The 57,671-nt window shown below is 44.1% G+C and carries 41 protein-coding genes and 2 tRNA genes (2 of these 43 running past the window's edge); 22 read left to right on the top strand and 21 right to left on the bottom strand.

Annotation, left to right across the window (positions count from 1 at the left end):
* Both AC1DP6_RS05155 and AC1DP6_RS05150 read left to right on the top strand, forming a co-directional pair.
* On the top strand, positions 1-667 hold the 3' portion of the coding sequence (locus tag AC1DP6_RS05155) for a bestrophin family protein (protein WP_477053868.1). Its footprint begins 254 nt before the window's first position; only the last 667 of its 921 coding nucleotides appear in the window; its start codon lies beyond the left edge, outside the window; it ends in the stop codon at positions 665-667.
* A gap of 192 nt (positions 668-859) precedes the next feature.
* The gene (locus AC1DP6_RS05150) at positions 860-1,915 is read left to right on the top strand and encodes a phosphatidylinositol-specific phospholipase C1-like protein (RefSeq protein ID WP_477053867.1); all 1,056 of its coding nucleotides are present in this window, start codon (positions 860-862) and stop codon (positions 1,913-1,915) included.
* A 131-nt stretch (positions 1,916-2,046) separates the two neighbouring features.
* On the opposite strand, the gene AC1DP6_RS05145 is transcribed toward AC1DP6_RS05150, so the two are convergent.
* From AC1DP6_RS05145 to AC1DP6_RS05135, 3 genes are all read right to left on the bottom strand, one after another.
* The gene (locus AC1DP6_RS05145; protein ID WP_477053866.1) at positions 2,047-2,748 is read right to left on the bottom strand and encodes a hypothetical protein; all 702 of its coding nucleotides are present in this window, start codon (positions 2,746-2,748) and stop codon (positions 2,047-2,049) included.
* Between the two features lie 109 nt (positions 2,749-2,857).
* Complete coding sequence (locus AC1DP6_RS05140; protein WP_477053865.1) at positions 2,858-3,316, bottom strand: tetratricopeptide repeat protein; 459 nt, start codon at positions 3,314-3,316, stop codon at positions 2,858-2,860.
* Between the two features lie 53 nt (positions 3,317-3,369).
* Positions 3,370-3,723 (bottom strand): hypothetical protein, encoded by a 354-nt coding sequence (locus tag AC1DP6_RS05135; protein WP_477053864.1) that lies wholly within the window; start codon positions 3,721-3,723, stop codon positions 3,370-3,372.
* Between the two features lie 908 nt (positions 3,724-4,631).
* Between AC1DP6_RS05135 and AC1DP6_RS05130 the strand changes: the two genes are divergently transcribed.
* The gene (locus tag AC1DP6_RS05130) at positions 4,632-5,111 is read left to right on the top strand and encodes an SRPBCC domain-containing protein (RefSeq protein ID WP_477053863.1); all 480 of its coding nucleotides are present in this window, start codon (positions 4,632-4,634) and stop codon (positions 5,109-5,111) included.
* A 94-nt stretch (positions 5,112-5,205) separates the two neighbouring features.
* Positions 5,206-5,610, top strand: a complete 405-nt coding sequence (locus AC1DP6_RS05125; RefSeq protein WP_477053862.1) for a VOC family protein — start codon at positions 5,206-5,208, stop codon at positions 5,608-5,610.
* Positions 5,611-5,760: 150 nt separating this feature from the next.
* Here the strand turns inward: AC1DP6_RS05125 and AC1DP6_RS05120 are convergent, their stop codons facing one another.
* Together AC1DP6_RS05120 and AC1DP6_RS05115 are read right to left on the bottom strand one after the other, a co-directional pair.
* On the bottom strand, positions 5,761-6,186 hold the full coding sequence (locus tag AC1DP6_RS05120) for a hypothetical protein (RefSeq protein ID WP_477053861.1): 426 nt from the start codon (positions 6,184-6,186) through the stop codon (positions 5,761-5,763).
* A gap of 270 nt (positions 6,187-6,456) precedes the next feature.
* Complete coding sequence (locus tag AC1DP6_RS05115; RefSeq protein WP_477053860.1) at positions 6,457-8,334, bottom strand: ATP-binding protein; 1,878 nt, start codon at positions 8,332-8,334, stop codon at positions 6,457-6,459.
* Positions 8,335-8,669: 335 nt separating this feature from the next.
* On the opposite strand from AC1DP6_RS05115, the gene AC1DP6_RS05110 reads away from it, so the two are divergent.
* Entirely contained in the window at positions 8,670-9,413 is a 744-nt protein-coding gene (locus AC1DP6_RS05110; RefSeq protein WP_477053859.1) for a hypothetical protein, read from the top strand.
* Between the two features lie 687 nt (positions 9,414-10,100).
* A complete protein-coding gene (locus AC1DP6_RS05105; RefSeq protein WP_477053858.1) occupies positions 10,101-11,129 on the top strand; it encodes a glycosyltransferase family 2 protein in 1,029 nt (342 codons plus the stop codon).
* 32 nt (positions 11,130-11,161) lie between these two features.
* Here the strand turns inward: AC1DP6_RS05105 and AC1DP6_RS05100 are convergent, their stop codons facing one another.
* The 7 genes from AC1DP6_RS05100 to AC1DP6_RS05070 all read right to left on the bottom strand — a co-directional run bounded on the left by AC1DP6_RS05100 (position 11,162) and on the right by AC1DP6_RS05070 (position 22,188).
* A complete protein-coding gene (locus tag AC1DP6_RS05100) occupies positions 11,162-12,091 on the bottom strand; it encodes an AraC family transcriptional regulator (RefSeq protein ID WP_477053857.1) in 930 nt (309 codons plus the stop codon).
* Positions 12,092-12,377: 286 nt separating this feature from the next.
* Positions 12,378-12,462 (bottom strand) — tRNA-Ser (locus AC1DP6_RS05095).
* Between the two features lie 319 nt (positions 12,463-12,781).
* Complete coding sequence (locus AC1DP6_RS05090) at positions 12,782-14,197, bottom strand: efflux transporter outer membrane subunit (protein WP_477053856.1); 1,416 nt, start codon at positions 14,195-14,197, stop codon at positions 12,782-12,784.
* A gap of 41 nt (positions 14,198-14,238) precedes the next feature.
* Positions 14,239-17,403, bottom strand: coding sequence for an efflux RND transporter permease subunit (locus AC1DP6_RS05085; RefSeq protein WP_477053855.1), 3,165 nt, complete (start codon positions 17,401-17,403; stop codon positions 14,239-14,241).
* Between the two features lie 137 nt (positions 17,404-17,540).
* Entirely contained in the window at positions 17,541-18,734 is a 1,194-nt protein-coding gene (locus AC1DP6_RS05080) for an efflux RND transporter periplasmic adaptor subunit (RefSeq protein ID WP_477053854.1), read from the bottom strand.
* A gap of 344 nt (positions 18,735-19,078) precedes the next feature.
* A complete protein-coding gene (locus AC1DP6_RS05075) occupies positions 19,079-19,966 on the bottom strand; it encodes a helix-turn-helix domain-containing protein (protein ID WP_477053853.1) in 888 nt (295 codons plus the stop codon).
* A 110-nt stretch (positions 19,967-20,076) separates the two neighbouring features.
* A complete protein-coding gene (locus tag AC1DP6_RS05070) occupies positions 20,077-22,188 on the bottom strand; it encodes an endonuclease MutS2 (RefSeq protein WP_477053852.1) in 2,112 nt (703 codons plus the stop codon).
* Positions 22,189-22,619: 431 nt separating this feature from the next.
* Between AC1DP6_RS05070 and msrA the strand changes: the two genes are divergently transcribed.
* The 4 genes from msrA (at position 22,620) to ygiD (ending at position 25,276) form a co-directional block, all read left to right on the top strand.
* Positions 22,620-23,264, top strand: coding sequence for a peptide-methionine (S)-S-oxide reductase MsrA (msrA, locus tag AC1DP6_RS05065; protein ID WP_477026271.1), 645 nt, complete (start codon positions 22,620-22,622; stop codon positions 23,262-23,264).
* Between the two features lie 256 nt (positions 23,265-23,520).
* Positions 23,521-23,946, top strand: a complete 426-nt coding sequence (locus tag AC1DP6_RS05060; protein ID WP_477053851.1) for a hypothetical protein — start codon at positions 23,521-23,523, stop codon at positions 23,944-23,946.
* A 60-nt stretch (positions 23,947-24,006) separates the two neighbouring features.
* Positions 24,007-24,417, top strand: a complete 411-nt coding sequence (locus AC1DP6_RS05055; protein WP_477053850.1) for an RrF2 family transcriptional regulator — start codon at positions 24,007-24,009, stop codon at positions 24,415-24,417.
* A 37-nt stretch (positions 24,418-24,454) separates the two neighbouring features.
* On the top strand, positions 24,455-25,276 hold the full coding sequence (gene ygiD / locus AC1DP6_RS05050; RefSeq protein WP_477053849.1) for a 4,5-DOPA-extradiol-dioxygenase: 822 nt from the start codon (positions 24,455-24,457) through the stop codon (positions 25,274-25,276).
* A 128-nt stretch (positions 25,277-25,404) separates the two neighbouring features.
* On the opposite strand, the gene AC1DP6_RS05045 is transcribed toward ygiD, so the two are convergent.
* Both AC1DP6_RS05045 and AC1DP6_RS05040 read right to left on the bottom strand, forming a co-directional pair.
* Positions 25,405-27,798, bottom strand: coding sequence for an ABC transporter permease (locus tag AC1DP6_RS05045; protein ID WP_477053848.1), 2,394 nt, complete (start codon positions 27,796-27,798; stop codon positions 25,405-25,407).
* Between the two features lie 157 nt (positions 27,799-27,955).
* On the bottom strand, positions 27,956-32,587 hold the full coding sequence (locus AC1DP6_RS05040) for a DUF3320 domain-containing protein (protein WP_477053847.1): 4,632 nt from the start codon (positions 32,585-32,587) through the stop codon (positions 27,956-27,958).
* Positions 32,588-32,778: 191 nt separating this feature from the next.
* On the opposite strand from AC1DP6_RS05040, the gene AC1DP6_RS05035 reads away from it, so the two are divergent.
* Positions 32,779-33,192, top strand: coding sequence for a hypothetical protein (locus tag AC1DP6_RS05035; RefSeq protein ID WP_477026265.1), 414 nt, complete (start codon positions 32,779-32,781; stop codon positions 33,190-33,192).
* A gap of 93 nt (positions 33,193-33,285) precedes the next feature.
* Here the strand turns inward: AC1DP6_RS05035 and AC1DP6_RS05030 are convergent, their stop codons facing one another.
* The 5 genes from AC1DP6_RS05030 to AC1DP6_RS05010 all read right to left on the bottom strand — a co-directional run bounded on the left by AC1DP6_RS05030 (position 33,286) and on the right by AC1DP6_RS05010 (position 38,358).
* A complete protein-coding gene (locus AC1DP6_RS05030; protein ID WP_477053846.1) occupies positions 33,286-35,142 on the bottom strand; it encodes an outer membrane protein assembly factor BamB family protein in 1,857 nt (618 codons plus the stop codon).
* Between the two features lie 38 nt (positions 35,143-35,180).
* Entirely contained in the window at positions 35,181-35,423 is a 243-nt protein-coding gene (locus AC1DP6_RS05025; protein WP_477053845.1) for a hypothetical protein, read from the bottom strand.
* 151 nt (positions 35,424-35,574) lie between these two features.
* Positions 35,575-37,140, bottom strand: coding sequence for an FAD-dependent monooxygenase (locus AC1DP6_RS05020; RefSeq protein WP_477053844.1), 1,566 nt, complete (start codon positions 37,138-37,140; stop codon positions 35,575-35,577).
* A 40-nt stretch (positions 37,141-37,180) separates the two neighbouring features.
* Positions 37,181-37,999: a DUF6597 domain-containing transcriptional factor gene (locus tag AC1DP6_RS05015; RefSeq protein ID WP_477053843.1), complete on the bottom strand. Its 819-nt coding sequence runs from the start codon at positions 37,997-37,999 to the stop codon at positions 37,181-37,183.
* A 285-nt stretch (positions 38,000-38,284) separates the two neighbouring features.
* Positions 38,285-38,358, bottom strand: a tRNA-Arg gene (locus tag AC1DP6_RS05010).
* Positions 38,359-38,493: 135 nt separating this feature from the next.
* On the opposite strand from AC1DP6_RS05010, the gene ung reads away from it, so the two are divergent.
* Both ung and AC1DP6_RS05000 read left to right on the top strand, forming a co-directional pair.
* Positions 38,494-39,165 carry a uracil-DNA glycosylase gene (gene ung / locus AC1DP6_RS05005; RefSeq protein WP_477053842.1) on the top strand — a complete coding sequence of 224 codons (672 nt, stop codon included), beginning with the start codon at positions 38,494-38,496 and terminating at the stop codon, positions 39,163-39,165.
* An 11-nt stretch (positions 39,166-39,176) separates the two neighbouring features.
* Positions 39,177-39,923: a lysophospholipid acyltransferase family protein gene (locus AC1DP6_RS05000; RefSeq protein WP_477053841.1), complete on the top strand. Its 747-nt coding sequence runs from the start codon at positions 39,177-39,179 to the stop codon at positions 39,921-39,923.
* Between the two features lie 115 nt (positions 39,924-40,038).
* Here the strand turns inward: AC1DP6_RS05000 and AC1DP6_RS04995 are convergent, their stop codons facing one another.
* Positions 40,039-42,813, bottom strand: a complete 2,775-nt coding sequence (locus AC1DP6_RS04995; RefSeq protein ID WP_477053840.1) for a putative LPS assembly protein LptD — start codon at positions 42,811-42,813, stop codon at positions 40,039-40,041.
* Positions 42,814-42,998: 185 nt separating this feature from the next.
* On the opposite strand from AC1DP6_RS04995, the gene AC1DP6_RS04990 reads away from it, so the two are divergent.
* From AC1DP6_RS04990 to AC1DP6_RS04955, 8 genes are all read left to right on the top strand, one after another.
* Positions 42,999-44,231, top strand: a complete 1,233-nt coding sequence (locus AC1DP6_RS04990; protein ID WP_477053839.1) for an N-acetylmuramoyl-L-alanine amidase family protein — start codon at positions 42,999-43,001, stop codon at positions 44,229-44,231.
* 126 nt (positions 44,232-44,357) lie between these two features.
* On the top strand, positions 44,358-45,356 hold the full coding sequence (locus tag AC1DP6_RS04985; RefSeq protein WP_477026257.1) for an MlaD family protein: 999 nt from the start codon (positions 44,358-44,360) through the stop codon (positions 45,354-45,356).
* Between the two features lie 9 nt (positions 45,357-45,365).
* Positions 45,366-47,252 carry an OstA-like protein gene (locus AC1DP6_RS04980; protein ID WP_477053838.1) on the top strand — a complete coding sequence of 629 codons (1,887 nt, stop codon included), beginning with the start codon at positions 45,366-45,368 and terminating at the stop codon, positions 47,250-47,252.
* A gap of 115 nt (positions 47,253-47,367) precedes the next feature.
* Positions 47,368-48,579, top strand: coding sequence for a Na+/H+ antiporter NhaA (gene nhaA, locus AC1DP6_RS04975; protein WP_477053837.1), 1,212 nt, complete (start codon positions 47,368-47,370; stop codon positions 48,577-48,579).
* Positions 48,580-48,667: 88 nt separating this feature from the next.
* A complete protein-coding gene (locus AC1DP6_RS04970) occupies positions 48,668-49,201 on the top strand; it encodes a hypothetical protein (protein WP_477053836.1) in 534 nt (177 codons plus the stop codon).
* A gap of 100 nt (positions 49,202-49,301) precedes the next feature.
* On the top strand, positions 49,302-50,819 hold the full coding sequence (locus tag AC1DP6_RS04965; protein ID WP_477053835.1) for an NAD(P)H-hydrate dehydratase: 1,518 nt from the start codon (positions 49,302-49,304) through the stop codon (positions 50,817-50,819).
* Between the two features lie 183 nt (positions 50,820-51,002).
* Positions 51,003-53,216, top strand: coding sequence for a sodium-translocating pyrophosphatase (locus AC1DP6_RS04960; RefSeq protein WP_477053834.1), 2,214 nt, complete (start codon positions 51,003-51,005; stop codon positions 53,214-53,216).
* A gap of 333 nt (positions 53,217-53,549) precedes the next feature.
* A complete protein-coding gene (locus tag AC1DP6_RS04955; protein ID WP_477053833.1) occupies positions 53,550-54,179 on the top strand; it encodes an NAD(P)-dependent oxidoreductase in 630 nt (209 codons plus the stop codon).
* A 52-nt stretch (positions 54,180-54,231) separates the two neighbouring features.
* Here the strand turns inward: AC1DP6_RS04955 and AC1DP6_RS04950 are convergent, their stop codons facing one another.
* Complete coding sequence (locus tag AC1DP6_RS04950; RefSeq protein WP_477053832.1) at positions 54,232-55,230, bottom strand: helix-turn-helix transcriptional regulator; 999 nt, start codon at positions 55,228-55,230, stop codon at positions 54,232-54,234.
* 519 nt (positions 55,231-55,749) lie between these two features.
* Here AC1DP6_RS04950 and AC1DP6_RS04945 point away from each other — a divergent pair.
* A protein-coding gene (locus tag AC1DP6_RS04945) for a TonB-dependent receptor (RefSeq protein WP_477053831.1) crosses the window boundary here: on the top strand, positions 55,750-57,671 show its 5' portion. The gene runs 460 nt beyond the window's last position; 1,922 of the gene's 2,382 nt are visible here — the first part of the coding sequence; its start codon is at positions 55,750-55,752; its stop codon lies off the right edge, out of view.

Genomic DNA, 57,671 nt, shown 5'->3' with positions numbered 1-57,671 from the left:
TTGGGGAGCGTTACTAAATATCACACGATCTTTAACCCGGCAAGCTTTAACCCTGGTAAATTCCACCTCTGAGGAGGGCTCCACTGTAGAATTTGTACAACTGCTCAGTGCATTCAATTATGCGCTGAAACATCATCTGAGAGGAACAGATGCCCGGCCGGATTTAGAAAAGCGGCTTAATGAAAAACAATTTAAATTAGTAGCCGATACACAGTTCAAATACATTATCATCACGAAACTGCTGGCAGAATGGGTGCAAAAAGCAAGGATGGAAAATAGAATTGATTCTATCCAGCAAGCCCGTTTTGATGAAAATATCGATAAACTGGAAGAGGTAGCGGGCGGCTGTGAAAGAATTATGTCCACCCCCATTCCGTATAGCTATAGCGTACTACTGCACCGCACTATTTATATTTACTGCTTCTTGTTACCATTTGGATTTGTAGACAGCCTGGGATGGTTCACACCATTTATTGTGTCGTTCATTGCGTACACATTTGTTGCGTTTGAAGCCATTGCTGATGAAATTGAAGAACCCTTTGGTATGGAAACCAATGATCTCGCGCTTGATAATATGTGCGAGATGATTGACCGCACCATATTTGAATTAATCAATATCACCATAGCAGCATCTAAGGAATCTGACCAGCAACAAATCATCCACTAAAGGATTTTATATGGATGTAATGGAATAGCCTGCCAATCGGTGTTCTGTATTCTTAAGACCCGGGGTGAACCCCTTAATCTTTTATTAACCTTATTTAATGGAAGATCTGAGGATCCGGACTTATCTTGCCCACCGGTATTAAAACCGTATACTATTACATTCAGGTAATTCATTTTCATCAACAGCGCAGTTATGAGACCTTTTACTTCAGTCCTTTCCGTGTTTCTTTTTACAGGCCTCGCCCAGCAAGCCTATTCACAGAAGGAGCACCCAAAACTCAATTCCTTACAGGTTATCGGGTCACACAACAGTTATAAAAACGCTATCGAACCGGCTTTGTACAACTTTATAAAGGCCAGGGACTCCGCCAACCAATTGAGTGCACTTCAATATGAACATATCCCCATTACGGAACAGTTAAATCTGGGCCTTAGAAACCTCGAAGTAGATGTATATGCCGACAGTAAAGGCGGCAAATACGCACATCCTAAAGGATTAGAACTGGTTACACCGGATCAGCCTTATGACACCGCTGGCCTGATGAAAGAGCCCGGGTTTAAAGTGATTCACATACCCGATATCGACTTCAGAACCTCCACACCAACTTTTAAGCAATACTTACAGGAGTTGAGGGCCTGGTCTGATGCAAACCCCGGTCACATCCCGGTTTTCATTACGCTTGAACCAAAAGATGGAGGAGCCAATCGTTTCGGTACAATACCGGAAGCCTTTACCCCCGAATTATTTGATGAACTGGATGCCGTTATCAGATCCGTTCTGGGCGACAGCAAACTCATTACCCCGGACCTCGTACGCGGCAAATATAAAACGCTGGAAGCAGCAGTATTAAGCGGGAACTGGCCATCTCTCAAAGATGCCAGGGGCCATTTTTTCTTCATGTTAGATGATAGCGGTCAAAAAAGGGATCTGTACATAAAGGACCATCCCTCTTTAAAAGGAAGGGTAATATTTGCAAATGCAAAGCCAGGGACACCCGAAGCAGCAGCTATGTTCAGAAACGATCCTGAAGACACCGAAATACCCTCCCTGGTTAGCAAAGGCTACATCATTCGTACACGCGCCGATGCAGATACCAAAGAAGCCCGTGCTAATGATTATACCCGTTTTAATAACGCGCTGAAATCCGGCGCACAAATCATTACAACTGATTATTATAAACCAAGCAGGTTCTTTAACTCCCCTTATCAGATAAAATTTGAGGATGGATCGTACTCAAGGATAAAGTGAGCCAAAGGTAGTAGAAATAATCGCTGCTGAAAAGCCCGGCGGTGGCTTTAGGGTTGGGGATGGTGGTCTGTAGCGTTGAAAAGGTTCAATTTACGGGAAGCTACACCACATTAGTCAAGCCGGGCAAATATTCAGGGCTGGTCACGTGTGACTTTCTTAGTGCGAAGCATTGTCCGGATAACCAATACTGCTTCTTCTGCACCTGAAGGCTTCAGCTTACCACGTACCGTGTCTGCAATACTATGTGGGTTAATCACCACCTCTATACTTTCTCCACTGGACACTGATAACCTGAATTTCTGCGCCTGGACATACCGTTTGCCCTCGGGCAGTGTATAAGAACCAGACGTTTCTTCCGTGGTAACAGATACTATGTCCTGGTAATGATATTCATATGTTTTTTCGTTCAGGGCTACCTTTCTGATGAAGTTATAATCACAGATATAGGAAGCCAGCAAATGATCCGCCAGCAAAAAGATGGTCACACGGTATACAGCAAATCGAAGTACTTTGTCTTTTCCTTTACGGTACAATATTTCATCAGATGGAATTCCTCTGGTTACCCAGTAAATCGGTGCATATATCTTCAGCGGGTCTTTCTTAACGATTTGTGCTTCTTCAAGTCCCAGTTTTGCATAGGAAGCAGTTACCAGGTTCAAGATATCCTCCTCCAGCCAGCTATCTACCGTTTCATCTGACGGCGCAGTACGATATCTGTATATAATAAATGCTATCCAGGCCGCGCCTGCAAGCATCGCTATCCATCCTAATTCTATGAAACTTTTTGTTTGGGGAGAACTGTACCGTACCAGCAGCAGTCCTAGTACTAACATGATAATTGGAACTTTCAATTTAATCTTGGCGAAGTATTTCCTCAGCTCTCCGCTTCTGTAATTTCTATCCATATTTGGTTATTTAATTGAGGGTAGTGGAATAAACGCTTTATAGTCTATCCAGCAGGATAGCTGTAATAACAGAGTTCGCGGCGTTGGTGTGGGCTATTAATTCCCTGCATTTGGGGATATCAACGGGGTACGTGGCAGCCCTGTCTATCAGGGCCTGAATGTCTCTTGTATCCGATGTAAAACCGTTACCAATATAAAAATCATGTTTCGCCAAAGCCCTTAAATAATAGTAGTGTGCCTGTGTCGGGTCGAGTGAAATGGCTACAGCAAGATCCGGGTCAATTTTATCTGCAATCGACTTGGTAGCAAATTTTGGGCGCTTCCCATCCAGGTTCGCAAGGGCGCGATAATAAAAAGCATCCGCAATGGTGTCATCGGCCTGCAATACCTCATCAAGTATTTTTAATGCATCTCTGTATCGTTGCTGTTGTACACCTTTTATTGCCCGTTCAAGCAGTAATATTACGTCGGGAATGGCGTACACATTAAAAATCATATTCCCAACGTTTACCTGGCTTTTCACTTTTTGTTTCTGCTGGTTAAAAGTTGTCATAAGAACAGCCCCCCTACTGCCTGTATCAGATGTGTAAGGCCTTGCACCAACCCTCCTGCTGCGGTGATGCCGGTAAGTATATCCTTTGCGGCGATAAGGTAACCTGTTAAGGTGGCTTTATGCGCATCAGGCAGACTCGCCTCACTAACGGCGTTATCCAGGGCCTTTTGAGCTTTGGCGCCTACTGCGGCGTCTATCTTGTCTTCAGCAATAAACTCATTCAAAGAAACAGATAGTTGTTGCAGATGTTTCAAGAGGTCACCGGTGCTTTGAATTTGTCCAAAATGGATATCTCCACCTGCGTTATACTGGTTACGAACGTTCTGTCCCTGCTGGTTAAAGGTTGTCATGTAAATATACTTTTATCAATTTCAGGAATTGTGCTACAAACGCAATGATTAACAACAATAAAGCTATCTGGTAAGTATAAAGCCTGCTTCTTAAAGATAACAAATTTAACTTAAATAACGATTGGCCAATTGACGACGGAACAGTACTATTTCGCGAAATATCCCTTGTCCCAAATCCCACTTTCAGGTCAAAAAACAGCCCTATTTTAATCACACAAAAATGTCGTGTATATTTTTGTGTACGAGGCATCTTTGGGTTACTTCCGGTTGAGGAATCACATAATAAAAAGAATACGGCCATGACAAAAAAGCTTTCTCTGGGCGAATTTTACTGAACCTGTAAAGTGTTCAGGGCATCCTTAATAACAACATTCTAAACTAAATATTCCGAAATCAATCTGTCATTTTCAGAAAGAAATAGTATTAGCTCAGATTCGTTCCGTTCTCAAATGGAATTAAAATTCGATCATACATCTAAATAAAATAAGCATACTGGCACAAATACATACCGGCTAAAACCTAAAAAAAATTTGCGTAGTTAAATAACTACACTTATATTCGTAGTCAAGTAGCTACATAAAAAACATAAGACGAGATGCTTTCCAGGCCATCGCAACTCCCATCAGAAGGGCTATCCTGCTATTGGCTGCCTCTCAATCAATGACGGTCGGGTGCTATAGTGGCAAACTTTGACACAGCAAGCCCCATCGTTTCTAAACATCTGCAAATACTTACCGAATGTGAATTGTTTAAACAAGTGCAAAACGGCAGAGAAATTTATGATCACCTTAATGCAAAAAAATGAAAGACACACCTGACTTTATCGAGCTATTCCGCAAAATGTGGGACGATATCTTTAACAAATTAGAAAGCGTAATGAAAAATTATAAATCAAAAAAATAAAAAAGATGGAACAAAAAACAAAAATCCATGCCGAAGAAGGCAAGCAGGATTTAATTATTACAAGGGAATTTGATCTGCCATTGGAGTTGCTTTTCAAAGCACATGCCGAACCTGAAATTATTGAACACTGGATGTCGCACAAAAACGGCGCCACCAAAGTGATAAAACAGGAAAATAAAAAATTCGGTATCTGGCAGCTTGAAACAATTGACCTTAAAGGAAACAAAATCTATGGCGCCAGTGGTGTAACTCTTGATTTTATCCCAAACGAAAAAATTACACGGACGTTTGAAATGGAAAATGCCCCTTTTCCTGTTCAATTGGAATTTATCGAATTTGAAAAACTTACAGACAGCACCAGTAAACTTACGATGCAAATGGTATTTAAATCTGTTGACATCAGGGATCAACTACTTAAAATGCCGTTTGCCCAGGGAATAAATATGGCACACGACCGCATACAAGAGCTGCTTCAGGAAAAATAGCAGGCAGAAAAGGATAAACACTTTTCTACTTTGTATATTTAGATATAATAGCTTCTACTTACGTCATCTACTCCTAATTAAAAAATACTCCGTCATGAAAAAAAACATCATTTGCTGGTTTGAAATTTATGTAAAAGACATTTACAGAGCCAGAGACTTTTATACGAAAGTATTGAATGAAAAAATTAATAACGTGGTGGAAACACCTGGCGGGCCAGGCATTCCAAAATTTAAAATTGCCACCTTTGCTACAGGCAAAGACAGCAGCATTGTTAGCGGCTCATTGATAGAAATGGAAGGCACAAAAACCGGAGATGAAAAAGCAGTAAACACGATTGTATATTTTCCTACGGATGATTGTACTGCGAGTGAAAAAAAAGTAATAGAAGCCGGCGGTARAATTTTAAAATCCAAATTCCCGGTGGATGCACCCGGCTATTGCAGCGTATGTATTGACACCGAAGGCAATCCCATTGGCTTTTTCTCATTGGATAAGTAGCGGTTCGCTTTTCTCAGACCAGCAATGCTGTTATTATTAAATCACCGACGGCGGTATCTCTGAGCATGGGCGAAACGGATGGAAGACACAGGTGTGAAAGTAACGGTGGTGTAAATACATCAGGATGGCAATCTATGTTTTATTGTCAGACTAGTGCGCTGTGGACCAGAACACCCTTACACTCACCTCGTGGTTAGTACCAAACTGCACCTGTACTACTGCCACATAATTTCCTCCTGTCACTGTAAAATTAATTTGTTTCCATACCGGGCTGTTAACAGGATAGGAATAGGAAACACCAGTGGTAGTGGACGATTGTACTGCTCCGCCAAACTCCTGTATAACATACGAGTTGGGCGAATCCAGATCATATGTATTCAAACTGGGCGAAGTTCCGCCAGACGGACTCCAAATCACATTGGTTGTTTGATAATACGTGCCGGGGAGTTCGTTATTAAATACCGTTACTACCATAGGCCCGGGGGTCCTTGTATGAATATTGAACGATTGCGATCCCGCCGCAAATGAAAATAAAAAGCAAACTAAAAATCCAGCTAAGAATAGTACTCTTTTCATAAAATTGGGTTTAAAGTAACGTTCTTTTAAATGATTAAAGTGGTAACAAACATAGATTGCCATATGCTGATGTTTTTATACTAATCGTAAAATAAGCTTTGTTCCGGGCCACAGGAAATATGGATGAATTAACTCTCCGTTAATAAATAGCATTTACTCACACTGCTTCCTCCTATTTTACAATATTGGGATTTGAATGCCAGCCAGCCGTCAATTTCAAATTATTTCGGTAAATAACGATGATTCTGGGATGACAGCATCCTGCAACAATTATTGCGGAAATGAAATATAAAAGGTTGATCCTTGTCCAGGCTGGCTTTCAAACCAGATATGTCCTCCATGCGCTTCAACGATCTGCCGACAGATATAGAGCCCCAGGCCAAAAGAAGGCTCCCCCGATGTACCCTTTCGTTTAATAGTACTTTCAAATGGTTCAAATATTCTGGTCGTCATTTCGGGTGGAATACCGATACCATTGTCACGCACCGATATGGTAATACCGCCTGGTTTATTTTCAGATACTTTGGATGTTTCTGCTACCATGATCTCAATCGTTGCCCCTTCATGGCTGAATTTAATAGCATTTCCCACCAGGTTATCAACAACCCGGGAAAGCTTCCTTTTGTCTGCCAGCATAAAAGTAGCATTGGCTTTCGGAAGAATCAGTGTCTGTTTTTTTTCCGCAGCGCGATAAGCCAATAACTTTGCCGATTCCTCCAGCAACGCAATGACATCTATCTTTTCTTTCTCAAGCGGTTGGTTCCCGATATCGTAATCTGTTTCCAGTAACTCAGTAATTAATTGTAAACATCCCTTACTGGCCTGATCGATCAGCACCATCCATTCCTTCTCCCAGGTTGATGGCGGGCTATCCAGCATCATATCTGCAAAAGCGCTGACCGCCCCTATCGGATTGCGTAAGTCATGCGCTACCACCCTTATAAGCCGTGCGTAGTTCTTATTACTGGCCTCAAGTGCTGCTGTAATGGTGGTCAGTTGTTTATATTGTCCTTCTAATCTGGCATGAACACGCTCCTTTCTTCTTTTGTTTTGCCAAAGCAAGTAAATGATAATTCCTGCAAGTATACATGCAATGCCCACCAGCCACAATAAACGGGTGGCATAAATTTTCTCTTCCCTTATTATTTCAAGCTGCTGATTCTTCAGTGCATAGCTAATATAATCAATGCCCGATTGGTTGTCTATTTCCTGTTTTTCCCGGTATAGAACCACCAGTGCGGCACTATACTCATAAGCTTTTCGATCGTTCTTCCTGGTAATATAAAACTGATACAGCTTGTTATCTACATTTAACTCATAACTTCTGTATTTTTTTGCTTTTGTAATATCCAATGCCTGCTCGTAGAAGTTCACGGCTTTAGCAGAATCAGTACCCGCATATAAATCCGCAAGTTCTATCAGCACATCCAGACTCATAAAGTATAGTTTTTCACGCAGTCCTCCCGACAGTACACGCTGTAGCAGCTGGATACCATTTGCAGTATCCCTCTTCTCAAGATATCTGTTAGCCTGCAATTGCCCCACTGCCAGCAGCACGCGGATATCATGGTATTTTTGAGCTATCCTGGTTGCCTTATCGATGTATTGGTCTACTGAGTCAGCCGCAAACTGTTCCGGATATTGAAGAATGAAATTATAAATGACGAGCGACATGATGGAGTCATTTCTTAGTGTGGCGCCAAGGTCCATGGCTCTCCTAAAATGATTCAACGCCTTCTCACTATTGCCATTGGTATTATAAACCATCGCAATATTCATCAGTACTTGCACCAGATTGGAAGAATCACCGATGGCGTCGTATTGCTTATAGGCATCACCATAGTAGCGCAGGGCGAGCTCATTGCTCCCTTTTATGTCAAAATATATAGCCAGATTATTGGTGGCGTCCGCTACCCCCTTGGGATAATCGATTCTGTAAGCTATTTCCCGGGCCCTATTCCCGTAAATGAGTGTGGTATCTGCATCCTGCTCATAGGATAGCATACTTAATTTATTCAGTACATCCACATATTGGACACTGTCGGTAATAGCGGGGAGCGCTTTCCTGAGAGAATGTACAAATTCGTCCTGGCTGTGTACAGTACAGGATAGCATCAACAACAAAACAAGGCAGGCAAATATTTTCAATAGCAGATTGTTTCCAACAAATTAGTTTATATAATGAATAACTCAAAAAAACAATGTATAACCCGGGAGGGATGTTTAGTTTTGGGCCGGCTTGTCAAAACAAATCTTTCCATTTGTACCAAAGCAATGACGGTAATTGAATGAAAACGGGGAATATCTTTTTTTCAATATTCTCTAAAGGCCCATACATTCGCATTTGTCATTCTCAACTCCCCACTGCACTATCTTTAAATAATATACAATACGCCATACACTCCTTTTAGCAAATCTTCAATCTGCCCCGAAAACACGGTCCCAGAATTATGTTATATTTATAATAATCAAAATAATCTCTCATGGCAAAACAAATGTCTATCATTCCCTTTACGGGAAAACTCGGGAATCTCATTGGGTATAAGCGCAATGGCGAATACTTCCTGCGTAGCATGCCTGAAAGCGTGCAGCAAACGGCTGCTACCCGCCGCGCATCCAGGCGCTTTGGCATCGCCAGCAGGAAAGGCGCTTTTATCCGGCATGCTTTCTACCCCCACCTGGATATCCATTGTGATGGCGGCCACATCAATCGGCTGAACAAACTGCTCATTGCTGCCGGCGATCATCACGAGGCCATCACAGGCTTCCGCTTCAATCAGCATACCGGAGTAGATCGTTTCTTTCCGGTGGGTCCCCGGCTTCTCCCTAACGGGATATTAAATATTCCCGCACAAACCATCGATGGGTATAAAGGTATTACTGCCTTCGAAGTAAAAGTGATCGCAACGCGCATCGATTTTAGATCACGCCAGGTGGTAGGTAGCGAAACGGCTACACTAATGATAGAACCGGATACCACTTTCCAGGAAACAAATGTTTCACTGGAGGTACCCGGGCAGGGTTCACTGGTAGTAGTTTTCCAGGTAAGAGCGATGTACAAAGACGGCCCATCGCGCAGCAGACAATATATGGCCGCCGATATTATCGCGGTGACAGCACCACAGGTACCCAAATCCGCTCATAAACGTACTTACCCCAAGCGGATAATATTGCTTCCAAAATTTACCTGTCCACACGCATATCCAGCTGTCATTCAACTCGAATAAAGCGATCTTGCCCCCGGAGATATTTTGATGAATAATCCCTTTATACCTGCTTCTTTTCAATAGTACATCTCTTTCCGCAGCTACAGCCTGGCACTGGAGCAGCCCTGCTATGGCCACTCCTCACCTCCATTCATTTGCTGATGCAATTTCATCCCGGTTATACATCCTAACGTCATCCCCGCATCAAGTCCACCTTTACTGCACTGCTTCTATAGGTACTAAGCGGGTGCTAAGCATAGCCTGGACGGAATCTACATAATGAAGAGGTAATGCTGACTATAATGATGAGTGTTCCTAATGCACGATATCTTAAAAGTGTATTAAGCAACAACGAAGATAAAATCCCTTCTAAAATATCAAGATACAGATGAGAAAAAAAATGTACAGGTATAAAAAATGAAAGTATCTTCGATTGTAAAGCTGGCATCAGCATAGTAAATACTGCAAAAAAAAATGGCTATACAGGTAGATCTCTACGGAGAAAAATTTAAGACAAATCCATATTACAGGAAATCATGGTGTTGATCATTATATTGATATGCAATTGATGAGCAACTGCAAACACAACATCATCGCCAACAGCAGCTTTAGCTGGCGGGGTTTGGTTAAAGGAAAACCCTGAAAAAATTATTATCGGACGAAAAAATGGGTACATAATGATCTACCCAATTCAATAATACCATCTACATGGATAAATATGTGAATAAACCTTTAGTTACTGTTTTTATGGCCGCCTTTAACGGTGAAGCTTATATTGAAAAGGCAATAGAAAGTGTCCTCAATCAAAGCTTTACTGATTTTGAGCTATTAATTGTTAATGACGGCTCTACGGATCGTACACTTGACATCGTTCGTAAATTTACGGATCCCCGAATTCGTTTAGTTCACAATGACGGCAATAAAGGGCTTACTTTCACCCGTAACCGTGGGATTGAAGAGGCAAAAGGACAATACATCGCCATTCTGGATTGTGATGATTTAGCCATGCCTGATCGTCTTAAAGCGCAAACCAGTTTTTTAAATTCGAATCCTGAAATCGCAATATGTGGCGGACAAGCCATCACTATTGATGAATCTGGCAAACAGATTGGCAACTTAAATGTGATGGCCGGAGATAAGAATATGTCTCCCGAATTGGTATTTCACAATATCTTTATCAATTCATCCTTAATGATCAAAAGATCAGCCATGCTTGAGGCAGGTGGATACAGAGATTATTCCCCCGTGGAGGATTATGATCTTTCTTACAACATCTCTTTACATCATCCGGTAGCCAACCTTAACGAGGTCCTCGTCGCCTACCGCCTTCACGGAAATAACATTTCAAAGGTTCAGAATGAGAAAGCAATCAACGCAGAACTCCGTATCATCGAAAACATCCATACAAACCTGGGCATTCCTAAAGATGAAAATTTAATCCGGATTCATCATGATTACTTCTCTTATCGGTTTTTATCCAGAAGCTCTAAAGAATTCCTACAGGTTTTTGAGGCATTAAAACAGGGTAATGCTAAATCCAGGAATTATTCCATTCATATATTCAATGAAATACTCTACAAAAAATGGTTTTTACATTTAAGACATAAAAAAGAAAAAAGAATCCTTCCCCTATATTTTAAAAGTAGATTATTTGAATGGCAATTTGTTACGTTTAAGGAATTGCGTAAAGTATTCAAGCAGGCTTTTTTTCGTAATCTCTTCTTAAGACAACATTAATACTTCTTTGACGGTCTTAAAATTGTGTAAGGTTATATCACCTTTACCGGAATGCAAAAGCTAACTTTGAAGAGTTCTCCCTTGGGTTGCTCTGTATAAAGTTCAAAATAGGGTTTATCGTCAGGAATATAGTTGTTGTTGGGAAACCATTGACCATAAATCCAATCCCAGGCTTTTGGAAAATCTTTTGAGGATAGCTCAAATTCACAAATCAAATATCTCCCTTCTTCTATATTCATTTTTCCTATGATACCGCTTGTTTCAGTTTCCGGAGGAATAGATATGCACAAGGTCATCCTTTGTTTATCATTAAGCGCAACTTTTGGGTTATCGTGATAGAGAATCAGATACTTAAAATCATTTTTAATCAATTCTCTGGACGCAGCCCAGGCAAATAGTTCATCCCGGCTTTTTTGATACGATTCATTATTCCCTGTGTAGGAACCAAAGTTTCTGATGTAAGCAACCGTCATTGCTGGAAGCTTTTTCACCTCAACATTTTTAATAATTTCCATATTACCTGTCCATTTTATTGTATTGGACTCCGGACAAAAGTATGGGGTAATGCTGTCATTGATATGTTGATTCCTGCTATTCGTTTGACTAATATTGCTTTTTTGAATACTCACTTTTCTAAAAGAAGACGGGGGCGTTTTGAAATGCTTTTTGAAGTGCCGCGAAAAAACTGAAAGATCTGAAAACCCGCATTGAATAGCAATGTCTATCAATTTCTTCCCCGGCTGCAACATGATAAGCGACGCCGATTTTTCTAAGCGAAGTCTCATTATGAAATGAAATGGGGATTCGCCAATACAGGCTAAGAATATTCTATGAAAATGGAATTTGGAGAAATTAGAGACAGCCGCCAGCTCCTCCAGTGAAAGAGATTTTTCCAAATTCTCATCTATATAATCTACAACCTTGTTGATATTTTCTATGTAGCAATTATATTTTCCTTGCACGTGTCTTACAGATTATGTTCTTTTTACTTTCAGCTAGTGTATTAACAAACAGGAAGTAAGGCCAATTTCTGGCGTCAATGCAGGCCAGAAATTCATCAAAGACCAAGTTACAAAGAGGTCAATGATTTCTCTAATACAAGAGAAGGGAATCAGTTAAAGTCTCACGATTTCGCCGAATTAAAACGATGAACTCAGGGGTGTGTATTTTAACGTATTTCCTTAAAACGAAAAAGCCTGCAGATATTAAATCTACAGGCTTCAATCACCTTTTAACTATGTTATTTTGCGGAGAGTCAGGGATTCGAACCCCGGGACCTGTTACAGTCAACAGTTTTCAAGACTGCCGCAATCGACCGCTCTGCCAACTCTCCGTGTGGGACGCAAAAGTATAAAAGGAATTGAAAATAAAAAAATTTTTTGCAATAAATTTTTAAATCAGCCACCAGGGCGGGGCTGATAAATTTCAAATGACGAACTACGGACCGAAAGCGCTGTTTATTGTTCTTTTATTGATTCAAAAATTCGTCTGTCGGTCTTTGCTTTGCTCCGTAATTCGTCATTAATTATTCCTACTATTTCCGTCTACCTGTTAAAAGGTAGTGTTGTAACTTATTCCAGCTACCATAAAGGCAGTATTGTAACTATTTCCAGCTATCCCCGGGGGGATAATATTGTTATGATCGTTATGGCTTATTTCCAGCCACCACCAAGGGAACGGTACAAATCTACCATTGCGCTTAAACGCTGACGGTCGATGTCTGCCTGCGCCAGTTCTGCCTGCAGGGAACGTCCCTGTGCAGTAATGACTTCCAGGTAGTTGGCCATGCCGCTGCGGAACAACATTTGGGCTTGTTGTACTGCCAGCTGTGATGTATTTACCTGCCGTTGGGCAATTTCCTGTTGTACTTTCACTTTGTCCAGCTTTACCAGGGCATTGCTCACCTCTCCTACTGCATTCAAGGCAGATTGTTTGAATTGGATCACAGCCTGTTCACGCTGTATTTTTGCTACTTCCAACTGTGTTTTTAAGGCACGGCGCTGAAAAATAGGTTGTGTTAAGCCACCCGCTACGGTACCAAACAAAGAGGCAGGCAGATTAAACCAGGTGCTGGCTTTGAAGGCATTCACACCACCACTGCCGGTAATAGTCAACGTAGGGTACATATTACCCTGCGCGGCACCTACCAGCGCATTAGCTGCTACCAATCCCATTTCGTTGGCACGTACATCCGGGCGGCGACTGATCATCGTAGCAGGAATACCTGTTGGCAATGAATCCGCTACCTGGAAATTACTCAGTTGACTACTACGTGTAATCGTTGACGGTAGTTCACCTGTTAAAATACGCAGCGCATTTTCCTGGATAGCAATACCCTGTTCCAGTTGTGGTACCAGCAGTTCTGCGGTCTGTTGCTGTGAAATGGCCTGTTGTACACCCAGCTCGGTTACTTCACCTGCAGCTTTCTGTAAACGGATCATTTTTACAATGGTATCACTGAGTTGCAGGTTTTTACGCGCAATACTTAACTGGTTGTCCAGCATCAGCAGGTTGAAATAGCTGTTGGCTACTGCTGCTACCAGTCCTGTTTGTACGGCATGTTCACCTTCATACGACTGCAGGTAAGTAGCCAGTGCGGCTTCTTTCTGACGGCGTATTTTGCCCCAGATATCGATTTCCCATGACATCCCTACTCCAAGGTTAAAGTCTTCGATATGATCTCCCAGGTTATTCACGGAGAGGTTCAAACCATTGAAGCTATTTTTGGAAGGAAAGTTGGTGCTTGCGGATGCGGTGGCGTTAAAAGCCGGCAACCAGGCAACTTTCGCCTGTTTAAGATAGGCTTGCGCTGATTCCACTTTTTTAACGGCCAGCTGCAGATCATAGTTGCCGGTAATGGCTTTATCTATCAACTGCTGCAAAGTGGCATCTGTAAAAAACTTCTTCCATTCTATTTCTGCTATGCTGCTATCTGAAGGCGCAACGTTTCCGAACTGCTGGGGAAGCGCCACCGGGGGCCGCTCGTAATTGCGGCCAACCCGGCATGCTGCTAACCCTACAACTAAGGAGAACAACAAAAAGTAAAATGAGCTATATCTTGTTTTCATTTGTCTTTTTTCTGATTCTAATAATAGATAATGCTAATATTTTAGTGTACCAGCTTTGCCGCATGTTCTGCTTCTACTTCCACTATCGGCTTACGGCTGATTTTCTCTTGCAGGAACTGGAAAATTACAAACAGCACAGGTATGATGAATACCCCCAGGACCACCCCGGTAAACATGCCACCTACAGTACTCCAGCCGATCGAATGATTTCCTTTGGCAGATGCACCTTGTGTAAAGATTAATGGCATCATACCAACAATAAAGGCAAAGGAAGTCATCAATATGGGACGAAGACGAAGCTGTGCTGCTTCCAAAGCCGCCTCAACAAGCTTATACCCCGCCCTTCGCCGTTGTAGGGCAAATTCCACAATCAGGATCGCATTTTTAGCCAATAATCCGATCAGCATGATCATACCTATTTGTACGTAGATATTGCCCTCTATGCCGCTAAAGCCAATGAAACTATACACACCTAATATACCCGTAGGTACAGTGAGGATTACTGCCAGTGGCAGGACATAGCTTTCATACTGTGCCGCCAGCAGGAAGAATACGAACAATACACTCAATAAAAACACGAACGCAGTTTGGTTCCCCGCTCTTATCTCTTCCCTCGTAATACCCGTAAACTCATAGGCATATCCTTGTGGCAATGCCTTTTTCGATACTTCTCCAATGGCTTTAATTACATCACCGGTACTATAACCTGGTTTGGGGGTAGCATTAATGGTAACAGCAGTATACAGGTTGTTTCGTGTAACTGTTTCCGGGCCATATACACGTGTGAATTTGGCCACTGTACTTACCGGTACCATCGTACCCAGGTTGTTCTTTACATAAATAGCATCCAACGAACTTTTATCCATCCGGTATGAAATGTCGGCCTGCGCCATTACGCGGCTATATTTCCCGAAACGGTTAAAGTCTGAAACGAAACTACTACCATAATATGTTTGCAGCGTACTCAACAAATCACCAACAGATACACCCAATTGTTTCACTTTTATATCATCTATATCAATTGTGTATTGTGGATTCCCCGTATTAAAAGTAGTGAACGCACTTGCCACTTCTGGCCGCTGACTTAATGCACCAACAAAACCCCATGCCGTTCCTGCTAATTTCTCCAGCGATCCGTTTGTTCTGTCCTGTAACATCATTTCTACCCCGCTCACATTACCGAAACCCTGTATTGTTGGAAAACCAACAAAAAAAGTTAAGGCATCATGTACTTGCATTGACTTGCCTAACAAACCACCTGCAATTGCAGTCGGGTCTTTTACAACACCTCTCTCCTTTCGATCTTTTAACCTTACAAATACCGCAGCATTAGGGGAAGCGTTCGCATTTGTTACGAAGTTCATCCCATTTGCAGCCCATACATCACTCACCCCCTCATCTTTCATCACAATTTTACTAATCTGGCTCGTTGCATTCTCCGTTCTGCTAAGTGAACTACCGGGAGGTGTTTGGGTAATACCAACTACGAACCCTTGATCCTCATCTGGAATAAAMCCGGTAGGTGTTGTTTTGATCAGCCAAACTGTTGCAACCACCACAAGCAATAATCCGGTAATGGCCACCCATCTGTTCTTCATCAGGAATTTGATGCTCCGTATATATCTTGCCGTCATTGCATTAAAAGCGGTATTAAACGCATCGAAGAAGCGGGCACCAAAACCTTTTTTCTTTCCACCTTCGCCTATATGCTGGTTCTTTAAGAATAAAGCACACAACGCCGGACTTAGCGTTAATGCATTCACCGCAGAAATAACGATAGCAATGGCCAGTGTAAAGGCGAATTGTTTATAGAATACGCCTGCAGGACCTTGTACAAAGCTCACTGGTACAAACACTGCTGCCATTACCAATGTGATCGAAACAATCGCACCGGATATCTCATTCATCGTTTTAACGGTTGCCTCTCTTGCCGGTAAATGCTCACGTTCCATCGTTGAGTGTACGGCCTCTACAACCACAATGGCATCATCCACCACAATACCAATAGCCAGTACCAATGCGAACAATGTAAGCAGGTTAATACTAAAGCCGAATAATTGTAAGAAGAAGAAGGTACCTATAATCGAAACCGRAACAGCAATGACCGGGATCAATGTAGAGCGCACATCTTGCAGGAAAATGAAAACCACGATGGCCACAAGAATGAACGCAATGATCAGTGTTTCTTTTACCTGGTCGATAGATGCATCCAAAAATTCCTTCGAGTTGTACATGATCTTAAACTTCATACCACCGGGTAACGCCTTATCAAACTCTCCAATCTGTCGTTCCAGTTCGGTAAGAATTTCATTGGCATTGGAGCCCGGTGTCTGCACAATACCAAAACCAGTAGCCGGCTTGCCATCAAGCAAATTCGAGGCAGTATAAGTATAGCCACCAAGTTCAACCCTGGCCAAATCTTTAAGGCGAAGAACAGAACCATCGTTGTTTGCCTTAATCACCATATTTTCATACTCTTCAGGCTTATTTAACTTTCCCTTGTATTTAATAATATACTCGAAAGATTCTTTACTACTTTGTCCCAAACGCCCTGGTGCAGCTTCTACGTTCTGATCTTTGATCGCATTCATCACTTCTGCTGTAGAAAGATTATTAGCAACAAGCCTGTCGGGTTTCAACCAGATACGCATCGAATAATCTTTTGAACCAAATGGCTGTACCTGTGCCACCCCTGRTATACGTTGTAACTGAGGGATGATATTAATTCTTGCATAGTTATTTAAGAACAGTTCGTTATACTTAACGCTATCCTCACTATATAACGCCACAAACATCAGGAAGCTGCTCTGTACTTTCTGTGTAGAAAGCCCGGCTTGTAATACTTCGGGAGGTAGCTGGCTATTAGCTWTAGATACGCGGTTTTGTACGTTTACCGCCGCAATATCAGGATCCGTTCCTTGTTTAAAATAAACTGTCAAGATGTAGCTACCATCGTTGTTGGAATTGGAGGTCATGTATGTCATGTTCTCCACACCATTTACCGATTCTTCTATCGGGGTAGCAACTGTACGGGCTATCACCTCCCCGTTGGCGCCAGGGTAATTGGCTATAACCTGTACAGATGGCGGCGCAATCTCAGGAAATAAAGCCGTAGGCAGGGAGAATAAAGACAACCCTCCCAGTATAACCAATATGATAGAAATAACCGTAGATAACACCGGCCTTTCAATAAATCGTTTTAACATAAATAACAATTATGGGTTGCGGTATGTCCGCACGAACACAAACAGTGCATGTGTGTAACAACACTGCCTGCGTCACAATTTGAATAATGTTTTGTGTAAACGTTCTTAGCACTGGCGTGCTTTCACGCTTAATTATTTTAAAGCAGCGGCTTTGCTTTCAACAAACTATCTGTAGATACCATCTGTGGCTGAATAACAACGCCGTCTTTTAAACCACCCATCATCAGGGTAGATTGAGAAGATAATACAATCTTATCCCCCTCCTTTACGCCATCAGTAACAAAATAATAATTAGACGTTTTGCCAGAAATGGTTAGTGGTTTTGTAACGATTTTATTACTATCGGCCACTGTATAAACGAACACTTTGTCCTGCAATTCAAACGTGGCTTCCTGAGGAATTACCAATGCAGAAGCATGTAAAGTAGGTACTCTGACTTTACCGGTACTACCACTTCTAAGTACTCCCTGTGCATTAGGAAAGCTTGCACGTAAACTAATTGCACCAATAGTTTTGTCAAACTGCCCTTCCACTATTTCAACTTTTCCTTTTTCAGGATAAACACTTCCATCTGCCAGGATTAATTCTACCGCTGGCATTCCTTTTACTTTTTCAGCAACACTATTACCTGGATATTTTTCCTTGAATTTGAGGAAATCGGTTTCACTCAAAGAAAAATAAACACGCATATCCTTTACTTCAGAAATAATAGTCAATGCCCCTGCCATTCCTCTGCTAATAAGGCTTCCCGTTTTAAAGGGAATACTACCTACATAACCATCGCTAGGTGCGCTAATATTTGTGAACCCAAGATTGATACGGGCGGTTTCTACCTGGGCCTGTGCCTGGGCAACACTAGCTTTCGCTGAATTGTAACTTGCTTCGGCCGATTTTAATTGAACATCCGATACCACATTATTACTAAGTAGCGGTTTCAATTTATCAACGTTGATCTGTGCATTCTCTAATGCCGCTGTTGCAGCTTGTAAATTTGCAGTGGCATTGTTGAGTTGCTCTACATATGGTCTTCTGTCAATCGTGAATAGTGTTTGACCTTTTTTAACGTAAGCACCTTCATCTACTGAAATATTCGTTAGATAGCCGTCTACCTGTGGTCTTATTTCCACATCACGGGTTCCTTCTACCGAAGCAGAGAAATCCTGAAACGTTGTAGCAGGTAATGTAACTGCTTTAATTACAGGTAAAGATGCTGGTGGTGGTGCCTCATTTTTTGCCTGCGATGTACTACAGGCAGACAATACCGAAAGAACAAAAAAACTATAAAGTAAGCCTGCCGGCAAATTTGTAAATGTTGATTTCAATGGTTTCATACTACATTTTTTTTAACGACTAAAAATAAGATCCCCCGGTGCGACTCAGGCCAATAAAAAGCAGCCTTGCTTCGCAGCAATCAATATCAATGACAGCAATCGGGTTGTGGTTATACAGGTAGGCAGCCCCGCGACACCCAAGGACATACAATGTTACAGCACATTATACGTTTGAGCACAGCAATATGTTACTACTGTAAAAAAGAAAATGAAGGTTTGCGGTTGGCCGCTAAAAAATTCTCATCGGTTCTCAAATTTAAAATGATGCACGGGCGACATCATTATTTTAAAGACAATGCAAAAATAGATATTTAATGTTAACGGGCGTTTAAATTATTACGGGTTTAATTGTACTTTTCACGGATACTCTTTTGAAATGATGCCGGGGTGAATCCGGAATGCTTCTTAAAAAAGCGATTGAAATAGGCATCATCCTCAAAATTCAACTGCGCTGCAATCTGCTTTATAGAGTGCTCACCCCAATACAGTAGCCGTTTTGCTTCCATAATGCGCTTTTCATCAATGATGAATTTTGCATTTCTTCCCAGCAACGCTTTCACCGTGTCATTTAAATGTCCCGGTGAAACGTACAGCATCTCTGCATAGTCAGATACCTGGGCTTTCTCATGAAAATGCTGATCTACCAGTATCTTAAACTGTCTGGCCATATTATATTGTGAACTCTCTGCATTCATCCAGTTACCGGTTGGTTCAGAGATACGTCCGCAGGCAATCACAAATGCATTCAACAGGTTACGAATAATAGCTTCCTTCCGTAGCTTATTGCTGTTATATTCTTTCCGGATCAGATCTGCATAAGATAGCACCTCTTCCAGCTGCTCACTATTCAACGGCACCATTCCGGAACTGAATACACAACGCCAGCAACTAACGACTCCCTGCATTTCTGGTACCAGGAAGTCGTTAGTGAAGTAAATATTTATTAGTTCGGCGTCCGCACTCATCTCATGCTGATGCACCTGGTTAGGTTCCATCAACATCAGTGCAGGCGCCTCCATATCGTAATTCTTAAAATCAATAGACTGCCGGATGCGACCCTTAATCAATATATCTATACTATATCCATTATGCCGGTGAGGCACATACATATCACCCACACAAACTTCGCTGCCATTCCATTCTCCCATGAAAAAGTTGGCACCATTTGCATAATCACAGTTATAAACCGGTATGTCTGAAATTCGTGTTACAACGCGTTCTAATACTTCCATTGGTTTAATACTTTATCGGTAACCACTATTTATATTGATGAAGTAAAGGTAGCTGATTAAACATCTTCGCTCCAACTATACGGCATATAGATAATTTCTATATCCTCCCCTTAATCTACTTTCTCTGCCGGCTTTTCCTGTACCAGCACCAGATCGCTCAGTTTCACGTTGATAGGAATATTTCCAATCTTCACGATAGCACGCTTATCACGGATCTCCAGCACTTTGCCCACCTGTCGGTTAGTCACAATTTTCACCTGCATACCTACTTCTACCTGTCCTTTTATTTCCAGGAATTTGTCCTGCACCTTTTTATTGAGTTGCTCAGTATGCTGCTTTTCACGGCGGCGGAACAGGAGTATTTCGGCCTGCTTCATCACTTTCTCTTTGTCATCTGCACGTTTCCACTCTATCACAATCTGCTTCAACTTCCGCTCCATATCTTTCAGATACTGCAGGTCATCTTCCTTTATCTGGTTCTGTAATTTTAACAGGGTATATTGCTGCTGCTTGCGTTCTTTATCTGCCAGTATCTCATACTCCTTCTTCAAACGCTCATTTTCCTTCAGTAATTTCTGCAGGTCTTTTTCCTTATTTTCTACTTTCTGCAGATCCTGTTCCGCCTTATTCAGCAATTTATCCAACTGGAAATGACCTTCATCTACCAGGCTCTTGGCGCGGGCAATCAGTGAAGGATGCAGCCCAATACGCTCCGCAATAGAGAATGTATAGGAACTTCCTGGCTTACCAACCATGAGTTTATACATGGGCAGCAACGTTTCCTCATCAAAGCCCATCGCACCGTTAATGATGCCCTTTACCTTATTGGCCATCACTTTCAGGTTAAGATAGTGCGTGGTCACTACGCCATAAGCATGTTTCTTGGCCAGCTCCTCCATAATCACCTCGGCAAAAGCACCACCCAGGTTAGGATCGGATCCACTACCCAGTTCATCTATAAAGAACAGCGTTTTACCATTGGCGTTTTCCATGAAATACTTCATGTTCTTCAGGTGAGAACTATAGGTACTCAGCTCAAACTCCAGCGATTGCGTGTCTCCGATATGGATCATCAGTTGTTTGAAGATGCCCATCTGGGAGGATGGATGCACCGGTACCAGTAATCCTGATTGCAGCATCAGCTGTATCAGTCCGATGGTTTTCAGGGTAACGGTTTTACCGCCGGCATTCGGTCCGCTGATCACGAGGATATGCGCATCCTTATCCAGGTTAATATTGACAGGTATTGTCGGCTTCTTGTTTTTCCGGTTATAGAGCAACAGCAACGGATGGTACGCCTGTATCAGGTTCAGCTGGGCATGCGGCAGTAACATGGGGTAATTGGCATCCATGTCCAGTGCCAGCTTGGCTTTACCCCGGATAAAATCGAAGGTGCCCAATATTTCGTGATAGCTGTTCAGTAACCCGGAGTAACCACTCAGCGCCGATGTCATGGCTTTGAGGATACGGTATACCTCCCGGCCTTCTTCTCTTTCGAGCGATTGTATGTCGTTATTGAGTTCTATGGTTTCTTCCGGCTCCAGGAAGGACGTTTTACGGGTATCTGATTCCCCATGAATAAGTCCTTTTACCATCCGCTTATTTTCCGCGTAGATGGCCACTACCCTACGTCCGTTCAGGAAAGCTTCCTCCTGGTCGGCCAGGTAGTTGAGTTTCTGCAGTTTCTGGAGGATACGGTCAAATACCCGGCGCAGTTCTGTGCGTTTGCGGAACAACGACATCCGGATTTTAGCCAGTTCCTGGGAGGCATTATCCCTTACCTGTCCCAGTTCATCCAGCACCTCATCAATGGTGGCGGTGATCTTTTTTTCGTAATGGGTGTCTTTGATTACCTCAAAAAGTCCACCGTACTGGATACGGCGGTCGTGATCAAAAAAGCGAACAATGCTGTGCATGCTTTCTGCCAGCTTACGCAGTAGCATGGCCTGTTCCCCGGTAAGTACGGCGCCTTCGATAGACAGCAACCGCAGTTCCCTCTTCAGGTTCAGGATGAAATCGTTCGGGAAATTCTCTTGCAACAGGGTAAGTTGCTTGTATTCATGTGCCTGTTGGAGGGCAGATTTAACGTAATCCATATGCGTGTGCAGGCGCAGTTCTGAGGCCATTTCCTTGCCTAGTTCTGTTTTACAATGCTCTTGCAGCAATGCCTGTACTTTGTCGAATTCCAACTGCATTAACGCAGATTCAGGAAAATATTTCAAGTGTTATTTATTTAAAGTAAGAAGGCACAAACAATCGTCCGTTGTTTGTGTCTGCGTAAAAGGTTTACGATCAGGGCGCGTAAATGCGCTGCCATCATGGTGGCGGGGAAAGCGTTATCCGGGAAATCTTAATTCTTGTTCATCGTATTTGTCATTATGCTATCAAACGTATCCGGTTAATGCCGGCTTATTATATCTATTCCTGCTGCTGCTGCTGACGTATGTTTATATGGTATTCCTGAAAGCCCCACGGGTTCCTGGAAACTCCAAAAGAATGTTAAAGTTACTTAACTTGTCGTACTCCTGCATCATATATTACGTAAATTATAATGGCTGCAGGCAATATAAAGATGCTCAGATAGACTGCAATCACTCTACAGTGCTGATTTTGAGTCATATAAAGAAAAGCTGCATCTTTAAAATTTTATTTTATGAGAAAATATTCAATCTTCATTTGTCTGATCGCACTGGCGCTTTTTGCCTGTGCCCAAAACAAAGACAAAGTACCCGGTGATATGGAGGTAAGCAAAAATCAAAAAACGGCCACCGCTACCTTTGGAGGCGGCTGCTTCTGGTGTACAGAGGCTCAGTTTCAGGAACTGGAAGGGGTCATTAAAGTGGAATCCGGCTTTGCCGGCGGAACGGTACCTAATCCCACCTACGAACAGGTATGCACCGGTACTACCGGTCATGCAGAAGTGATCAGGGTTACCTACGACCCCGCTAAAATCAGCTATGAAGAGCTGCTGCAGGCATTCTGGCTCAGTCACGATCCTACCCAGTTGAACAGGCAGGGCAATGATGTAGGTACCCAGTACCGCAGCGTGATCTTCTATAATAGTGATGAGCAGAAAGAAAAAGCGGAGTTATACAAGAAAAAACTGCAGGATTCCGGTGCGTACGACAAACCTATTGTGACGGAAATAGCCGCCATGGGCACTTTCTACGAAGCGGAAGACTACCACCAGAACTATTATAACCAAAACGGTTCTCAGCCTTACTGCACCTTTGTGATCAAACCCAAACTGGAAAAATTCAGAAAGGCATTTGCAGGACACCTGAAAAAAGGACTGTAAACCTAAAGAAATACCTGACTGCCGCGGAGAGCATATGATATGCTTCCGCGGCATTTTTATTACCTTTTATGGTCAAAATACCCCCTATACTGCCATAAAAGCCGCTAAAAGGGCTTAAATGTATTGCTAACGGCTACTGCCTACTCGTAAAAAGCCTATATTACACCCTCTGTTACATTTTGCCAGCAGCCAAAAGATAAAAGCTAAAAAACTTTTATTAACTTATACAATAGTAAAATAAAAAGTTCCACCATTAATGAGCACTGAACTAACCTGTCCCTGGTGTGGGAGTCCTGATGTCATACGTACTATTCCAGAAAAAGACCCATTCCATGTAATGATGGTCTGCCAGCAATGCCAGCGGGTAATTTCCGGTTCCGACACGGACCACAGTTCTGTCCAGAGAAATAAGGCTGCCAAACATAATATCGAGGAAAAAGTGCTGCAGCTTTGTATGAATGCCGGCAAAATAATGGGGATAAAATACTACCTGGGAGAAATGAATAAGCTGCCCGGTAATAAAATAGGTCTCCAGGAAGCCAAAGAGGCCGTAGAGGCCCTGCTGAATGCCCGCGGCCTTAGCAGCGCGGTAAAAAAGCCCAACAGAAACGGCTGCGTCATCGTACTGATTGTGCTGGTACTTATTATTGCCAGTATTGTTTACTTCTTCACCAGCCGCTGAGAAATTTTTCCATTTGCACTGATTATCGTACTTTTGTACTGTAATAAAGACAATTACAGAATGAATAACGGCAGATTTCCCATTTCAATGCATATACTTACACTGCTCGCCAGTGCGAACGGGGAACTGTTGTCGTCTGATTATATTGCCGGCAGCATTAACATCAATCCCGTACTGGTACGCAAGGAAATCAGCAACCTGCGTAACCACGGACTCATAGAAAGTAAAGAGGGAAAAAACGGCGGAGCTACCCTGGCCAAACCAGCGGATAAAATTCAGCTCTCGGAAGTATTCCATGCCGTACAACAGGCATCACTACTGGGAAACAGTAAAAACAACCCCAACCCGGACTGCCTCGTGGGCAAACAAATCAAACAACACCTCGATCAGCTCTATATAGAAATTGAAGGTGCCCTGCTGCACAAATTAGAAAAAATGAGCCTGGCCGACTTCTTAGGCCAGTTCCAATAATTTTATCATCAAAGGCATTGCTGCCAGGAGGAATAGCATGCAACTCAACGATCTCAGGAATATTACCAGCGAATTTAAAAGTACCAGCCAGATGCCCGTCATGTTCATCGGTCACGGTAATCCTATGAATGGCATCAGCGACAACGCTTTTACCCGTAGCCTGGGGAAAATGGGACAGGATTTGCCCCAGAAGCCCAGCGCTATCCTCGTCATTTCCGCCCACTGGCTGACCAAAGGCACACATGTACTGGTAGCCCCGCACCCGGAAACCATCCACGATTTTGGTGGCTTCCCGGAAGCATTGTACGCTGTACAATACCCCGCTCCGGGCGCACCGGAACTGGCCAGGGAAACAAAACAACTGATCACATCCACCAATGTAACGGAAGATGATCAGTGGGGCCTGGACCACGGCTCCTGGACGGTATTGAAACATATGTATCCCATGGCGGATATCCCGGTATATCAGTTAAGTATCGACTATCACCAGCCACCGGAATATCATTTCAAACTGGCCGCGGAACTGAAAGCCCTACGCAACAAAGGCGTATTGATCATGGGCAGCGGCAACATTGTACACAATCTCCGTCAGATCTCATTTTCTGAAAATGCAAAGCCATTTGATTGGGCGGTTTCTTTTGATGCAACCGTAAAACAGAAGCTGGAACAGGGCGCGTTCAACGATCTGGTAAATTACCACAACCTGGGCAGGGAAGCACAATTGTCTATCCCTACCAATGATCATTATCTTCCTATGATCTATACCCTCGGTCTGGTAAATAAAAATGAAGCAATACAATTTACTTACGAAGAAATACAAAACGGCAGTATCAGTATGCGCTGTTTTAAAACAGCGTAAAAAGAATTAGGAATTAGGAATTACGAATTACGAATTACGGATTTGCAGGTAGATAACGTAGGATAATACCCGCGTTCACCATCTACCTGCAAATCCGTAATTCGTAATTCCTAATTCGTAATTCTTTCTTACTCCGCCCGCAAACTCTTTACAGGATTAGCCATGGCAGCTTTTAACGCGTGAAAACTTACCGTTGCCAGCGCAATCACTACAATAGCGCCTCCGGTCAGCACAAATACCCATATACTGATACCTACATGATAGGCAAAATGACTAAGCCAACGATCCATGATCCACCAGGTAATCGGGAAAGCCAGGGCAGCAGCTATTAACAGCAACTGCAGAAAATCTTTCGATAACATACTAACAATGCTGCCGGCAGAAGCGCCTAACGTTTTACGTACCCCTATTTCCTTGGTTCGTTGTACCGCCGTGAATGCCGCCAGCCCAAAGAGTCCCAGACAGGCAATAAATAATGCCAGCATGGCAAACAACATAAAAATAACTTCCTGTTTCTGCTCTCCGGCATATTGCTTCGCAAAATTCTGATCAATAAAACTATAACTGAAATTATGCGCAGGGTCGAAAGCATGAAACACCTTTTCTATATATGCAACGGTAGCAGGAACATTGGTTTTGCTGACCTTTACATACACATTATCCTGGTCCCCCGCCCTGGCAGGCATCTGTAGCACCAGTGGTGCTATTTTATGCTGCAGGGAGTAAATATGAAAGTCCTTCATAACGCCCACCACTACACGCTCTTCACGTGCACCGGAAGCGTCCTTCAATAACTGTACCCGCTTGCCTAGTGGCTGATCCCAGTGCTGCGCCTTCACCAGCGTTTCATTTACCAGTACTGCATGAAGCTGATCAGATTCACCCGTGTCTGAGAAATTACGCCCGCTCTGTAAAGTAATGCCCATTGTTTTCAGATAATCTGCATCTACCATATAATTCTGGGCCATATAGGTAGATGTCTGCATACCATTATTACCTTCGAAAAAGTAACCATGTCCGCCAATATTATTTCCGCCAATCGGGTTGCTTGCCGCCGCCACCTGCTGTACCAGCGGATTACGGAGCAACTGCTCTTTCAACGCCGGCAGCCTGTTACGCATCTGCTGATCAGGAACATGAAAAGACAACACCTGATCTTTATTAAAGCCCAGATTTTTCTGCATCACATATTGCAGCTGATCATACGCCACCATAGTACTGGCGGTTAATACAATCGCAATAACAAACTGGAATGTCACCAGCCCTTTACGGAAACCAGCATGACTGCTGCCTCCCAGCTTACCTTTTAAAGAATTGATGATCCTGAAACCTGACATAAATACCGCCGGATAAATACCCGCCAGCAAACCGGTTAATACAGACAACATCGCCATCACCCCCAGCGTTTTAGCCACGCCAAACTGCCAGAGTACAATATGAGAATTGGTAAAACTATTGAACCATGGCAGTAACAAAGCCACCAGCCCTGTAGCCACCATCGCAGAGAAGAAGGTGAGCAGCATAGATTCTACCAGGAACATCCGTGCAATATCTTCTCTGCCTGAACCCATACTCTTACGCACCCCTACTTCTTTAATACGCCCGCTGGCACGGGCGGTGGCCAGGTTCATATAATTGATGCAGGCAATCAACAACGTAAGCAATCCAATACAAAGAAAAATATAGATGTAAAGAATATTCCCATTGGAAGACATTTCATAATCAAGGTGGGAATACAGGTGAATGTCCTGTACCGGTTGTAACTCCATTTTATAGGTGGCATTACCCATGCGTGCCTTCAGATACCGCTCAAAAAACGTTGGCAGCTTGGCTTCCAGCTTTTTCACATCCGCACCTTGCTGCAATAACAGGTACGTATATACGTTAAAATCCTGCCAGCCATTTTCATTATAGTGAGGAGGTAATAACCGTAATGCACTGAATGAAAAATGTGAATTACCAGGAACATCCTCCATCACCGCAGTGACGGCATAAACAGTACTGTCTTCTGTTAACACCGTTTTCCCAATCGCATCAGATGCACTGCCCAATAGCTTTTCCGCCAGACTACGTGTTAACACCAATGAATTAGGCTGTGATAAAGCACTGATGGCATCGCCGGCCACAAAAGGAAAATCAAACACGTCGAAAAAAGTGCTGTCCACAAAAAGCATATCCCCTACTTCCAGCTTCTTTTCGCCATACTTTAATGCAGCACCTCCTTCCGGATCTACCCTGGTGGTTTGCTCTATTTCCGGATAATCCTTCTTTAATACAGCAGCAAAAGGCGCGGAAGTGGTGGCCAGGTTGAGGTTCCCGCCAGACCAGGTAGCATGGTTAACAGCCCGGTATATGCGATCAGCATGCGGATAAAAATTATCGTAACTGGTTTCCCGATGTACATACAACAGCAACAACCAGCACGCGGCTAAACCAATAGCCAGACCAGCTATATTGATCAGTGAATAATATTTATAACGAAGCAGGTTGCGCCAGGCAATAAGGAGATGATTACGAAACATCCTGATAAATTTAATGATGAATCCAACCCCACAAAACTTTCTTCCCAAACACATGGAAAGAAAAAACATGCCATGCCTGCCAACCTTTCAATACCAGGATTAAACAAATATAAACTAATTAATACGTGTTCGGTTTTGATACAGCCCCTGTACGATATTATGGTTTCAGCAACTCTCCTTCCAGCTGCACCCCTTTATTTTCCACACTCATATCAATAGCTTTCAGGATTTCTTCTTTCATTTCCTCTGTCACCCGGCTATAACCAAACATTTTAGCGATAAAAGGCACGRCATCTTCCCGCTGGATAGCAACGGCATCTTTTACTACCTTCTCCAGCGCTACGCCGATTTCTTCCGCCGCAATATAATTGATCTTACGGGCGGCAGCCGGCAAATGGCTGCGGTTGCGCACCACAGGTGTACTGAGCGCAGTATCCCAAAGGAACTGCCCCTTTATTTTTATTCTTTTGCTGGCATCAGAATGCCTGACCGCATGACGTAATATCTCCCGGATACGGGGACCTACTCTTGTAATACCGGCCGCTTCTACCATACGCCGGGCTACTTCGTCAAAATGCACAGGACTTTCTACTACCACTACCTGCTCTATCCAGTTACATAGCTGACCAATGGGAGAAAGATGGAATTCCTGCGCCCTGATTTCCTCCGGCAACACCGCCGTTTCATATACCGGTATGGTAGCTTCTGTTGTTGCCACGGCTTCCCGCGTCAGGGCCGGCGCCGTTTCTTTGATCACATCTGCGGCCACCTGATCATCAATCGCCACTGCGGCTTTCACTTTTTCAATAGCCGCTACCAGCCGGTTCAGTTCCCGCTCCGGATTCCGGAACCAGTCCGTACTCCACACCCGGTATATCTTCCAGCCGATTGCTTCCAGCACCTGCTGCCGCAAACGATCACGGTCACGGGCAGAACGGGCAGAATGATAAGCAGCACCGTCGCATTCAATGCCCAGTAAATAACGACCGGGATTTTCCGCATCTACAATAGCGAGATCAATAAAAAAGCCTTTTGATCCTACCTGTTTACGTACAATATATCCTAACGCTTCCAGCTTGGCAGCTACGTTTTCCTCAAAGGGACTATCCGCCGGCAAACCTGTTTCCGCCGTCATATACAGCTTACCATGCTGTGCGAAATAGAGGAAGTTCTTCAACGACTGAATGCCATAACTTTTGGTTTTGCTTACATCAATATCATCTGCGGTGATATTGGTAAACACTTCACAACGCGTTTTCGCCCGCGTGATCAGTACATTGAGCCTTCTTTCACCACCTTCATTATTCAGCGGTCCGAAAGACATGGCTACATATCCTTCCTCCGTACGTCCGTAACCGATAGAAATAAAAATCACATCCCGCTCATCTCCCTGCACATTTTCGAGGTTCTTTACAAAGAAAGGTTCGTCCTGATGCCCGCTGAAAAAGGATTCCAGCTCCGGAGATTTCCTGCGGCGTAATTCCAGCGCATCACTGATGGCTTGTCTTTGTGAAGTACTAAATGCCACCACACCTAAGCTCAACCCTGGATTTTTACGGGCATGTTCCATCACCGCGTCTGCTACTATCTCCGCTTCCTTAGGATTGGTACGGGTTTTACCGCGATCATAGGCCGTATCTTTCAGATGATGGAAAACAAGTCCTTTCTGTTCTTTAGAGCCGGGGCTGGGGAATATGACTAACTTATTTTCGTAAAATTCATGATTGGATAAGGTGATCAGTGAYTCATGCCTGCTCCTGTAATGCCAGCGTAGCATACGTTGCGGCGCGCCTTGTGCATCACATAATCCCAGAATGCTCTGCATATCTGCAGTTACATTTTCTTCATCATCAACCTCTTTGGTCAGTGAATCAAAGAAACTGGTAGGTGGTAATTGTTTGTTATCGCCTACTACTACTAATTGTTTGCCGCGCAGTATGGCCCCCAAAGCTTCTACAGGCTTCACCTGGCTGGCCTCATCAAAAATGACGAGGTCAAATTCCAGTGTTGCCGGAGGTAAAAAATTAGCGATAGACAAAGGACTCATCATAAATACCGGCTTAATGGCCTGTATGGCCAAACCCGCTTCCTGCATGAGTTTGCGGATAGGCATATGACGTGCTTTCTTATTAAATTCTGTGCGGAGCATATTTACCTGTCCGCCGGCATCTACACGTGGCATTTGTTCCCAGTGCTGCAAAGCCGCACGGGCACGATTAAATTGCAGATTCAGCACATCTAATTTGCGGAACTGCTGTACCATTTCCTCATGGCCACCGCGTTCAAATTTACGCAGGGCAGGTTGCGACTTCACCGCTGTTTCTACCAGGTATTCATACCAGGTTTTCAGCAGGGCTGTTTTTAGCAGCAAATGCGCACCATTCCAGTCCTTCACCGGTGTAATCAGGCATTCCAGGTTTTCCTGTATAGCCGTATCCGTTATATTGTTCCAGGAAATAAGGTGATGTATTTCCGGTAATTTATCTGTCCATGTTTGCAGCGTAGTTTGTTGTTCGGTAAACAGTACCGGGTAATGGTGGCTGTTCATTTCCAGTTTTTGTAAGACAGCCCCGCTCCGTTGCTGCTGCTCCTGCAATAAGCGCGACAATTGTTCTTTGTCTGCCAATGCCGCAGCAGCATCCCGGTTACTTTGCAGATAAGTGGCTACTGCAGCCGGGCAGGTCCCTGCTGCAATACGTTTATGCATATCCGTGAGATACGCCGTGGCAGTCTGCAATGCTTCCCAGTCGGTCTGCGATTTCTGCCAACGACTGCCGAACAGCGTTTTACCCAGTGCAGCATGTTCTTTCAGCAAGGCATCCTCTCTCCGGAACTCCATGATGGCATCTACATACTGTAGCTTTTCTTCATTATCACCAGGAAGCGGATGTTTACACAATGCGGCCAGTTGCCGGTTGCTCCTTTTATAGGCGCCAATCAGGAACTTATACCACTTACCACCATGCGCCAGCAGATCCTGCCGGATCTCCATCACATTTTGTTCCCAGGCTTCCGGAATAAAAATATCCTGGTATCGCTGTTGTACTGCTGTAGCCGCCACACCTGCTGTCAGCCATTCTGCAATATCCTGCTGATGCAACAGCCAGGCATTATTGGTGATATCAATCTCCTGCAAATCCGGCTGTTGTGACAGCAGCTCACATATGTTTATCAGTGCTGTAGTAGCTGGAATATCTTTGGGAGATGGGATCCCGATTTTTTGAGCGATCGCAGTGGTCGCCTGCAGGAGTGCTGTTAGTGCAGCCGATGCTGCTGTGAGTAAATTGGATAAAGCCACCTGCTCATGCGGCAACAGTACCGTCAGTTCACTACCACGGAACGTTAATGCGGCAGGCACGCCAATTTCCTGGAGGCAGGCCTGTATGCGTAATGCCATGGCGGTAGCTTTGTTCATCGCCACAGCGTCCCAGTCTCCTATTTGCGTCAGGGATATAGCCGGTAAAGTGATACCGGCAGTTTCTTCGTTTAACCGTAACAGGTAGCCTATTACCTGGTGAACCGTCAATCCGCTTTTTTCAATGACACCATTCACCGACAGGCAATAGTCATTCAATTCTTTTTTATAACCATCTAACAGTAATACTTCTTCCTGTAGTTTCTGGATAGAAGGGCGGCCCAGTTCCAGTACCCGACGCAGCTCCTGATGCAGTTCTTTTTTATTGGCTTTATGGCTATGTAATTCCAGGCAGGCTTCTCCCAGCTGAATGTTATCCAATCTGCGTTTCACCACTTCCAGCGCCGCCATTTTCTCCGCTACAAACAGTACTTTCTTACCCCGGCCAATGGCATCCGCGATAATGTTGGTAATCGTCTGCGATTTCCCGGTGCCCGGAGGACCCTGTATCACCAGGTTACGTCCTTCCTGCACGGCCAGCATGGCCATGATCTGGGAACTGTCGGCATCTACTACCTGGAACAGTTCATGGGCTTTGGTATCATGATCAATAAAGGCGTCTTCCGGTATTTGCGGGGTATCATCTGAAAAACCGCCACCAAAAAGACTTTGAATAATCGGGTGTGTGAGTATATCATCGTCCTGTTGCCATTTGGAGGCATCCAGATCGTTGTAAATCATAAACTTACCAAAAGAGAAAAAGCCCAGCTCAATGGCATCGGGTGCTACTTTCCATTTGGGCATCACATCTATTGCTTCGGCTACTGCCGCCAGGTAAGCGTTCACATCAAAATCTTCTGTATCTGGCAGGTCCGGTATGTGAATATTAAAATCTGCCTTCATTTTTGCCTGCAGGGAAATGTTGGCGCCTACTTCTTCCAGAGAATATTTCAAACGGAAACGTTCCCGCGCACTGGACCTGTCCAGCGACACCGGCACCATAATTAATGGCGCCAACCGGGCTTCCTCACTACCTGCTTCTTCATACCATTGCAGCATGCCGAGGGAAATGTAGAGGATATTCACCCCTTGTTCTTCCATGCTCATGCGGGCAGCATAATACGTATTCAGCAATTTAGCATGCAGATTCACCTGGTTTTCATTCGTCTGCAAACGGGTATCACTATACGCTTCTTTAGACACCGGTTCATTGTATTCCACCACTTCTTCGTCCTGCTTTTTTTCAGGCCGTCCGAGGAAGGACATAGTTTTATTTTCCCTCACCAGTATATCATAAATGGCGGCGGATTGTTCCTCTACAATATGTAAACCTTTGCCTACGGGCAACTTGTAATTCAACAATGGATTCCTGAGACCTAAATCCAGTAATTCCTTGCGGGAAGATTCAAGCCTGGTTAATATGGATGCGATCATAATAGCAATAATGAAAAACGCTACAAATATAATTTTAATAAACGGTGAACATGGGTAAGAAGTATATAAATGCAGAAAATCCTGCTTTTTATTATGCCGGAAGAATTTCCGGCGATTATTCACTAAATGGAATATAATTATATTTGGTTCTGAAACCAAACCCCGTCCTGCGGTTCAGGACATTTACCTATATGAATACAAAATCTGTTATCTCGTTATCCAGCTTTGTACTTTTAGTTTTCATCGGATTAGTAATACTTGGATTATGGGGATGCCCTAAATACAAAGTATACTCTCAGCGTATGGAAGGAGAAGCATTGCTGGCACATGCGCAGGCATCCAAAGAAGTGGCCGTAGCAGAAGCCCGCGCCAAAATGGAAAGTGCGGCCATGCTGGCTGCTGCAGACACCATCCGCGCCCATGGTGTAGCCCGTTCCAATCAGATCATAGGTGAATCACTGCGCAACAATGAAGCTTATCTGCATTGGTTGTGGATTGACAACATCGAGAAAAATCCCCAGGCTGTTATCTATGTCCCTACAGAAGCGAATTTGCCCATTCTGGAAGCAGGTCGCAGACCATGGCTGAAGGACACCGCCAGATAAAGCGGGCGAAAAAATGATATCACTGAAATTAAAAATAGAAAARGGATCAGGTCTTACACTGATCCTTTCCATTTTTTTTCTTTGATAAGCGGTTTAATACCGGAGTAGCGCCAGTTTCCCATCCATGGTGCTCACCAGCACCTGCTTATCCCCTGCCGGTAATACCGCATTTACCAGGCAGTTAGATAACTTGAATTTCCATAACAGGGAATGGTCTTTGGCATTTATCGCATACACCACACCTGAATGAGTAGGTACATAAATCACCTGGTCCTGCTCTACCGGTGCGGCCGGATCCAGCTCGTAGCCCATTTCCACGGGCGACTGCCACAACAACTGCAAACTATCTGTCCTGGTAGAAACACCGTACAGCCGCCCCTCCATCGTTTTAATAAACACTTCACTACTATCGGCGGAGAGCCCCAACGATTCCCGCATTCGTACATCGGGTCTGGATTTGCGCCATATCACTTCACCGCTAGCTGCATTAAATGCTGTCATAAACCGATCAGGCGCCACTATAAACACTTTATTATCTGCACCTACCGGCCAGCAGGCTGCCGGAGAAAACATCCGGTTAGAAGCGCCATTATTCCATTTCCATTTTAATGCCCCGGTATGCCCGTCCAGGGCGTAGAAGTCATTGCCCCAGCTACCAAAGTAAATATTACCCTGGTAAAAAAGCGGCTTGTCTTCCACAAACCCATTCACGTCCGCATACTCCCATATCAGTTTACCTGTATTCAAATCAATAGCCCTGAAATGCCCGTCTGATGAGCCGGTATAAGTAATACCATCCACAATCCGGGTACTTGCTACCAATGGCTTACCCGTCTCAAACTGCCATAGCAATTTACCATTGGAAGCATTCAGGCAGTAAATAAAATGATCGGAAGACCCTACTACCACTTTATTACCGGCAACTACCGGAGTCGCATATATTTTTCCTTTGGTAGAAAAAGTCCATTTCTTCCTGCCACTCTTTTGCTGCAACGCATAAATTTCACCAGCGGTATTGGTAGAAATAATAAGATCTCTGTACAATGCCATGCCCCCACCAATATCACTATTGTCCTGGTAAACCCAGGCCGCTTTTACATTTGGAAAGGAATCATTCATCGCAAAAGAAGGCCGGGGAAATGCCGCCTTACCCGTTCCTGCTGCGTGGCTGGACAAAGATACTTCTGCCCATGGTCTGTTCCTGGCAGCTACGGGAGTTCTTTCTTCAAAAGCGGCTTTATTGTTAGCGATGGTAACAATATTATAACCACCAATACTGTCTTTTGCACGGAGATTAGAACGGCACATCACGCCAGGTATCTCCTCGAAATCAAATACATGGTTAGCATGTCCATGGCCGCAAAGTATTAGCTGGATATTGTGTTGTTTCAGCCGGTCTATGGCTTCATACCAGTTATTGAGGTCTTCATTCTGCGGATAATGATTAATGTAGATGATGGGCGTGGTTGTATCTTTTCCTTTCAGGATATCATCCAGCCACACTATATTTTCACGGGGCACCTGCCCCGGTCCCATTCGCATATTCGGGCCACTGTTGGTACCAATAAAATGATAACCTCCATAGCTAAACGAAAACGTTTCGTTGCCAAATACTTTACGGAAAGTATTCCCCCCACTTTCAGACCATTTGGTATCGTGATTACCGGGAATGATGTACCAGGGTTTATGCAATCCATCCAGTACAGCTTTGGCTTGTCGTAATTCTGCATCTGCACCAAATTCGGTGATATCACCTGATATGATCACAAAAGCCAGATCCGGTTGACCGTTAATGTCGTTCACTGTACGTTGCAGGTCTTCCAGTGCATGATCGCTGCCTACGTGTGTATCAGATACCTCAGCAAATTTAAAAGTTGTTTGTGCCTTTACTGCGGGCAAAACGCCGGTTAACAGCAGCATCCCTGCCAATAACTTCGGATAAAATTTCATGTACTCAATTTATGTTAGTACAGTAGTGATGATACTCCTCAATCATTCGCCATTCTGAAGCCACTCTGCCGGGTTCTATACTTATCAGAGCTGCGGTGTTTGACTAAGTTCAAATCATCTTCCAGTTGCTTTTCATCTTCATATTTCCATTCCACGCTTTTGTCTTTGGAATAATGAAACTGAACGGATTTTTTATCTGCCGCAATTTCTATGTCGGTTACAAATTCCAGGTTGATGAAAATATGTGACTGCGGGGCGCATGATTTTATAAAGTCTGCCATGGTTATTATTTTACTTTAAATATAATCAGAAAATATTAAGGGGTTATACATCACTAAATCCGCTTTGCAAATAATCACTTTTGCAAAAAAGAAAAGACCCGCACTGATGCGGGTCTTTAATCGTTTCGGACAAATGGTTTTAAATACAGTCCTATGACTGTTTGACCACTGAATTACAGGCAAACCAACGATCAATAGCTTCCTGGAATTCACCGCCATCAGAGGCATTGTCAGCAGCCCAGGCAATCATCCCATCAGGGCGTATCAATAAAGCGCTTACACCTAACCGGTCTTTTACACTGCCTGAAATATATTTGATTTGATCGCCGTATTCACCCGCCAAAGTTTTAAGTGAATCATTTCTATCAAAATCAAGCAGTATTCCCCGGCCATCGTGCATTAATTCCCCAATGGTTGTGCCATCTTCGAACTCAAAGTTGGGTACGCTGTAACCCAGCAGTGGGTGGGCACCACCGAGATCGTAGTGGGTGAAAATACCCCATACCCTTCCTGCAAAATAGGTGGCGCCATCACGTGTATTCATAAGGTCGCTGATAATGGCATACAGTGCGCGGGCTTCCGGGCGTGGCATCATGATGGCCACCTGGGCGCGCGACCAATCCAGCACCTGTGCGCCAACTGGATACCGTTCTGTATAATAACTGTCCAATAAGCCTTCCGGCGCTTCGTCATGGATGGTGGCGGCCAGCTTCCAGCCAAGATTCATCGCATCGCCCAGTCCAAGGTTGAGTCCCTGGCCGCCCAATGGCGCGTGAATATGCGCAGCATCGCCGGCCAAAAGTACCCGTCCGTTGCGATAGGCGGTGGCCTGTCGTGCCCGGTCAGTCCAGGTAGTTACGATATGGAGGGCGCTGATCGTAACATCGGTGTTCGATACGCGGCGCAGCACCTCCTGTACGTGCTCAAGCGTGATTGGCTTCTTTGAATGATGAGCTGCCCCACCATCAAATTCTTGTATCACCAGGTACCCAGGCTGGGATTGGAGATACATGCCTGTTGGTGTCACGTTTCGGCCCGGGTTAAGCTTTTCCGGGTCGACAATATCCACCAGGGCAGAGTAGCCGGTGAATTCCGGCTCGGTACCAGCGAATTCAAAACCTCCCAGCTTGCGAACAGCACTACGGCTTCCATCGCAACCCACGAGCCATTTACCTTTAAAAGATTGGGCTCCTGAATGAACAGTTACCTCGTCTTTCGTTTGATGAAAATCAGTAATGGCAAGCCCGCGTCTGATAACTACACCCAGGGCTTCGGCGCGGCGACCCAGCACCGTTTCCATCTCTTCCATTGAAGATAACAAACTGGTGTCTGTAGCACCAGGCAGGCGATACCTCCATTGTGAGGTGTCCACATCACCCGCATGGAATGGAATGCCGGCAAAATGCCCTAACTGGCGACGGGGCCCTTGTTGGGCTTTTTGATGAGGGTTTTTAAGGAGTTTATGAAGCTCAAGCTCTTGTAGCAGTCCACGACGATAAAGCGTTTCGATAGTAGGCGCCGAAAGTCCCCGCATCCCGAAAGGAAGTTGCTTCAGTTGCGAATGAGGATCTTCCATTTTTTCCAGTATGAGCACTGAACATTTGGCCAGGGCCAGCTCAGAGGCGAGGAACAGGCCCACAGGGCCTCCGCCGGATATAATTACATCATAAATAGGATGCTGTTGTTCGGATTTGTTGTTGTCATGTGTTATTGTCATATCGAATGATTGAGACACAAAATTCCGGAATGCTCCTGTCTCAATCTTGTACAAACGCGACAAAATCATTGCTTACCGCCTTTTTCCCCTTCCTGGCTTTTCGCGCAAATGCTGCAGGCGTAGTGCCGCTATAGCGCTTGAACTCTCTGCTCAGGTGCGCCTGATCTGTATAGCCCAGCTCGTGGGCTAAGCCGGCAATGTTGGCATCCGGATAAAGCCATAAGTGATTTCGTACCTGCTCAAAGCGTATCAGACCAGACACATCTTTAACTGTATAGCCGGAAGATTGCTTAAAGTTCCGCTCCAGTGTGCGAACCGTTGCATGAGCAGCCGCGGCTACCTGGCTTACCGGCATGGTGCCGTTTGCCTCTCTCATAGCGACACCCGCTTTGAATAGCATACTGTTGGCAGCAACATGCGACCGTGCATCCAGGAAATACTGTTTTACCTGATCCACTGCTTCATCTATCCTGCCAGCCTGCATGCACTGATTCAAGGTAGACTGAAGCCGTGCAATAGGATGCTCAAAGATGCGCACACCGTCTTTACCGGATGGTAGTCCGAGCAAATCGAACACGGTCCAGGGAAAGCACCTGATAGCAATAATTTCGAAGCGATTTTTAGTGTAAAAACGAACCGGCTGATTGAGTAGCCCCATCATAAACGGTGATGGCAATGGCTGCAGGCTTCCATTGTAAGAAGTACTACAGCCACTTCCGAAATGAAAGATAATTTCAGCGTAGCCGTCAGGCAATACCTCAAAACTCGTTGATTGTTCTCCGAAGTCTTCCCTGTTGTACCAAAAGCACTTGATGGTATCTTTCAGCTCTTCAGGAGGGTCAAATTCTTGATGCAGCATTTTTTAAAGTTAGCATAAATCTCTTCAGCATCCACTTCATGGTCATCCATTTTATACCTTCTGCGAGAGAGACATCAACTATGATTAAATAACGTAACTGATGGTATTGACTACAAAAAAATAAAAGCCGGGAACGAAAAAAAATCGATTAATAATTGGTTCATTTTCTCCGAAAAAATCCTTTTTTGAGGGAGCCCATTTTTGAATTAATAGCCGTCAGACTGACGGATGTTGGAGGAAATAAAAAAGGACAAACCGATGATTAAACCGATTTGTCCCAAACTGTGTCCTGGATTGGATTCGAACCAATGGCCTACTGCTTAGAAGGCAGTTGCTCTATCCAGCTGAGCTACCAAGACTTATGTGTTCCTTTTCCCTTGTAATGTGAAATAAATTGTTATATTTATCTCGCGTTTTGGGAGTGCAAATTTATGTAAATTTCTCTCAATAAATCAAATTTAATTTATTTTTCTTTAAATATAGTTGTGAATACCATGGATGTACAAATAGAATCTAGCTGGAAGGAAGCGCTAAAAGATGAATTTCATAAGGCCTATTTCGATCAGATCGTCATGTTCCTTAAACATGAAAAAGCGTTGAATAAAGTGATTTATCCCGCTGGTAACCTGATCTTTAATGCATTTGACAAAACGCCGCTGGACAAAGTAAAAGTGGTGATTCTGGGTCAGGACCCCTATCACGGTGCCGGACAGGCGCATGGACTCAGTTTTTCTGTGCTGGATGGTATAAAGCCTCCTCCTTCACTGGTGAACATTTACAAGGAAATGAAAACGGACCTTGGTCTGGAAATTCCTACCAGCGGCAATCTTACCAAATGGGCAGAACATGGCGTATTATTATTAAATGCGTTTTTAACAGTAAGAGCCGGAGAACCTGCCTCACATAGTAAAATAGGCTGGGGCGATTTTACAGATGCCGTTATCAGAACCATTTCTGAACAACGCACAGACGTAGTATTTTTGCTCTGGGGAAGGTTTGCACAGGATAAACAATATTTGATAGACGCAACAAAACATCATATTTTGCAGGCAGCGCATCCTTCGCCATTCAGTGCAGATAAAGGATTTTTCGGATGCAGGCATTTTTCAAGAACCAATGAAATACTCGGTAAAGCTGGGATTGCACCGGTAGACTGGAGACTATAAAAGTAAAAGCTATGTTGAAAAATATCCTTGGTAGAATATTCGCAGCCTGGATGTTGTTGTTATTTGCAGGCACCATGCTGATCGTATTTATTCCTATCTGGATTATCTCCTTCTGGCCGGATCCTACAAAGTCTAAAGGCTTCCTCGCTATCGGCAGGGTATGGATGATTGTATATATGCCCCTGATCGGCTGCCCTGTCAGAAGAAAAGGAACCGGATATTTTGCACCAGGACAAACCTATGTGGTAGTATGCAATCACAACTCATTAATAGACGTACCTGTTACCACCGCCAAAATACCAGGCGCAAATAAAACACTGGCAAAAGCTTCACTGGGTAAAGTTCCGCTCTTTGGTGTGCTGTATAAAATAGGCGGTATTATGGTTGACCGCAGTAGTGAAGCCAGCAGAAAGCAAAGCGTAACAGATATGAAAGAAGCACTGAAACAGGGCTTACACATCCTGCTTTATCCCGAAGGCACCCGCAACCGCACAGAAGAGCCCTTAAAAGCCTTCTATGATGGCGCTTTCGCGTTGGCCATTGATACACAATTACCGCTGATTCCTTCCCTGTTATTTCATACTAAAAAGATATTACCGGTAGGAAGAAAATTCTTTGCATGGCCTCATCATATCGACTATCATTTTCTGCCGCCTGTAGCTACAGCAGGCCTTACCAGGGATGATATACCGGCACTGAAAGAAAAAGTATTTAACCAGATGTGGACATACTATTTAGCGCACAATACAAAAAATTAATACCCTGTTATAAAAGAGAAAAGCCCGTTTGATAAAATATCAAACGGGCTTTTCTCTTTTATAATAAAATATTTTTTCACATCAGGCTACTATTAAAATCATATATCCATCACCGTTATAAATCGTAGAACTGTCTCGATCGGTTTATTCGCAGATCACGCAGGATACCCGCTTTCGGATTAATAGTAATGCTAAACTGCCGGAAAGTACCAAACGGTATCAGGTTAATAGACATCTGCCAGCAGTGCATATCCCGCGAGATATACATATTCGTATAGGCAATCTGCATATTGGTAAAATCAAAACCACTGTTTAACCCAATCTTCCATTTCGGCGTAAGACTAAAATCACCGTTGAAGCTGACATACTGAGTGATACGCTTTACAACACCACCGGAATCCGGTATAATAGTATTGGTATAAGATAAGCTGTACGAGAGATCCACACGCCATGGAATATCAAAATCCACATACTCACCCGGGTTGTTACGTACCATTGCCAACTGCCGCTGTTGCGCAGCAAAAGCAGCATCCGTGCTCTGTGCGTTCTGTATAGAATCTATTGTCTGTTCTTTTGCCTTGCTCTTTTTATCCTTCGACTGGAAGGAAGTACTCATGGAGATACTTGCGTTGGTTAAACGCCCCAGACTGATCTTCCCCTGCTGCCAAACATATTTGTCAAGGCGACGGCCACGGGCATCTGTCTGATAAGGATCCAGGTTACCACTGGCGGAGATATTTAATTTATCAAACAAATTGGTACGTGCGTATAAACTGAAAGTCGACAGCTTAAAGGAATCTGCCACCAGATTATAACTACCGTTGATACCAAAACCATCCAGCAATTTTATTTTTCGTTCATGGTTCCCCGTAGTATCCTTTTTCGAGAACACCTTCATTTCCAGGTTATTGTCCAAACCGAAGTTCAATCCACCAAACGAACCAGGAGAAGGTACACCAATAATAGCACCGTCATATACGGACACCATGGACTTGTCACCTGCATTGTTATATTGTAATTCCCTGTAGAGGTTCGGGTTCAGATCCGGCCGGTAGCTGGCGCTCAAAGTAGGACGCATCACGTGACGGATAGCCTTAATCTTGGAGTGCTTGCTGAACGCATACATACCGTATAAGGCGGTAGACAACGACATACTGGCACTGACATCACGTGCCGTAAAGAAACCAGCCTGGTAGGCAGTGTCAATAGCGCCATTGGTCCCTGTTCCAGGGTTGGGCTTATTGGGATCCCAGGTACGGTTAAATTTCTTGGTATACCAGTATTCTGTATAGTTAATACCCGGAGATAAAGTAAAGGTTTTAAATACCGGGATGGAGAAGGAGATCGGAATATTATGCTGCATGCCCGTTTGCATCGCATCAAACATGGCCTGTCTACCAAACAGGGAATCTTTGAAGTTAGCCTGGTTACGCAGAACGGTATTATAAGAAATCCCTATTTTTTCAAACCATTTGGGACTACCTATCATTTCTTTCCGTTGGAAAGGATAGATGGTATTCACCGTGAAAGTTCCATCCGGGAAGGAAATCGACACATCGCGTGTACTTAAGTTCTGCGAGTGGTTTAATCCCAATGTCAGGTTATAAGGCTTTCCTATCCAGGTTTTTGAAAAGGTGATGGAAGATCCGATGTTGTTATTTACACGGGTATTATAATCATACACGTTGTATTTATTATAAGACGAGGTACCAAAGTTTACGGCAGCCCCGAAGTTCACACCAGGACGGGCCTTACTGTCCATACTGTGATTCCAGGTGATCCGGAAATCTTTGGAGGTGCTGAATTCAGATTTTACCGCCGGATCGCCGAAGCGGGTATTGGCAAAACTCAGGTTGAGGCCCCCGTTATATTTATACCGCTTGCGGTAAGTAGGACTTCCCGTGAGGCTCCAGCTACCATAGGAATACACGTCTCCCCGCATCGTCAGGTCAAAATTGTCGCCCAAACCTATATAGTACCCACCATTTTCAAGTCCGATCCCTTTCTGCTGGTTCACCACATACTGTGGAGGCAGAATACCCGACCGTTGCCCCTGGGTGATAGGGAAAATGGCGAAAGGTATGAACAAGGGAGTAGGAATTCCTTCAATTTCCAGGTTAGCCGGACCGGAAATAACCAGTTTATCAGGTATAACCTTTATTTTGCGGGCCCGGAAGCTGAAATGGGGAGTGTCCAGGTTACAGGTAGTATAGCCATTTTTAAAGCCGAAGATGGTATTATCCGCCGCTTTTTTGGTTTGTGCACTATGAATGTAGCCTTCTCCATACTGGGACCGGGTATTATAGATCTTTGCCTTCTGGGATGTAAAGTTATAGCGGAGGGTATCCGATTCGAAGCTTTGGCCGCCGTCATTCATCACCGGGCCGCCAAACAATTTACCAGCGGTATCTTTCGCGTTGGTCGCTTCCAGGATACCGGTTTCCTGGTCGAAATTCATTTTTTCGGCCGAAAGATCAATGGTTTTGTACTTTGTGTTGGCAGTACCGTATAAATAGAAGCGTTTGTCAGGCACCATCAGGATAATAGAATCCTTCGCTTTATAATTAACTGGCGCATCCAGCGTGTCTTTTGATATCTTTGGAACAAAGAGGGTATCGACAGTCACTGTTCCGCTGGTATCCGTCCCTTTTGACAGTACATTCGTGTCTGTCGCAGCAGGAGGAATCACAGCAGGTCGTTTGATTTTGCCGRTATCTTTCCTGGTCAAAGGGGCTGTATCTGCCAAACTTTTGTTAAAAAACGATACAGCGTGTGGCCTGGACCCTGCAACTGCATCTATAATAAAGGGAATGGCAATGAACATACCGGCAAAAACCAGGTATGTATGTCGAAAAAACTTTTTATAATTATTTTTGTAGCTAGCGTTCATGTGTTACGGCGGCCACAAACCTACAAGATTTTATACAATTTATTACAAATGGTAACTTGTAATGTTTGATAAACGATGTATAGAAAGGTGGTTTAAACTCGCATGGAGCATGACAATGATTAATTTAACAGATAAACTTATTTTTTTATTTTTTGTGATAAACAGCACCCATTAAAATGAGAATCATGCGCTGGAACCGATTTTGGATTTTAGGACTGGGAACACTATTCACCTGTACCTTTTTTATTCAGGCCAAAAATGATCCTGTTCCTACTAAACAGGATAAGCCTATAAGAACGATTGTTATTGATGCAGGCCACGGCGGTACAGATCCCGGCGCCAAAGGCAGCTACTCTACCGAAAAACAAGTAACCCTCGAAGTAGCACTGAAACTGGGAAAGATCCTGGAAGAAAACATGCCCGATGTAAAGGTAGTGTATACACGAAAAAGTGACCGGTTCGACGATCCCCGCGTAAAAGCCCAGATCGCCAACGACAACAAAGGAGAACTGTTCGTGTCTATCCACTGTAACTCAACTGGTAAGATCCGTAAAGTAGTAGACTATAAAACCGTATACCGTAAAAAAGGAAGAAAGAAAATAGCCGTTAAACAACCGGTATACGYCTACTACCCCAGCAACGCCAAAGGCACGGAAACGTATATATGGGCTACCAGTAAGAACAACGCCAAAATGGAATCCCTTAAACAAAATTCCGTTATCGTACTGGATGACAACTCAGAAGAAAGCAAACAACTGCTGGGTGATGACCCGGAAACATTCATCCTGCTGAATACCCTGAGAAACTCCTATTTCGATCAGAGCCTTCGCCTCTCTACCCTTATTGAGGACGAATTTACCCGGGTAGGACGTATCAGCCGCGGAGCAAGACAACGAAATGAAAAAGGTATCTGGGTACTATCTGCCACTGCAATGCCAAGTGTACTGGTGGAACTCGGATTCATCAGCAACCCTGAAGAAGAAGATTACCTCAACTCCAGCAATGGACAACAGGAACTGGCCAACTGTATCTATAAAGCGATTAAGCGTTACCGTGATGAACTCGACAGGTTCACCAACAACYGCAATTCACAGCCAGCCACCACCAGCTCCTCCTCTAAAAACAACAGTACACACGCTTTCCTGAAACCTGGTAAAACCACCAATGGCAAGCCAGGAACACCGCAACAGGAAGACCGCTACTGTGTACAACTGCTGATTACAGATAAATTTTATAAACCAGGAGCTTCCATTTTCAGGAAGCTCCATGGTGATATCAACCGCCAACAGGTCGTAATGAATAAAAAAAAACTAAACAAATATATGTGGGGGCGTTTCAAAACAGATCAACAAGCCTCCGGTGCCCTGCGTAAGGCCCGTAAACTGGGATTCAAAGACGCTTTTGTTACCTCCTGCTAGACTACCCCACTCCCCTCGATACCCCTCTATAGTTTCCCCTTTCCTCTTTTTTATTACTAACATTTTTACACGAGCACTTCCCGTGCATGCTTTTTGATTATTTTTGCGTGAACGTATACGAATCTCATGCTCAAATTATCTAATGAAACCAAAGTTGGTATATTAACGGTGCTGGGTATAACCTTACTTGTGCTGGGCTTTAATTTACTGAAGGGAAAGAGCCTTTTTTCACATAATAAAACCATTTATGCTGTTTGTAAGCAGGTAAACGGTTTACAACCCGCCAACGCCGTACAGGTAAATGGTTTGGTGGTAGGTAGTGTATCTAACCTGGAAGTAATGGATAAAGATGCCTCCAGGATCCTGGTATCCATCACCATTACCAAAAAGATTGACATTCCCCGCAACTCTGTAGCCCGCATCAGCAGCGACCTGCTGGGCACCAAAACAGTACAGATGGAACTGGGTAACGCCAGCGAATATCTGAAAAGCGGCGATACCATTTATGCAGCTGTAGATGGCTCCATGACAGATGCACTAAAAGCACAGCTTAGCCCACTGGTGAAAAAACTGGAAGGTACCCTCACCAATATTGACTCTGTATTAATGTCTGTGAACGCCATCCTGGATACTACCGCAAAAGGTAACCTGCAGGATGCTATCCGCAGCCTCAATACCACCATGCGTAACTTCACGCACACCTCTGCATCCCTGAATGGAATGCTGGATCCAAACACAGGTAATATCCAGAAAACATTCAACAACCTGGCTGCAGTAACCGGTAACCTGAAAGACAATAACGCAAAAATTACCGGTATCCTCGACAATGCACAGAAAGCAACAGATGCACTGGCTAAAGGTAACATCGACAAAACACTGGCACAACTACAGCAAACAGCCACTAACCTGAATGCCACCATTGCCAAACTGAATACCACAGATGGCACTGCCGGCATGTTGCTGAACGACAAAAAAGTGTATAACAACCTTCAGTATTCATTGGGAAATCTGAATAAGCTGCTGGAAGACCTCCGCGTCAATCCAAAACGCTACGTACACTTCTCCCTGTTTGGCAAAAAAGATAAAACGAAGCCGTTACCTTCTGATACAGCAGCGGCACAATAATAAGAATCAATGCATCGATACATAAAATCAGGGATTTTTCTGGCCGTAATATGCCTGCTGGCATTTACGGCCAGTGCTCAGTTTCCGGATAAACCAGCGCCGAAAACAGGGTCTGTCATTGAAATTATTCATTCGGACTCACTTATCATGTACCAACATGATTCTGTTGACATGGCCCGCTTCGTTGGCCACACCATCTTTAAACAGGGTACCACCCTGTTTAATTGTGACAGCGCCGTAAAGAATAACAAAACCAACATTATCGACGCCTATGGCAATATTCATATCAACCAGGCAGATAGTGTACACATCTACGGTAATTACCTTAACTATGATGCCAACACCCGCATCGCCCTGTTAAGRGACAATGCCCGGCTTACAGACGGTAAGGTAACCATCACCGGCCCGGAACTGCAATATGATATGAATGCCAAAATTGGTTCTTATGTGAAAAGCGGAAGACTGGTAAATGGTAAAAGTGTACTCACCAGCGATGAAGGCTACTATTATACGGAAACCAAGGAAATGCATTTCATACAGAATGTATTACTTGTAGATCCGGAATACACCTTAAGCACCAGTGAACTGCTATATAATACCGATACAAAAATAGCCACCATCATAGCCCCAACCACTATCAACAATAACGACAAGAGCACCATGTATGCTACCAGTGGTTATTATGATACAGACAAAGGCTACGGCAATTTTGGTAACCGGCCTACCATTGAAGACAGCACCGGTACCATCACCGCCGACAACATAGAAATGGACAAATTAACCGGTATGGCTTATGCCACCGGCAATATGGTATACAAGGATACTGCCCGCAAAATGTCACTGCTGGCCAACAAAGGTGTGGTTAATCAACGTGAGAAAACCATCCTGGCCACACAGAAACCACTGCTGATCATGGAAAAAAATAAGGATACCCTGTATATGGCCGCCGACACCCTGTTTTCAGGTGTGATCCGTCCGGACGACAGCTTATCCATTCCATCTGTAGCAGGACTGAAGCGCGTTCCGGATTCTCCCACCAAAAACCTGCGGGCACTCAAAACCATACGACCGCCGGAGAGATTCACCGCCACTATTTCACCCATCACCAAAGGCGACTCCATTGCCCGGAAACAACAGGATAGTATAGCCGGCAACGTTATGATGTTCATGGCCGACAGCGCCCTCGCTAAAACCAGGCAAAAGCTCGATACCTCCCTGGTGAAAAATGTGAAAATAGCTGCCATCCCCACTGTAGTGATGCAGGATTCCCTGCCGGGTATCAAACATCATGCAGACAGCATGGCACTGCAAGCACCTAAAGACACCGCAGAACAACGTTATATACTGGCCTATCACCACGTAAGGGTGTTTTCAGATTCCCTGCAGGCAGTGGCAGACAGCGTATTCTATTCTTCCAAAGATTCTATCTTCCGCTTCTACCGCAACCCGGTAATCTGGTCCAACAATACCACACAACTGAGTGGCGACACCATTCTGATGTTTACCAAGAACCAGACCGCTGATAAAATGCTGCTGAAAAATAATGGCTTTATTATCAATGAAGCCGGACCAGGCATGTTTAACCAGATCAAAGGTAACCTCATCACCGGCTACGTAGCAGGTGAAACCCTCGACTGGATGCACGTGGAAGGAAATGCGGAAACAATTAATTATATCAAAGATCAGGGCGGCGCCTATATGAGCGTCAACAAAGCACAATGCGCCATTATCAATATCTTTTTCAAAAAAGGGGAAGTAGATAAAGTAGTGCTGATCAAAGATCCTGAAGGCGTGGTTTATCCGTTTACACAACGTCCTAAAGACCAGCTACAACTGGAAAATTTCAAATGGGACATAAAACGGCAGCCGAAAAGTAAGTACGAGTTAATGCAATAAAAAGAATTACGAATTACAAATTACGAATTACGGGACTAACAGGTGGATAAACGCTATCTGTTACTCTCCCCACTAATCCGTAATTCGTAATTCGTAATTCGTAATCCTTCTTCTAATGATTCAGAACTCTATTAACATTATCCGGAAAACACTGATTTCTCCTATCCACCAATTTCTGAAAGATAGCCGTGCGGTAGGTATTGTACTCATCGTATGCACACTTGTGTCTATGATACTGGCCAATTCAGCTGTGCAAACGGATTATGTAGGATTCTGGAATACCCTGTTCGATCCGGCTGGCGGACATCATTATCAATACCGGGCTTTGCACCTTCCCAACTCCTACCTGTTATGGATAAACGATGGCATGATGGTACTGTTCTTTTTCCTGGTAGGTATGGAAATAAAACGGGAACTGACTGTAGGAGAACTTTCCTCTGTCAGAAAATCTATCTTACCCGTGCTGGCAGCCGTTGGTGGCATGCTGTTTCCCGCGCTCATTTTCGCCCTCTTTAATAAAAACACACCATATGCACATGGCTGGGGCATCCCCATGGCCACTGACATTGCTTTCTCCCTGGGCATTTTATCCTTACTGGGCAAAAGAGTACCGGTAGGTTTAAAAATATTCCTGATGGCCCTGGCCATCATCGATGATCTGGGGGCAATATTAACCATTGCGGTATTTTATACCCCACATCTGGATGTAAAATACCTCCTGATTGGTGGCGCTGTATTATTAATACCCTTGTTACTGAATTATTTTAAAGTGCAACGACTCATATTCTATTATATCCCAGGGCTGGTATTATGGTACTGCCTTTTTAATTCCGGTGTACATGCCACTATTGCAGGTGTACTGCTGGCATTCTGCATTCCACAGGATCGGATTGCCCACCTGGTGCATAGTTTACATGACCCGGTAAATTTTGTCATCATGCCCGTTTTTGCATTGGCCAATACTGCCATACAACTGCCTTCGGATATTGCCGGCGCACTGCACAATAATATCAGTTATGGCATCATAGCCGGACTGGTACTTGGTAAACCATTGGGAATTTTTACACTTTCCTTTCTCGCAGTAAAATTAAAACTGGCCGCACTTCCTTCAAAAGCGGGCTGGCTACAGCTGATAGGCGTTGGACTTATTGCCGGGATAGGATTTACCATGTCTATATTTATTTCTTCACTAGCTTATCAAGAGCGGGAATTGCAGATCATTGCTATCATTTCTGTAATAGCCGCCTCTCTGCTGGCTGGTGTTGCAGGATTTATTTTTCTTCGCTTACTAAAGCCGGTTGGCATTGTTATTGCAAAGCAACCGTGATTTAAATTTCGTCGTGCATATATACTTTAGAGAAAAAGCCAACGTTTCTTAACGTGTATTTTTAAGTTTCAATTCAAACAACACATCTATGAAAAAAGTCGTGTTACTTTTCAGTCTGATCGCTATGCTCGCAATTCAGGCCAACGCGCAGAAGAAAAAGAGTTACAAGAACAGCGATCCGTCCAACTACAGCACTGCGCTGGGCGTACGTTTAAACCCATGGATAGTGGGCTTCACCATCAAGCATTTTATCCAGGGCCCTCATGCTATTGAAGGACTGGTAACCACCAATCACTCTCACAGAAATAACCTTACTATTACCGGATTATATGAATACAACTGGAATATAGGTTTACCTGAACTGAATATGTATGTTGGTGGTGGTGCACATCTGGGCTTCTACGACCGCCGGGATTATGACTGGAGTCGTTATGAAGACCACCACTATAAAAATGGCACTTATGTATCTCCAGGTCTGGATGGTATCATTGGTGTTGAATATACTTTCAAGAAAATTCCTTTAAATATCAGTGCCGATCTGAAACCTTACGTACAGTTTGTTGGACCCACCAACTATATGGGTGAGGAGATTGGCGGTGTGTCTGCCAGGTATACTTTTTAAGCCGGGCGACCACTTCATTTACAAACGGATCATGAGGCAAGCATGGTCCGTTTTTTTATGTTCCTTATTTTGAAGTATTTTTAATGTTCAACTATTGGACATGAAAATCTTCACAGCAGCACAAATCAGGGAAGCAGATGCTTTCACGATCGCTCACGAACCCATCAGCAGCCCCAACCTGATGGAAAGAGCTGCAGGCAAATGTGCTGCATGGCTGGAAGATCATTATTCCCCCCGACACCCCATTTATATTTTTTGCGGAAAAGGAAATAACGGAGGAGATGGATTAGTCATCGCCCGTTTACTGCTCGATCATGGCTACACGGTTAGTGCCGGCATATTGCAACATAGCAGCAAAGCCAGTGCAGATCAGCAACTCAAGCTACAGGCCTTGCAGGAACATCATCCCTCGGTAATCTATGAAATTGGAGATGTATCTGACTTTCCCGTTTTACCTGCCAATGCTGTAATTATAGACGCCATTTTTGGTACAGGTATGAGCCGGCCAATAGAAGGATGGATAGCCGGCGTGATACACCACCTCAATGACCAGCGACAAAAACACACCATTGTAGCAATAGATATGCCTTCCGGTCTGATAGCAGACGACAGCAACCGGCATGGAGCCGTGGTACGGGCACATCATACCCTTAGTTTTGAATTTTACAAACTGGCTTTCCTGCTACCTGAAAATGCCCCTTATGCAGGCGAGGTACATATTTTACCTATTAGCCTTCATCCGGATTATATAACGCAAACGCCTGCACGGTATCACCTGTCTGATAAAGAAATCATGCGGACAATTTACCGTCCCCGCGACCCGTTTGCCCATAAAGGTACCTATGGTCATGCATTGCTGATTGCCGGCAGCTATGGTAAAATGGGTGCTGCGGTATTAAGTGCCAAAGCCTGTTTACGCGCGGGTGTGGGGCTGCTCTCCTGCCACATTCCCCAATGTGGTTATGATATTATGCAGATCAGTGAGCCATGCGCCATGTGTATTACAGATGAAGATGCCCACTACAACACGAACTTTCATCCCGATATTAACACCGCTTCCTATAAAACAATCGGTATTGGCCCGGGCCTGGATACACAACCGGGCACCGCTAAATCGCTGGAACTATTGTTGGATAGCTGGCAACGCCCTATGGTCATTGATGCAGATGCCCTCAATTTACTTTCCGTATATCCATACCTGTTATATAAGGTACCCGCAGGTTCTATACTCACACCGCATCCAAAAGAATTTGAACGACTTTTCGGCACCAGTGAAAACGATACCGCGCGACTGGAATTATTATCAAAGCAGGCCGTAAGTCTGCAGATTTATATTATATTGAAAGGCCGGTATTCCGCCATTGCCTGTCCTGATGGCGCTGTATATTTTAATAACACCGGCAATCCCGGTATGGCTACCGGCGGCAGCGGAGATGTACTGACGGGTATATTAACCGGCCTGCTGGCCCAGGATTATTCCCCCAAAGCGGCGGCGCTGCTGGGTGTATGGCTACATGGCTATGCAGGAGATCTGGCCGCGGCCCATCTTTCGCAGGAAGCAATGACGGCGGCCGATATCATCAGTTGGCTGGGTAAGGCATTCCAGGAAGGTATCTAACAGTGCATGTTATTTTTTTTTGCCCGAAACACTTACTCATGGGGCATGTGTGCAATAATTTTATTTATTACGTACACAATTAATAATTTATGTTTTATATTCATTTGAATATTTTTTTTGGAATCCTATTTTTATTCATTATTAAACTTTTTTGTCAACCACGTATTTATAAATTTCGCTTACATGAATATAGTTTACCTCGTACCGTGTTTTGGATTATTGGCTTTGTTATATACGGCCGTCAAGAGTTCCTGGGTTACAAAACAGGATGCTGGCAACGACAAGATGAAAGAGATAGCTCAGCACATTGCTGAAGGCGCTATGGCATTTCTTAAAGCTGAGTATAAAGTCCTTATTTACTTTGTTATTATTGCCGCCTTGCTATTAGGTTACATGGGGGCAACACATGAAAATTCTCATTGGTCTATTGCATTGGCCTTTGTGATAGGGGCTGTATTTTCAGCAACCGCAGGTTTTATAGGCATGAAAATCGCCACCAAAGCCAATGTACGCACTGCACATGCTGCACGTACCAGTCTCGCGAAAGCGCTGCAGGTATCTTTCACCGGCGGTTCTGTTATGGGGATGGGTGTTGCCGGTCTCGCGGTACTTGGACTCGGATCCTTGTTCATTATATTGAAATCATATTTCGGGGCGGAAGCCAATACAGCGGAGATGATTAAGACCATTGAGGTACTCACTGGTTTTTCATTGGGTGCTGAAAGTATTGCATTATTTGCCCGTGTGGGTGGTGGTATTTATACCAAGGCCGCCGATGTGGGTGCTGACCTGGTAGGTAAAGTAGAAGCCGGTATTCCGGAAGATGATCCCCGTAATCCTGCCACCATTGCGGATAACGTAGGGGACAATGTGGGTGACGTTGCCGGTATGGGCGCCGATTTGTTCGGTTCCTATGTAGCTACTGTATTAGCCACCATGGTACTGGGCTCTGAAACGGTATCACACGATACTTTCGGAGGCATTGCACCCATTCTGCTGCCGATGATCATTGCTGGTGCAGGTATCATCTTTTCTATGATCGGAACTTTATTTGTAAGAATCAGCGATACCGCAGGTTTAAGCACTGCGGTGGTACAAAGAGCCCTGAACATGGGTAACTGGGGTTCCATTATTTTAACCGCTATTGTTTCCTTCTTCCTCGTAAACTGGATACTGCCAGATAATATCATGGTTTTACGTGGCCATGAATTTACCCGCGGACAGGTATTTGGTGCGATCATGGTGGGCCTCGCCGTAGGTACCCTGATCAGTATTATTACAGAATATTATACCGCTATGGGCAAACGCCCGGTGAAATCCATTATCCGTCAGTCAGCCACCGGCGCTGCTACCAATATCATTGGTGGTTTATCTGTAGGGATGGAGTCCACTACCTTACCTATACTGGTACTGGCAGGGGGTATTGCAGGTTCATTCCACCTGGCTGGATTATACGGAGTAGCTATTGCTGCTGCCGGTATGATGGCTACTACTGCTATGCAGCTGGCGATTGACGCCTTTGGCCCCATTGCTGATAATGCCGGTGGTATTGCCGAAATGAGCGAATTACCTAAAGAAGTAAGAGAAAAAACCGATATCCTCGACGCCGTGGGTAACACTACTGCTGCTACTGGTAAAGGTTTTGCCATTGCTTCTGCTGCTTTAACTGCACTGGCACTCTTTGCGGCCTTTGTTGGTGTAGCGGGTATTCAGGGCATCGATATTTATAAAGCCAATGTACTCGCCGGTTTATTTGTAGGCGGTATGATTCCATTTATATTTTCCTCTCTCGCCATTGCGGCGGTAGGCCGTGCTGCCATGGCCATGGTAGAAGAAGTTCGCCGTCAGTTCCGCGAAATACCAGGCATTATGGAAGGTACCGGCAAACCGGAATACGACAAATGCGTGGCCATCTCCACCCAGGCATCTATCCGTGAAATGATGCTGCCCGGTGCTATTGCCCTGATATCCCCTTTACTGGTAGGCTTTATTGCCGGTCCGGAAGTACTGGGCGGATTCCTGGCAGGAGCTACTGTAACTGGTGTATTAATGGGTATCTTCCAAAACAACGCTGGTGGCGCCTGGGATAACGCAAAAAAATCGTTCGAAAAAGGCGTGGAAATTAATGGCGAAACCTACTATAAAAAGTCTGAGCCACATAAAGCATCTGTAACCGGTGATACCGTTGGTGATCCGTTTAAAGATACTTCCGGTCCTTCTATGAACATCCTCATCAAGCTGATGTCTATCGTATCATTGGTGATTGCGCCTACCCTGGCGGAAATGTTCCATACCAAACAACCACCGGTGCCACCTACTGCTAAAACAGAAATCGTACAGCCAGCAGCCAAAACGGTTAGCAGCAAGGCAACCGCCTATCTCCTCGAAAAAAAGTAATACCTTTTTTATAAACCAAAAAATCCCGTCAGGAAACAGACCTGACGGGATTTTTTGGTTTAAGGCATCGTCAATAGAAGATGAGCACAGGTTTAGCCCCTTGCGGGCAGCTGTCTCCTATAACAACTATCTTTTTTCTTCCCTTCTACAATAAAAAATTATAATTCCTTTTGGTGTTTAAAATAACTTCCCTACATTTGTACTGTAATTAAAATTATTACAGATTAATCATCTGTATTTTTTTACTTCAAAACTGTAATAAATATCATAACAATTAAAACAATCAGCACGGGCACGCTGTATTATTATTAATTACCATAAAAAAACTAAAAAATGAAAGTAGCTATCATCGGAGCATCAGGATTTATAGGATCAGCCATTTTAAACGAAGCACTCAACAGAGGTCATGAAGTAACCGCTATTGTTCGTAACCCGGAAAAGATAACTGTTCAGAACCCCCATCTGACCGTAAAAAAAGGGGATGTGACCAATGAAGCAGAAGTGGCGGCGCTGGTAGCGGGCAACGAAGCAGTGATCAGCTCTTACAGTGCTCACGATAAAGTTACCTACCTCAAAGCCATACACGCCATTATTAATGGTACCAAAAAAGCAGGTATTAAAAGACTGATTGCTGTAAGTGGTGCCGGCAGCCTGGAAATCGCTCCTGGCGTACAGTTGCTGGACACACCAGAATTTCCGGCAGAATGGAAAGAAGGTGCTTCCGCTACCCGTGACGCTTTTCACGTCATTAAAGCAACCGATGATCTGGACTGGACTGTATTAAGCCCGGCTATGATGATCCAACCCGGCGAACGCACCGGCAAATTCCGTTTGGGTAAAGATCAGGTAGTATTTAATGATAAAGGTGAGAGCAAGATCTCCACAGCAGATTATGCCATCGCGTTAATTGATGAACTGGAACAGCCTAAGCATATTAAGCAACGTTTCACGCTGGCTTATTAATATAACTTATTAGTACGTACAGGATTAGCAACAACGCTGGTCCTGTACTTTTTTAATTTCTCATTTTTCCCGGACTCGTACCAAATTTCTTACGGAATGCCGTACTGAAGTGTTGTGGAGATGAATACCCCGCCTCTTCCGCAATCATGGCCATGCTTTGATGTCCACTCAAAATCATCTCCCGCGCCAGTTCCAGCCGGTGATCATTCAGGAAACCAAATACTGTATTATCAAAAACAGCCTTAAAACCGGACTTCAGCTTAAACTCATTCAATCCTGCTTTCCTTGACAACTGCTCCAGGCTCAACGGCTGTTGTACATGCTGCAGCAACAGGTCACGGGCAAAATATAATTTCTCCACATCACTGGCGGAGATCTTATGTTTTGCAGGGGCAGTAGAAAGATGGTCTGTTTCCATCTGATCACACTGCAAGGCCAGCAGCTCTATGGCTTTTGACTGCAGGAAAAGCTTTTTAAGGCCTCCCTGGAACTTACACTGACGTACTTCTTCGATCACCATCCGCATACGGGGCGTAATACGGGGGTTGAACTTTGTTGCCAACGCCGCAGTGCGGTTTCCAGCCACATTATCAGCCAGATCTCCCAGCACCTTACCATTGTTTTCCGCCAGTTCGAGGAAACGACCAGGCATAAAATTCAATCCAAAAAACTGGATGTCCCGCTGTTTCTTTACTCCTGCGGTCTCTGATTCGTAAGGATTGAACAGGAGGTTATGTTCCAGGGTGCTGAACTTAAAATGGTCGCTCACCCCTTCCAGGGAAGTACTAACATCTCCCTGCTCCATAAACATCATGAATACCCTGGGTTCCTGAAAGTCTGTGTGGATATGAATATTTTCATACACATCGGCCTTACAACAGGCCATACTGATACCATCAAAGCAATACTCCCGGAAACTGGCCTCCCCGAAATCATGTTTCATTTCCTGGGTTTCCTCAATAATAGCCCGGGACCGGATTTTCTGATAGTCAAAAGGCGTGTCCTCCGTCAGCAGTACATGGTTGGCATCATTTGTAATAACTATGCCCATAAAAAATCCGTTTCGTATAAGTGTTAATCCGTTTCGTGTAACAGTTATATGGGATAACAGCAGCAAATTTGCATAAAAATATTCCGAATACTAAATTAATTACGCCATGATGGGAATATTCCGTACCAATATTACAACTGTTAAGGATAGAAACAATGTCATAAACGCAATTTCCGCACAATTTACCGTGAACGCCTGTAGTGTAGATCTGGAAGACTGTGACAAAGTATTGCGTGTTGTTAGCCCTCAATCATTAGCTGAACAAACAATCATAGAATTTGTCACCCGGCTGGGGTTCAATTGTGATATTCTGGACTAGATAAATATACTGCACAACATATAAAGCTACCTAAACGAAGAAATAACAACGATTTTGCGCGTTATTCCTTCGTTTAGGTAGCTTTATTCTATTTATAAAAAAAATAATCTATTTGCGTAGGGGTATAATATTTTTGCCACGTCTTATATGCACATGCTCGAAAAGGCAATGCAAATTATAATAAAACGGACTTAATTTTTATGAAAACTAAGGCAACCATGTTGCTGTCACTGCTCCTTCTCCTCTTAGCAGGACAAACAACAACCGCACAGCAGCAACGATATACCGTAAGCGGCTATGTAAAAGACAAACAAAACGGAGAGAGCCTGGTGGGTATCTCTATTGGAAAAACCGGCACCTCCGTTGGTACCGTGAGCAACCAATACGGATTTTACTCCCTCACGCTTCCGGCAGGCGAACACGAACTGCAGTTTTCTTATATGGGCTACGGAACTTATAAAACAACTGTCAACCTAAAAAAGAATGCAACTGTAGACGTCAGCCTGGAAGCTACCAGCAGCCAGCTGAATGTTGTAACGGTAAACGGTCAGAAACAGGAAAGGACCGTAAATACCCTCAATACCAGTATCAATAAACTGGATATAGCGCAGATGAAAAAAATGCCCACCTTCATGGGTGAAGTAGATGTACTGCGTGCTATTCAGACCCTCCCCGGTGTAAACACCGTAGGGGAAGGTGCTTCTGGCTTTAATGTACGTGGTGGTAACAGCGATGAAAACCTCATCCTCCTGGATGAAGCACCCGTATACAACTCCACCCACATGCTCGGCTTCTTTTCTGTGTTCAATCCGGACGCCGTAAAAAGCCTGAACCTGATTAAAGGTGGATTCCCGGCTGAATATGGTGGCCGTACGTCTTCTGTACTGGATATACGTATGAAAGATGGTAACAACCAAAACTTCGCCGTAAACGGTGGTATCGGTAATATTTTCAGTCGCCTGTCTGTAGAAGGACCGCTGGTAAAAGATAAAGCCTCTTTCATTGTGGCTGCCAGAAGATCCTATATAGATCTGCTGATGAAGCCTTTTGTAAAGGGAGATATGAAAGATACCAAACTCAACTTCTACGACATCACTGCCAAGGCTAATTACAAATTCAATAAAAACAACTCCCTCTTCGTAAGTGGCTACTTCGGAAGGGATGTATTCGGATTCGGAAAAGACGTGAACATGAACTGGGGTAATAGTACTGCCACCGTTCGCTGGAACCACGTTTTCACCAACCGCCTGTTCCTGAACCTGACTACTTATTATAGTAAGTATGATTACAGTCTCGCCTTCAGCAACGACTCCAAGAAAAAGACCAATGAAGATTCCCAGGCCTACGACTGGACTTCCAATATCATCAACTACGGCTTAAAACCATCTTTCACTTATTATATCAATTCTTCTAACAGCCTCCATTTTGGTGTACAGGGTATCTACTATACCTTTAAACCCGGAACTGGTACCAGCACGAATGGTGATGTCAAGCATGTGAAAGAACTGTCTGACCAACATGCACTCGAGTCTGCGGTGTATATTGATCATGAGTACAAGCCCTCTAAAAAATTCGGTATCCAGTACGGCGGCCGCCTTTCTGCTTACCAGTTTCTTGGCAAAAGCACCGCTTACTTCTATGCTGACACCACCCCTGGTATCCGCAAAAGGCTGACCGGAACGAAAGACTATAGTGACAATGATCTGATTAAGGGATATTACTACTTTGAACCCAGAATCAGCGCCCGTTATGCTTTTACAGACGAACATGCGGTGAAAATAGCCTACAGCAGAACTACCCAGTTCATGCACCAGCTGTCTAATACTGCTTCTCCTACCCCACTGGATATCTGGACCCCCAGCACCAACAACATCAAGCCAATGGTGTCGGATCAGTATACAGCAGGTTATTTTTATAATGCTCCTAACGATGCTTATGAATTATCTGCTGAAGTATTTTATAAAACAACCGATAACCAGGTGGATTATATAGATAATGCCAACCTGCAGCTGAACCCGTTAATCGAAGCAGATTTGCTGCCTTCACAGGGACGCGCTTACGGATTGGAACTGTATGTTAAAAAAGATATCGGCAAAACTACCGGCTGGGTAAGTTACACCCT

The organism is Chitinophaga sp. 01L420, assembly GCF_056399985.1.
Note: the sequence above shows the minus strand (reverse complement) of the source record. Positions and strands in the feature narration are given on the sequence as shown.

Coding starts and splice junctions, on each gene's coding strand:
- AC1DP6_RS05150 (WP_477053867.1), top strand. CDS start 860: ATGAGACCTTTTACTTCAGTCCTTTCCGTGTTTCTTTTTACAGGCCTC.
- AC1DP6_RS05145 (WP_477053866.1), bottom strand. CDS start 2,748: ATGTTAGTACTAGGACTGCTGCTGGTACGGTACAGTTCTCCCCAAACA.
- AC1DP6_RS05140 (WP_477053865.1), bottom strand. CDS start 3,316: ATGATTTTTAATGTGTACGCCATTCCCGACGTAATATTACTGCTTGAA.
- AC1DP6_RS05135 (WP_477053864.1), bottom strand. CDS start 3,723: ATGACAACCTTTAACCAGCAGGGACAGAACGTTCGTAACCAGTATAAC.
- AC1DP6_RS05130 (WP_477053863.1), top strand. CDS start 4,632: ATGGAACAAAAAACAAAAATCCATGCCGAAGAAGGCAAGCAGGATTTA.
- AC1DP6_RS05120 (WP_477053861.1), bottom strand. CDS start 6,186: ATGAAAAGAGTACTATTCTTAGCTGGATTTTTAGTTTGCTTTTTATTT.
- AC1DP6_RS05110 (WP_477053859.1), top strand. CDS start 8,670: ATGGCAAAACAAATGTCTATCATTCCCTTTACGGGAAAACTCGGGAAT.
- AC1DP6_RS05105 (WP_477053858.1), top strand. CDS start 10,101: ATGGATAAATATGTGAATAAACCTTTAGTTACTGTTTTTATGGCCGCC.
- AC1DP6_RS05090 (WP_477053856.1), bottom strand. CDS start 14,197: ATGAAAACAAGATATAGCTCATTTTACTTTTTGTTGTTCTCCTTAGTT.
- AC1DP6_RS05080 (WP_477053854.1), bottom strand. CDS start 18,734: ATGAAACCATTGAAATCAACATTTACAAATTTGCCGGCAGGCTTACTT.
- AC1DP6_RS05075 (WP_477053853.1), bottom strand. CDS start 19,966: ATGGAAGTATTAGAACGCGTTGTAACACGAATTTCAGACATACCGGTT.
- msrA (WP_477026271.1), top strand. CDS start 22,620: ATGAGAAAATATTCAATCTTCATTTGTCTGATCGCACTGGCGCTTTTT.
- AC1DP6_RS05060 (WP_477053851.1), top strand. CDS start 23,521: ATGAGCACTGAACTAACCTGTCCCTGGTGTGGGAGTCCTGATGTCATA.
- AC1DP6_RS05055 (WP_477053850.1), top strand. CDS start 24,007: ATGAATAACGGCAGATTTCCCATTTCAATGCATATACTTACACTGCTC.
- ygiD (WP_477053849.1), top strand. CDS start 24,455: ATGCAACTCAACGATCTCAGGAATATTACCAGCGAATTTAAAAGTACC.
- AC1DP6_RS05045 (WP_477053848.1), bottom strand. CDS start 27,798: ATGTTTCGTAATCATCTCCTTATTGCCTGGCGCAACCTGCTTCGTTAT.
- AC1DP6_RS05035 (WP_477026265.1), top strand. CDS start 32,779: ATGAATACAAAATCTGTTATCTCGTTATCCAGCTTTGTACTTTTAGTT.
- AC1DP6_RS05030 (WP_477053846.1), bottom strand. CDS start 35,142: ATGAAATTTTATCCGAAGTTATTGGCAGGGATGCTGCTGTTAACCGGC.
- AC1DP6_RS05025 (WP_477053845.1), bottom strand. CDS start 35,423: ATGGCAGACTTTATAAAATCATGCGCCCCGCAGTCACATATTTTCATC.
- AC1DP6_RS05020 (WP_477053844.1), bottom strand. CDS start 37,140: ATGACAATAACACATGACAACAACAAATCCGAACAACAGCATCCTATT.
- AC1DP6_RS05015 (WP_477053843.1), bottom strand. CDS start 37,999: ATGCTGCATCAAGAATTTGACCCTCCTGAAGAGCTGAAAGATACCATC.
- ung (WP_477053842.1), top strand. CDS start 38,494: ATGGATGTACAAATAGAATCTAGCTGGAAGGAAGCGCTAAAAGATGAA.
- AC1DP6_RS05000 (WP_477053841.1), top strand. CDS start 39,177: ATGTTGAAAAATATCCTTGGTAGAATATTCGCAGCCTGGATGTTGTTG.
- AC1DP6_RS04985 (WP_477026257.1), top strand. CDS start 44,358: ATGCTCAAATTATCTAATGAAACCAAAGTTGGTATATTAACGGTGCTG.
- nhaA (WP_477053837.1), top strand. CDS start 47,368: ATGATTCAGAACTCTATTAACATTATCCGGAAAACACTGATTTCTCCT.
- AC1DP6_RS04970 (WP_477053836.1), top strand. CDS start 48,668: ATGAAAAAAGTCGTGTTACTTTTCAGTCTGATCGCTATGCTCGCAATT.
- AC1DP6_RS04965 (WP_477053835.1), top strand. CDS start 49,302: ATGAAAATCTTCACAGCAGCACAAATCAGGGAAGCAGATGCTTTCACG.
- AC1DP6_RS04960 (WP_477053834.1), top strand. CDS start 51,003: ATGAATATAGTTTACCTCGTACCGTGTTTTGGATTATTGGCTTTGTTA.
- AC1DP6_RS04955 (WP_477053833.1), top strand. CDS start 53,550: ATGAAAGTAGCTATCATCGGAGCATCAGGATTTATAGGATCAGCCATT.
- AC1DP6_RS04950 (WP_477053832.1), bottom strand. CDS start 55,230: ATGGGCATAGTTATTACAAATGATGCCAACCATGTACTGCTGACGGAG.